Below are 55791 nucleotides of genomic sequence, written 5' to 3' on the forward strand. Positions count from 1 at the left end.
GCTCGCGATGGCTCAATCGCAGTCACACATTTGTCGACTGAGACACTGCCATCGCGAGCAGGCTCACTCCTACAGCGTCACTGCGCTAGCCAACCGCCATCAATGTTCCATGCCGCCCCACGTACCTGGCTGCCTGCCTCACTGCACAAAAACAGCACCAACTCACCCAGATGCTGCGGCGTCACAAACTCCAGTGACGGCTGTTTCTCAGCCAGCAAATCGTGCTGTGCTTGCTGCGGTTCAACACCCTTGGCCGCGCGATCATCGATCTGCTTTTGTACCAGCGGCGTCAACACCCAGCCCGGGCAGATCGCGTTGCAGGTGACGTTACTGGTCGCGGTTTCCAGGCCGACCACTTTGGTCAAACCAATCACGCCATGCTTGGCCGCAACATACGCCGCTTTGCCGGTCGAGCCGACCTGGCCGTGCACGGAAGCAATGTTGATGATCCGTCCCCAACCCTTGGTGCGCATGCCCGGCAAACTCAGGCGAGTGCTGTGAAATACCGACGACAGATTGATCGCAATAATCGAATCCCAGCGCTCCACCGGAAACTCTTCTACCGCCGCGACATGCTGGATGCCGGCATTGTTGACCAGAATGTCCACGCCACCGAACTCGCGCTCGGCGTAGGCGATCATGTCGGCGATCTGCACCGGGTCGCTGACATCGGCGGGGTGATGGCCGACCTTGCCGCCGAACTGGCCGACTTCGGCAATCACGGCGGAGGCATCACCGAAACCGTTGAGAATCAGATTGGCGCCGGCCTTGGCCAGGCTCAGCGCGATGCCCAGACCGATGCCGCTGGTGGAACCGGTAACCAGTGCGGTTTTGCCCGTAAGAGTGGTCATGAATACCTCACACAATGCCAGTGGCGTAGAAAGTGCCGATCACTACGAAAACCGCGAGGGTCTTGATCAGCGTAATACAGAAAATGTCTTTATAGGCTTCACGGTGGGTCAGGCCGGTGACCGCCAAAAGTGTGATCACCGCGCCGTTGTGCGGCAGGGTGTCCATGCCACCACTGGCCATCGCAGCCACGCGGTGCAGCACTTCCAGCGGAATATTCGCCGCATGTGCCGCTGCGATAAATTGCTCGGACATCGCCGCCAGCGCAATGCTCATGCCGCCCGAGGCGGAGCCGGTGATGCCGGCCAGCAGGGTCACGGTAATCGCTTCATTGACCAGCGGATTGGGAATGCCTTTGAGCCAGTCTGCCAGCACCAGAAAACCAGGCAAGGACGCGATCACGGCACCAAAGCCGTATTCCGAAGCAGTGTTCATCGCCGCCAGTAACGCACCGCTGACCGCACTTTTGCTGCCTTCGGCAAGTTTGCTGCGAATCGCGGTGAAGCCGAACGCGAGCACCATCAGAATGCCCACCAACAATGCGGCCTGAACCGCCCAGATCGCCGTCAATTTGGCGATTTCGGTGGTGACCGGCGTGGCCATGCCCGGCAACGCGAGGCTGTGGGTTTTGCCGTACCACTGCGGAATCCACTGGGTGAACAGCAGGTTCATGATGCCCACCGCGAGCAGCGGCGACAGCGCGATCCACGGATTAGGCAGCTTCAGATCTTCAGCAGTCTCCGGTTCGTTACGCAGTTCGGTGCCGTAACCTTCGCCGGCCCGTTGCGCCTTGTTGCGCTGACGCTGCAGAAACAGCATGCCGGCGCAAAACACGAAGATTGTGCCGATCAGACCCAGCCAGGGCGCGGCCCACGCGGTGGTGTTGAAGAAGGTGCTGGGGATGATGTTCTGGATTTGCGGGGTGCCGGGCAGGGCGTCCATGGTGAAGGAAAATGCGCCGAGGGCGATGGTCGCTGGAATCAGCCGTTTGGGGATGTTGCTCTGGCGGAACATCTCCGCCGCAAACGGGTAAACGGCAAACACCACCACGAACAGCGAAACGCCGCCGTAAGTGAGCAGGGCGCAGACCAGCACGATGACCAGCATTGCCTGTTTGGTGCCGAGGAGTTTGATCGCGGCGGCGACGATCGAACGTGAGAAACCGGACAGTTCGATCAGCTTGCCGAACACGGCGCCGAGCAGAAATACAGGGAAGTAGAGTTTGATGAACCCGACCATTTTCTCCATGAACACCCCGGTGAACGCAGGGGCGACGGCGGAAGGGTCGGTGAGCAAGACGGCGCCGAGCGCGGCGATCGGGGCAAAAAGGATAACGCTGTAGCCACGGTAAGCGGCGAGCATCAGCAGCGCGAGGGCTGCCAAGGCAATGATCACACTCATGGTGTGTCTCTCCGGAGTTGTTATTTTTGTGGGTGGTGCGGTGTGGGAGAGGGTATAGCTAGATGCGTGCCAGGTGTTTAAGTTATTGAAATATAAGGATTTGTCTTGGTGTTTGGCGCGAAATTATGAAGTATTGTCTCTTTTTTGAGATGTTCGTTGTCTGTGACGACCTCTTCGTGAGCAAGCCCACTCCCACCTTTGGAATGCGTTCCCCTGTGAGAGTGGGCTTGCTCACGAAGCTTTTGATCTTTTCTTGTTAGGGAGATAAATATCTCTTAAATGAGACTATGCAATCCCCAGCGCCACCATTTTCTTATACAACGTCGACCGCCCAAGCCCGAGCCGAGCCGCCGCCTCCGGCACTTTCCCCGCACATTGCGCAAGGGCGGCCTCAATCAATTGCCGATCAAACCGCTCCCGCGCTTGAGCGAATGTCTCCTCACTTGGCGCTTCAAGTGTGGGCGCCGACACACGCTCAACCGGGCTCAGCGGCCCGATTGCTGCACGAATGTCACTCTCCGTCAGCATCAAGTCATCACTGAGCAGCGCCGCGCGCTCGAGCACGTTGCGCAACTCGCGAATATTCCCCGGCCAGGCATGCTGCCCAAGCAGATCCAGCGCATCGCGGTGCAGCTCATGCTGACTGCGCAACTCCTCCAGAATCGCTTCACTGAGCGCCGGCAAATCATCAAGACGCTCACGCAACGGCGGCACTTGAATCGGCAGCACATTGAGGCGGTAATACAAATCGGCACGGAACTCACCGCGTTTGATCGCCGCTTGTAAATCGGTCGAAGTGGCAGCGATCACCCGCACATCACTCTGAATCACCTCGTTCGAGCCTACCGGTTCAAATTCCTTTTCCTGCAAAACCCGCAGCAGTTTGCTTTGCAGCGGCAGCGGCATGTCGCCGATCTCGTCAAGAAACAACGTGCCGCCCTGGGCGATTTGCAATTTGCCGGTGCGGCCCTTGCGGTCGGCGCCGGTGAACGCGCCCGGCGCTGTGCCGAAGAATTCCGCCTCCAGCAGCGCTTCAGGAATCGCCGCGCTGTTGATGCTGACGAATGCCTTGTGCGCACGCGGCGAAGCACTGTGAATCGCCTGCGCCAACAACTCTTTGCCGGTGCCGGTTTCACCGAGCAGCAACACCGGCGACTCGGCACTGGCGCTGCGACGGGCGCGGCGTTTGACTTCAAGGCTGGCGGCGCTGGTACCGATGAAGTGGGCGAAGTTGTATTTGGTCTGTCGTGCGCGCAGCAGTGAACGGGTCGAGGCCAATTCTTCCTGCATGCTCAGGTAGCGCTTGAGCATCGGCGATAGCGTGCGCAACTCGTCGAACAGGGCGAAACCGATGGCGCCAATGACGGTGCCGGCGTCGTCATGGATCGGTAGGCGCATCACCACCAACGGTTCTTTTGGCGTGTCTTGCATGTCGAGCAGGATCGGCCGCCCGGTGCGCACCACTTCACGCAGCAGGCTGCCGGGGATCACGCTTTCGCAGGGCTTGCCGATGGCGCCTTCAGCGGAGTCGAGGCCAAATCGGCGCGCGTAACGCTCATTCATCCAGACGATATTGGCATCACGATCAACGATCACCGTGCCTTCGCTGGACTGCTCGATGATCTCGAACAACGAACGGATCGCCAGCGTGCGCACGCGTTGGTAGTCCTTGAGGCTTTCGGTGGTGTTCATGGGGTGGATCCTGGATGTTCTGGTTTTCTGTGCTGGCCTCTTCGCGGGCAAGCCTTGCTCCTACAGAATTCGCGTTATCTGTAGGAGCAAAGCTTGCTCGCGATGGCCGCGACGCAGTTTTTTAAGCTAAAACGCCTACCCCGGATGCGCCGCCGCCAACAGCTCTTTGGTATACGGATGCTGCGGCGAATCAAACACATCATGACTGGCGCCACGCTCGATCACTTTGCCGTCCTTGATCACGATCATGTCGTGCGCCAAGGCGCGCACCACCGCCAGATCATGGCTGATGAACAGATAGGTCAAACCGTGCTTCTCCTGCAAATCACGAAGGAGGGCGACCACTTGTTTCTGCACGGTGCGATCCAGCGCCGATGTCGGTTCATCCAGCAAAATCAGCGCCGGTTTCAGCACTAGCGCCCGCGCGATGGCAATACGCTGACGCTGCCCGCCGGAAAACTCATGAGGGTAACGATGACGACTTTCCGGGTCGAGACCGACTTCCTTGAGCACACGGATCACTTGCGCGTCGCATTCTTCAGCGGTGGATTCGCAATGCACTTCCAGACCTTCGCTGATGATCTGCGCCACCGACATGCGCGGGCTGAGGCTGCCGAACGGATCCTGAAACACCACCTGCATCTGCCGCCGCCATGGCCGCAGTTGCTTCTGGTTGAGCCCATCGAGCGCTTCGCCCTGAAAACGGATGCTGCCTTCGGAGTCGAGCAAGCGCAGAATCGCCTGACCCAGCGTTGATTTGCCCGAACCGGACTCGCCGACGATTCCCAAGGTTTTGCCACGCTGAATGGTCAGGCTGATACCGTCCACTGCGCGCAAATACTGCTTGCGCTGAAACAGACCGCCGCCCAAGGCAAAATCGACCCGCAGATCCTCGACTTCCAGCACGTTCTCGCGCTCATCGCGGGGCAGCGCTTCGCCCTCGGGCTCGGCGTTGAGCAAGACGCAGCTGTACGGATGCTTCGGTTCGGTAAACAAAATCTCGCACGGCGCCTGCTCGACAATTTCCCCGGCCTTCATCACGCAAACCCGCTGAGCGATGCTGCGCACCAGATTCAGATCGTGGCTGATCAGCAGCAGCGACATGCCGAGGCGTTGTTGCAGGGATTTGAGCAGCAGCAGGATCTTGCGCTGCACCGTCACGTCCAGCGCCGTCGTCGGTTCGTCGGCGATCAGCAGCTCCGGTTCGCACGCCAGCGCCATGGCGATCATCACCCGCTGGCGTTGCCCGCCAGACAATTGATGCGGATAAGCCTTGAGGCGTTCTTCAGGCTTTTTGATGCCAACCAGTTGCAGCAATTCCAGAATGCGCGACTGCGCCGCTTTGCCGCCGAGGCCACGGTGCAGCAGCAGGGTTTCGCCGATCTGTTTTTCGATGGTGTGCAGTGGATTGAGCGAAGTCATCGGCTCTTGGAAAATCATGGCAATGCGATTGCCGCGCAGTTCACGCAAGACCTTGGGGTCAGCGCCGACCAGTTCCTGGCCGCGATAGCGAATGCTGCCAGTGGTGCGGGCATCGCATTCGGGGAGCAATTGCAGGATCGAATGCGCGGTCACCGATTTGCCCGAACCCGACTCGCCGACCAGCGCCAGACACTCGCCGGGGCGGATGTCCAGACACAGGTTGCGCACCACGGTCTGGTCATTGAAGGCGACGTTGAGGTCGCGGATTTCGATCAGGTTGTCAGTCATCGTCAATCTCTGCTTCAAGAGCGTGGGTCGAAGGCGTCTCGCAACGCTTCGCCGATAAACACCAGCAACGACAGAATCAGTGCCAAGGTGAAAAACGCCGTCAAACCTAACCATGGCGCCTGCAGATTCTGTTTGCCCTGACCGATCAGTTCACCCAGCGAAGCGCTGCCGGCGGGCATGCCAAAACCGAGAAAATCCAGCGCGGTGAGGGTAGAAATTGCACCGGTCAGAATAAACGGCAGATAGCTCAACGTGGCGTTCATCGCGTTGGGCAGGATGTGCCGGACAATCACTTTGCGATCAGTCAGCCCCAAGGCCCGCGCGGCTTTGACGTATTCCAGATTGCGCCCACGCAGGAACTCGGCGCGCACTACATCGACCAGCGCCAACCAGGAAAACAGCGCCATGATCCCCAGCAGCCACCAGAAATTCGGCTCGACGAAACCGGAGAGAATGATCAGCAGATACAACACCGGTAATCCCGACCAGACTTCCAGCAGGCGTTGCCCGATCAAGTCGACCCAGCCGCCGTAATAGCCTTGCAGCGCACCGGCCGCAATGCCGATCAGGGCACTGACAAACGTCAGCATCAACGCAAACAGAATCGACACGCGGGCGCCGAAAATCACTCGGGCCAGTACGTCCCGCGCCTGATCGTCGGTGCCCAGCCAGTTCACCGTTGTCGGTGGGCTCGGCGCCGGTTTGTTGAGGTCGTAATTGGGCGTGTCATCGCTGAACGGAATCGGCGGGAATAGCAGCCAGCCACCGTCCTTGCGGATCAGATTCTGCACATACTCGCTACGATAATCAGCCTGAAACGGTAGTTGCCCGCCGAACTCCTGCTCGGTGTGACGCTTGAACACCGGGAAATACCATTCACCCTGATAGCTGACCATCAGCGGTTTGTCGTTGGCGATCAACTCGCCGCCCAACGTCAACGCAAACAGACCGATAAACAGCCACAACGACCACCAGCCGCGACGGTTTTTCTTGAAGCGCTCGAAGCGGCGACGGCCCAACGGCGAAAACTTGAACATCAGGCGTTCCTCGCGGCGAAGTCGATGCGCGGATCCACCAGCGTGTAGCAGAGGTCGCCAATCAGTTTTATCAGGAGGCCGAACAGGGTGAAGATGAACAGCGAACCGAATACCACCGGATAGTCGCGGGAGACGGCCGCTTCGTAGCTCATGCGCCCGAGACCGTCGAGGGAGAAGATCACTTCGATCAACAACGAGCCCGCAAAGAACACGCTGATAAACGCTTGAGGAATGCCTGACACCACCAGCAGCATCGCGTTACGAAATACATGCCCATAGAGCACGCGTCGCTCGCTCAAGCCTTTGGCCCGGGCAGTCACCACGTACTGGCGAGTGATTTCGTTGAGGAACGAGTTTTTGGTCAGAATCGTCAGCGTGGCGAATCCGCCGATCACCAGCGCCGTCACTGGCAGCACAAGATGCCAGAAGTAGTCAGTGATCTTGCCGAGTGTCGACAGCGATTCGAAGTTGTCCGAGACCAGACCGCGCACCGGGAACCAGTTCAGCGAAGTGCCACCGGCAAACACCACGATCAGGAACATCGCAAAGAGGAACGCCGGCATCGCGTAACCAATGATGATTGCAGTACTGCTCCAGATATCGAAATGACTGCCGTGGTGCACGGCTTTGCGGATGCCCAGCGGAATCGATACCAGATAGGTGATCAGCGTCGCCCAAAGCCCTAGGGAAATGGTCACCGGCATTTTTTCGAGGATGAGGTCGGTCACCGTGGCGCCGCGAAAGAAGCTCTTGCCGAAGTCCAGTTGCGCGTAATTCTTTAGCATCAGCCACAGCCGTTCATGCGCGGGTTTGTCGAAGCCGTACTGTTTTTCGATGTCCTTGATCAGTTGCGGGTCGAGGCCGCGACTGGCGCGCGATGTACTGCTAATGGCTTCACTGGCACCACCACCGACATTGCCGCCGCCGATGCCTTGCAAGTGAGCGATGGCCTGTTCCACCGGGCCACCGGGCGCGGCCTGAATGATCACGAAGTTGACCAGCAGAATGATCACCAGTGTCGGAATGATCAGCAGCAGACGCCGCAGTATGTAACCCCACATCAGTGCGGCCCTCCGGGTTTGCCACGACCGATTTTCTCGGCCGTCATCTGTTGGTTGGTCAGCGGTGTGCTGCTGATTTCCCACCAACTCTCGATCGCTTCGTCATTGCTCGCTTGCACCGCCGGCATGCCGAAGCGGTTCCACCAGACCGTCGAGGTGCCCGGCGGGTAATAGTTGGGAATCCAGTAGTAATTCCATTGCAGCACCCGATCCAGTGCGTGGGCGTAATGCAGCATGTCGGATTGCGTCGAGGCGCGGATCAGGCCGTTGATCAGCGTATCGACGGCCGGGTTTTTAAGCACCATGTAATTGTTGGCGCCGGGATCGTTGGCCGAGGCCGAGCCGAAATAGTTGAGCAGCTCGCCGCCGGGAGAGGTGCTGACCGGGTAGCCAGTGACGATCATGTCGTAGTCGCGGCTCATCAGGCGATTGACGTATTGCGAGGAATCGATGCGGCGGATATTGAGGTCGATGCCGATTTGTTTCAGCGTGCGTTTATAAGGCAGGAGCAAGCGATCCATGCCGTTCTGGCTGACCAGAAAAGTGAAGCTCAGCGGCTCGCCTTCGGCGTTGACCAACTGGTCGCCATCCGGTTTCCAGCCAGCCTGTTCCAGCAGTTGCAAGGCTTGCAGCTGTTTATCGCGGATCATCCCGCTGCCGTCGGTTTTCGGCGCCTCGAACACTTGATTGAAGACTTCGTCAGGCACCTGGCCACGCAGCGGCTCCAGGATCTGCAGTTCCTGCGCATCGGGCAGTTTTGACGCCGCGAGCTCAGTGTTGGAAAAGTAGCTTTGCTGGCGGATGTACAGGTTGCGCATCATCTGCCGGTTGCTCCACTCGAAATCCCAGAGCATGGCCAGTGCCTGACGCAAGCGACGATCCTGGAACATCGGCTTTTGCAGGTTGAAGACGAAACCTTGCGCCGATTGTGGCGCCTCAGTGGCCAAATGAGCCTTTTGCAGGCGTCCGTCACTCAATGCCGGGCTGTCGTAACCGATCGAGTAACCGGTGGCCGAGAACTCGCGGTTATAGTCATAAGCGCCACCGCGCAGCACCTGACGGGCGACGTCGGTGTCGCCGAAATACTCGATGCTGAAGTGATCGAAGTTGTACAAGCCGCGGCTGACCGGCAGATCCTTGCCCCACCAGTTGGCATTGCGTTCAAAAGTGATACTGCGTCCGGAGTCGACCTTGCCGACGCGATACGGGCCGCTGCCCAATGGCGCTTCATAGCCGCCACCGCCAGCGAAGTCACGGGTCTTCCACCAATGCTCGGGAAACACCGGCAGAGTGGCGATATCCAGTGGCAGGGTGCGGTTTTCATTGCTCTTGAAATCGAAGCGCACCGTCAGCGGCGCTTCGATTTCGACGCCTTTGACGTCGGCGAATTGCGTGCGATAGCGCAGGCTGCCTTGGGTCATCAACAAATCGTAGGTGTAGCGCACGTCCTCGGCGGTGATCGGCGTACCGTCGGCGAAACGCGCTTTGGGGTTGATGAAAAAGCGCAAGGACAACCCATCGTCAGCGCGCTCGATTTTTTGCGCGACGAGGCCGTAGACGGTGTAAGGCTCATCCATCGAGCGCTGCGCCAGCGGCGAATAGAGCATGCCGTCGATCTGGGTGACGCCGATGCCTTTGTCTATATAAGGAAGGACATGGTCGAAGTGGCCGATCTCGATCGCCGAGCGGCGCATCGTTCCGCCCTTGGGCGCCTGCGGATTGGCGTAGTCGAAGTGGCTGAAACCGGCGGGGTATTTCGCCGGTTCGCCATAAACAGTCAATGCATGTTGCGGTGCCGCGCTCACACCTACGGCGCTCAACAGCAGCGTCACGGCAGTGAACATCAATGTGGGGAAAGCCAGTCGCATTGTCAGCCTTAGAGCCGGGTGATCGATAAGCGTAATTTGTACGCGAGCAACGCGCGGCTCGCCAGCCGTATCGTGTAACTGAAACACAACGGCCCACCAAAAGGCGGGCCGTTATGTTTCATTCAATGCGAAGGATCAGTCCTGACGGCTGGTCACTTCCAGCAGGTGATAACCGAACTGGGTTTTCACCGGGCCTTGCACGGTGTTGACCGGTGCGCTGAATACTACGGTGTCGAATTCCTTGACCATCTGGCCAGGACCGAACGAACCGAGGTCGCCGCCCTGACGGCTGGAAGGGCAGGTGGAGTTGGCCTTGGCCACTTCGGCGAAATCAGCACCGGCTTCGATCTGGGCTTTGAGTTCGTTGCACTTGTCTTCGCTGGCAACAAGGATGTGACGGGCAGTGGCTTTAGCCATGGGGAAAATCTCCAATCAATATCAGTAAAGTGCGGAGCCTACCGGATTCAGTGGGCGATTTCTCGGCAAAGTTCCGTTTGCGTGACGCGGCAACTTCACAGGTTAGCTGCCTGCAGGCGGCGGGCATGCGCCACGTAGAGTGCGATCGGATCCGGTGATACTGCGCGCAAGGCACTTGCGCTACGCAGAATGGACAGATGGTCAAACGGGTAGTCCGAACGGATCACTTTCCCCAGGTGAGAACTGAAGCGGCCGACAAATCCGTCGTTTTGCCCAGCGTCTTTTTTGAAGTATCTGGCCAGGTTTCGGCAGATGTGCTCCACCGGATCGAGCGTTGGCTGACTGTGATCCGGCAACGTGCCGCTCCAGGAATAGTAACGAACATCATTGACCGACTCTTGCCCTTGGCCGCCCCAACTGTCGGGCAGGCCCTGAGGATATTTTTCGTTGAAGCGGCCAATGCCTTGCGTCGTCAGGGCGCCAAGCGCAGCGATCGCATTCTGCGGCATGGCTATGCGGCCACTGAGCACCGACAAAAAATCGGCAAATAACGTGACGACGGTCTGCGCGATTTTTTCTGGCAGTTGTCCGGGAATCAGTGCTTCACGCAACACATCGGCCAATTCCGAACCCTGGTTGGGGCCACTCACCGACGTCACGGAAGCGACGGCGTGTGGGGCAAGCGCCGCAGCGTATCGGGCGGCGAGTGCGCCCTGACTATGCCCGATCAGATTGACTTTGCTCGAATCGGTGCCCCTCAGCACCCGGTCGATTTGCCGCAACAATTGTTCACCGCGCATTTCATTGTCGTGAGTGGCTGAAAGATGCGGCACAAACACTCGGCAGCCGACAGCCTGAAGTGCATTCTTGACGTCGTGGAAGAGTTCGAAGGAGCCAATACGCTCGAATCCGAACAGGCCATGTACCAGCAGGATCGGGTACTGAGTTGTAGCATTCCGTTGCATGTTGACTACCTTTTCGCAGAGGTTCTGGGTGAAATCTGCGTGCCACTCTAAAACAGTCATTCCGTTAGCGAAGTACGAATAAGCCTCGGTTGTCGTTGGAATCTGGACTAGAAGCTGTACGAAACTTCGGAAAGTGCTGAAATCCAGCTCCTATTCTTTGGACGTCTATCGGACGGCGTGTTGGTATTTTTTGCGGCTTGCCTACTTTGCGTGATGCCTTTGCCTCCGTGCTTAAAGGCAATCGGCTGATATCCATTGAATGATTGAGCGCGTTAAATAGGGGCAGTCAACGCAGTCATTGACGACAGCGTTTAATCCAAGGAATGGAGGCACCCATGACTACGCATGAAGCACATCTGTCAGTCGCGTCAGCGCAGAGCCCAGGCACTTTTCAGCAGCGCTGGGTTGCACTGGATAAACAGGGCGCGCTGAGTTTCAAAGCGGATGAAACGTCGCTGGAGTTCTGCTTTCGAGCGGGCAATACCCTGGATGTCGAGGCAGTGCTTGCATTGCCCGCACCGAATCTTGATTCGATGACACAAGCCGTACTTGACCCGTCCCTGAAGAGGGCCATCGTCCGGATCCCGCCTTACCCGAACATGGCGTGCGGCGATAAAGTGCTGTTGCGCTGGGAAGGGCTCGATATCGATGGGTTCACCTATCAGCATGAATGTGCTCGTTTCGTCAGCGAAGCACAGGTCGGCAAGGAAATCGTATTCGTCATCAAAGGCGTGCATGTCGCGGCGCTGGATGGTGGGTCGCTGGAAATCTACTGGACGCTTTTCAGTGCCAAACAAGCGCAACCGCTCACGTCGGCAAGGTTGCAACTGGACGTCGGCGATGTTCGCCCGAGATTGCTTGCGCCCTATGTCGAAGAAGCGGTTGGCGCAATCCTTGATCCTGAGCGACTCAGCGAAGGCACCTGCATCAGCCTTCGACCGTATTCACGTATGGCCGAAGGCGACAGAGTGTTGTTGACCTGGCAAGGCGCTGTTCTGACGGAGGTGTTTAACGATGCATTGACCCTACAGTCGTTGGCGGTAGGCAATACGCTGTCTTTCTGGATTGGTGCTGATCTTATTGCGGGACATCTTGGCGGCGAAGTGACAGCGCGTTATCGGGTTGAACCGAAAACTGGCGAGGCGCGAGATTCCGACATCGCAACCTTTGTCATCGCACCTTTGATTCGTGGTTTGCTCGAGGCGCCGGATGTCCTCGAAGCTCAGGACGAAGTGCTTGATGTGGTGGACTCAACGGATGGCATCACCGTTGTGATCGGCAATGCCCAAGCTCAGGAGGGTGAGTTGGTCTATCTCAAGTGTGATGGTGATTACTTCAACCATCGTGACGAGCGTGAGATTACCCGCGAGTCAGCGGGGCAGCCGTTGGTGTTTATCGTGCCCCACCGGTTCTGGCGTGAGCATCAGGGCTCGACAGTGCGCATCGCCTATTCAGTGGAGCGCTCGGATGATGACAGTCAAGCCTCCGCAATAACGCTGCTACGAGTTGAGTAGCACGATTGCCCTCCGGTGCGAAAAGTACCGGAGGGCATTGTCATCAGGTGCGCGGCTGAGCACTCAAATGCTTTGCGGCATCCAGAAGCAGGTGCTCCGTCGCGTTGAAACCCAGGCAACCATCGGTGATGGAAACGCCGTAGCGCATCGTAGGACTCAGCGGCTGGCAACCTTCGAAAAGATGCGACTCGATCATCATGCCGATCAGTGAACGGTCACCTTGCAGGCGCTGTTCGAGTACGTCATTGAAAACAGCGGGCTGACGCGAAGGATCCTTGCCGCTGTTCGCGTGACTGCAATCGACCATGATCCGGCCGGGGATTTTCAGTCGGGTCAGTTCGGCATTGATGGCGGTTACGCTGTTGCGGTCGTAGTTCGGCCCCTTGTGGCCGCCGCGCAGTACCAAGTGGGTATCTGCATTGCCCGGCGTTTGAATGATTGCCGGATGCCCTTGGCTGTCGACACCGAAATGCCGATGCGGGTGTGCGGCTGAGCGCATGGCGTCAACGGCCACTGCGGCGCCACCGTCGGTGCCGTTTTTGAAGCCGACCGGCATGCCCAGACCGCTGGCCATTTCGCGATGGATCTGCGATTCGGTGGTGCGCGCGCCAATGGCGACCCAACTCAGCAGGTCATCGAAGTAACCGGCGGCCATGGGTTGCAGCAGTTCGGTAGCGACTGGCAAACCGAGGCGAATCATTTCCAGCATCAGTTCGCGCGACAGGCTCAGGCCTGCCGCCATGTCATCGCTGCCATCGAGGTGCGGATCATACGCGAGACCTTTCCAGCCCACCGTAGTACGGGGTTTTTCCACGTAAGCGCGCATCACCAGGAGCATTTCGTTGCTGACTTGATCGGCAAGACGGGCGAGTTTGCCGGCGTATTCGAGGGCAGACTGAGGATCATGGATTGAGCAAGGGCCGACGATGACCAGTAAACGTTGGTCTTCACCGTTGAGAATGGCGCGTACCGCCTGGCGGTGCGTGGCGACTTGCTGGCTCAAGGCAGTGCTCAGGGGCAATTGCTGCTTGAGTTGCAACGAGCTGGGCAGACGCAGGGTCAGCGCTACGTTGGCAGAGTTGAGGCTGGACAGTGGCAGAGCAGAAACGGACGAGTTCATATTCACAATTCCTGGGCTGGCGGCGGGTGCTTCCCGCTCGCTCGGCCCTACTGGGGTGTTCGACAATTGGCCGTATTGGCTACGTGTGTGCGTTTGCCACCGGTGGGTGACCGATCGGAGGCGGCAGGCTGTCCCGAGCGGAGGCTGGTAAATCGCCAGGCGGTAAAAGTGTCGTAACGGTAATAAGTGGCGTAGTTCATGGGTAAATCCTCAAAAGTGTCTGGTGTGTTGCTGAAAAAGCAGGGGCCAGAAAAAACAAAACCCCCGGTCGGGAGGCCGACCGGGGGTTGAGAAATCTCTGGTAGGCGACCCGTTTTATATGGGCGCCGTTTGGGTATCAGGCGCGCTAGTGGCTAAACCAATACCCAAAATAAAAGCTGACCGGAGCACAAACGTCTTTCGCCCACGCAGCCGCCATCGAGCGCAGGGCGCTGACGACACGAAGCGGTGGAAGGGCGTTGAACATGGTCTGTCTCCAATGAATGCGCCGAGCTTACTAGAGGCCGATGCGCCTCAGCAATCATAAAATGCTATGGCGTGAAGAACAATTTGCCTATCGCTTGAGCGTAGCAACAGTTGTGACAAACTCAGCGTTTTGCCTGAACCCAAGGATGAACCATGTCGACGCTGACCATTGCTGCTGCCCAATCCATCTCCATTGCGGGGGATCTTGCGGCGAATATCCAACGCCATTTGTGCTTCATCGAAGTGGCGGCGGAGCAGGGCGTCGAGTTGCTGGTCTTTCCGGAGTTGTCGCTGACCGGTTATGAAGGTGAGGCGGCAGCAGCGTTGGCCATTGATCCGCACGATGCGGTCATTCAACCGTTACGCGATCTGGCGCGAACGCTGGGCATCACCGCTGTCGTCGGGATGCCGATCCGGGCGGATAAACCAACTGCGGTATGGATTGGCGCGTTGGTCTTGGGGGCTGATGGTTCGCTCGGTGTTTATAGCAAACAACATTTGCACACGGGCGAGGAGCGGATTTTCGCCCCCGGCATCGGCGGTGCAACACTGCGAATCGGTGACGATAAGGTTGCGCTGGCGGTTTGCGCTGATTTCAATAACGCCAGCCACGCGGCCGCTGCCGCTGACCAGAGTGCCAATCTGTACGCGGCGGGTGTATTGATCAGCGAGAAAGGCTACGAGCCAGACTCTGCTTTGCTGCACGGCTATGCTCGTCACCATTCGATGGCCGTATTGATGGCCAATCACGGAGGTCTCACCGGCGGCTGGCAGTCTGCGGGGCGCAGTGCGATCTGGTCAGAAACTGGCGATCTTGTGGCTTCGGCAGCAGGAGCGGGCGATTGTCTGGTAGTCGCACAGCGTCGTGATGGCGAATGGAGCGGGCGGGTCGTTGCAGTGGATCTGCCACGATGAGATTTCGGTTGCGTCGTGCAACGCCTGAGGACTTGGCGTTCGCCCGCGATCTCACCTGCAGGAACATGTTGCCGTACTACATTCAACATGAGCTGCTGTGGCAGGATGAAGCCTTTGACGTCGCCTGGATGGGCCGGGAAAACTGGCTGGTAACCCGCAATGATATCGCGCTGGGGTTTCTCAGCCTGAGCCGCGATGCGCGGGCACTGTACATACGCGAATTGCAGCTGGCTGAAGCGTTTCAGGGGCAGGGCGCGGGATCCTGGGCAATTGATCAGGTTATCGAGATGGCTCGCCATGAGAAGCGTTCGGCTTTGCGGCTGACGGTATTCGAAAACAATCCGGCAAAAAATTTGTATCAGCGAAAAGGACTACAGCTTCATGGAAAGGACGAGTGTTTCCTGCGCATGCAGCTCGATTTGAGCACGCCTGTGCTCTGAAAGCCACGGCTGGCAAGACCTCAAAGATGAATTGAAACTTTTTAAATGCGGCTTTCCGCTAGGTCTGTCTGGCTCTTTTTGCTAAGGTGTCGGGCATCCCAATAAGACCATATCGCGAGGTGTCTGCTTGATTAGGGTGCTAGTGGTCGATGACCATGATCTCGTTCGTACAGGCATTACACGGATGCTGGCCGATATCGATGGCCTGCAAGTGGTCGGCCAGGCCGAGTCCGGGGAAGAGTCCCTGATCAAGGCGCGTGAGTTGAAGCCCGACGTGGTGCTGATGGACGTCAAGATGCCCGGCATCGGCGGCCTTGAAGCCACCCGCAAGCTGCTGCGCAGTCATCCGGATATCAAGGTGGTTGCCGTCACTGTGTGCGAAGAAGATCCCTTTCCGACACGGTTGCTGCAAGCAGGTGCCGCCGGTTACCTGACCAAGGGCGCGGGATTGCCGGAGATGGTTCAGGCCATTCGCCTGGTCTTTGCCGGTCAGCGCTACATCAGCCCGCAGATCGCTCAACAGTTGGCGATCAAGTCTTTCCAGCCGACCAACGATTCGCCGTTCGATGCCTTGTCCGAGCGCGAAATCCAGATTGCGTTGATGATTGTTGGTTGTCAGAAAGTGCAGATCATTTCCGACAAGTTGTGCCTGTCGCCAAAAACCGTGAACACCTACCGTTACCGTATTTTCGAGAAGCTCTCGATCAGCAGCGATGTTGAGTTGACCCTTCTGGCAGTCCGACACGGCATGGTCGATGCCAGCGCCTGACCATGACTGAAGTATTCGATTCCGGCGCCTTTCTCTCCACCGTCAGTGGGCGCCCCGGCGTTTATCGCATGTTCGACAGCGATGCGCGCCTGCTCTATGTCGGCAAGGCCAAGAACCTCAAGAAGCGTTTGGCCAGTTATTTCCGCAAGACCGGGCTGGCGCCAAAAACCGCTGCGCTGGTCGGGCGTATCGCTCAGGTCGAAACGACCATCACCGCCAACGAAACCGAGGCGCTGCTACTCGAGCAGACGCTGATCAAGGAATGGCGGCCGCCGTACAACATTCTGTTGCGCGACGATAAATCCTATCCTTACGTATTCCTGTCGGACGGACAGTTTCCGCGTCTGAGCATTCATCGCGGCGCGAAAAAGGCCAAAGGCAAATACTTCGGGCCATACCCGAGCGCCGGGGCGATTCGCGAAAGTCTCAGCCTGTTGCAAAAGACTTTCTTCGTCCGTCAGTGCGAAGACAGCTATTACAAGAACCGCACCCGTCCGTGCCTGCAATATCAGATCAAGCGCTGCAAAGCCCCGTGCGTAGGCTTGGTCGAGCCTGAGGTGTACGCCGAAGACGTTCGTCACTCAGTGATGTTCCTTGAAGGCCGCAGCCATGCGCTGACCAATGAACTGTCGACGGCGATGGAGGAGGCCGCTATTAACCTGGAGTTCGAGCGCGCCGCCGAACTTCGCGATCAGATCGCCTTGCTGCGCCGAGTCCAGGATCAGCAGAGCATGGAAGGTGGCACGGGCGATATCGACGTCATCGCTGCGTTCGTGAATCCCGGTGGCGCCTGTGTCCACTTGATCAGTGTCCGTGGCGGACGCGTACTCGGCAGCAAAAATTTCTTCCCGCAGGTCGGGATTGAAGAAGACGTCTCTGAAGTGATGGCGGCGTTTCTCGGGCAGTATTTCATCAGCAGCCCGGAGCGCGATCTGCCGAGCGAGTTGATCGTCAACGTCGTTCACGAAGATTTCCCGACGCTGATCGAAGCCATTCACAAACTGCGCGGGCGTGAATTGGCTATCAGCCATCGGGTGCGTGGTACGCGAGCGCGCTGGCAACAGTTGGCCGTCACCAACGCCGAACAAGCATTGAGCGCACGACTGGCCAACCGTCAGCACACCGCTGCGCGTTTCGAAGCGCTGGCTGAAGTATTGAATCTGGACGAGCCGCCGCAACGGCTTGAGTGCTACGACATCAGTCATTCCAGCGGTGAAGCGACCGTCGCATCGTGCGTAGTGTTCGGCCCGGAAGGCGCGATCAAGTCGGATTACCGTCGCTACAACATCGAAGGCGTGACGGCGGGCGACGATTACGCCGCCATGCACCAGGCCTTGACCCGTCGTTTCAGCAAGCTGAAGGAAGGCGAGGGCAAGCTGCCGGATATTCTGCTGGTGGACGGTGGTAAAGGGCAGCTGTCGATGGCGCGTGACGTGCTCAACGAATTGGCGGTACCGGATCTGATCTTGCTTGGCGTCGCAAAAGGCGCAACACGCAAGGCTGGTTTCGAAACTCTGTATCTGAATGATGCGGCGCACGAGTTCACGCTTCGCGGCGACTCGCCGGCGCTGCATTTGATCCAGCAGATTCGCGACGAAGCTCACCGTTTTGCAATTACCGGGCACCGCGCACGTCGCGGCAAAACCCGGCGTACGTCAACGCTGGAAGGCGTTGCCGGTGTCGGGCCAACCCGGCGTCGAGATTTGCTCAAACATTTTGGTGGATTGCAGGAGCTGACTCGTGCCAGCATCGAAGAGATCGCCAAAGCCCCGGGGATCAGTAAAAAGCTCGCAGAGTCGATTTATGCGAACCTGCATAGCGAGTAGAATGCCCCCTCACCTCGTAGCCAGTTGTGCCGATGAATATCCCTAATCTGATTACCGTTCTACGCGTCCTGCTTATCCCGATCTTCATTTTGCTGTTCTATTTGCCGTACCAGTGGAGCTACATGGCGTCCGCTTCGGTGTTTGCCTTTGCCGCTGCAACGGACTGGCTGGATGGTTATCTGGCCCGTCGCCTGGAGCAAAGCACGCCATTCGGCGCCTTCCTCGACCCTGTTGCCGACAAGCTGATGGTTGCCGTCGCATTGGTGTTGTTGGTGCAAGAACACGGCAACCTGTGGTTGACTCTGCCAGCCGCCGTTATCATCGGTCGCGAGATTGTCGTGTCGGCACTGCGTGAGTGGATGGCCGAGCTGGGTGCTCGCGCGCATGTCGCCGTGTCCAATCTCGGCAAATGGAAAACCGCCGCACAAATGCTCGCGCTGGTGATCCTGTTGGCCAATCCGAAGGACTTTACCTTTTGGGTCATTCTGGGTTATTCGCTGTTGATGATCTCCGCAGGCCTGACGTTGTGGTCGATGGTTCAATACCTTCGCGCTGCCTGGCCGCATCTGAAGACCGATGTTGAAAAGAAATAAAACTTTTTTGAATCAAGGGGTTGACGGAGCTTCTTAATTCTATAGAATGCGCATCACCAAGCGGGAATAGCTCAGTTGGTAGAGCACGACCTTGCCAAGGTCGGGGTCGCGAGTTCGAGTCTCGTTTCCCGCTCCAAGTTTAAAACGCGTTTGTTGTTGTGCTACTGATAGCAAACGTTTTGAGGCCGAGTAGCAAAATGGTTATGCAGTGGATTGCAAATCCACCTACGCCGGTTCGATTCCGACCTCGGCCTCCACTATAAACAAGCTCCGTAGATCCATGATTTACGGAGCTTTTTTATTTGCGTTGCGCTGTACGATTTAGTCTTTAAAACAGCCAATGCGAACTTGCTTCACCGGGGAGTGATGTATATATTTCCCGCTCGGCTGTTCAAGCCTGCATCCTGTCAGGATCGCGACTGAACAGTCGGAGACAGCAACACCGCGCTACCGCCCGAATGGCGAAACTGGTAGACGCATGGGACTTAAAATCCCCCGCTCGTAAGGGCGTGCCGGTTCGATTCCGGCTTCGGGCACCATGAATATCAAGGGCTTGCATGACATATCTCATGCAAGCCCTTTTTTGTGCCCAGAAAAAACCCGCCCAGCATTCAGATCAACAATTCCAGCGTATCGAACAACTCAACATCTTCACTGCGCGCCGAACGCGCGCGACGGCGGATAACCTGCGTCAGGCACTCAACAAAACACTGAGCCGCCACGCCCAACTGCACATTGCGGGTGGTGACGATGCCTATCGTGTCAGTCGCAAAATCTTCCTTCAGCGGCAGTCGCGCCACGCGTTCGCCATACATTGGCACGGTCAACATCGGCTCGGGGAAGTAACTGAGCATGTCAGTTTGCTCAATCATCGATAACGTCAGCTGAGGTGAGTGCGCGCGGTGGATGTGCTGCATATCGATCTGCGCACCGTGTTGCCAGAACAGTTCGGTCATCAGGCCTTCGTGACTGGCATCCGGGTAGTTCACCACCCAATCCAGATCGAGCAATTCATGAATGGATTGACTGTGCCGCCGTGGATGCTCGCGGCGGGCAACGACCGCCATCTGATAAGCAAAGAGGGGGTCGCTGACGAATTCCGGTCGCGGCAGCAGCGAAGAGACCAGGCCAACCGCAAATTCCATCGTGCCGTCACGCAATCTTGGCAGCGCCACGGCCATCAACCCCTCGAAAATCTCCAGACGCACTTTCGGCATGCGTTGACGAAACAGCATCACCACTTCCGGCAATAACGTCATGCCCATCCAAGGTGAGATCCCCAACCTTAACTGGCCTTGCGCCTCGTGGCTCAGATGCGCGAGTTCCAGCTGCGCGCGCTCCAGTTGACTGAGCATCTGCCGCGCATGTTGCAGTAGAGACTGTCCGTATTGGGTCAGCACCACGCCGTTGGCATTGCGCACCAGCAGTGGCAAATGCAGGTGTTCTTCAAGCTCACGCAACGCTTTGGCGACTGAGGTCTGCGAGACACCCAGTTGCCGCGCGGCAGCACGAATGCTCCCGCAGTCGGCGGTCATCACCAGCGCGCGCAATTGATGCAGCTTCATCACTTCTCCCAGTCAAAGGTGTAAACCAGCGGGTTTCAGCCCCCGCTTTTTGCGACTGCCACGGCCATCGCCAACTGATTAGCATCGCAGCCTATCAGCGGAACACCCGAAAACAAGACTTTAAAAAATGAGGAGTACGTGATGATCGACCTGCCTGCGCTGCCCGGTATCCGCGCGATCGAGGAAGAAATGATTGCGCTGCGGCAACACATTCATGCCCATCCAGAATTGAGCTTTGAGGAGTTCGCCACTGCCGACCTCGTTGCCGGAAAACTTGAAGAATGGGGCTATCAGGTGCATCGCGGTCTGGCGGGCACCGGCGTCGTTGGACTGTTGCGCAACGGCAGCGGTAGTAAAATGATCGGCCTGCGTGCCGACATGGACGCCTTGCCGATTGTTGAGCAAACGGGCCTGGCGTATTCCAGCCGACACGATGGCGTGATGCATGCCTGCGGGCACGACGGTCATACTGCGATGCTGCTCGCGGCTGCCAGACATCTGGCCGACAGTCGCGAATTCGATGGCGCGCTGGTAGTGATTTTCCAGCCCGCAGAAGAGGGCGATGGCGGCGCGCAACGCATGTTGGATGACGGCTTGTTCGAGCTGTTTCCCTGCGATGCAGTGTTTGCGATGCACAACATGCCGGGCCTGCCGGTCGGCAAGCTCGGTTTTTTACCGGGGCCGTTCATGGCCTCCACCGATACCGTGACCATTCGAGTCGACGGTATTGGCGGGCATGGCGCGATGCCGCACAAAGCCATTGATCCGTTGTTTGTCGGCGCTGCGATTGTCATGGCGCTGCAAAGCATCGTCTCGCGCAACGTTAATCCGCTCGACACTGCCGTAGTCACCGTCGGCTCCTTCCACGCCGGCATCGCCCCGAACGTCATTGCCGATCACGCCGAACTGCAACTGAGCGTGCGCGCACTGAAACCTGAAGTTCGCGACGAATTGATCTTACGAATCACCGACCTTGCCGAAGCGCAGGCAACAAGCTTCGGCGCGAGTGCCACTGTCGTCGTCGATCAGGCCCAGCGTTTTCCGCCGTTGATCAACCATGCCGAAAGCACCGAATTTGCCCGACAAGTTGCCGTTGACTGGCTGGGTGAGGAGGGCCTGGTCCGCGATCTGCAACCGCTGACCGGCAGCGAAGATTTCGCGGTCATGTTGCAGCGCTGCCCCGGCTGCTACCTGCTGATTGGCAACGGGGACGGCGAGGGTGGCTGCATGGTGCACAACCCGGGTTACGACTTCAACGATCAATGCCTCGCGACAGGGGCCAGCTATTGGGTGCGCCTGGTTGAAACCTTTCTGCGCTGATTCGTGATCGATCTTTGAGGAGTTCACCCGATGTCTGCATCTGTTTCCAGCGCAATACCTGCGACTTCTTCAGTTCGAAAACCGCTTGGCGCGCGTGCCATTGCCGCGATCACCATCGGCTCCGGGCTGGAGTTCTACGATTTTTCTGTTTACAGCTTTTTTGCCACGCTCATTGGTCGGCAGTTTTTCCCGGTGGAAAGCACGTTAGGACAATTGCTGCTGTCACTGGCAACCTTTGGTGTCGGCTTCGGCATGCGCCCGATTGGCGGTTTGGCGTTGGGCGCTTATGCCGACCGGGTCGGGCGTAAACCGGCGATGATGCTGACGCTTTGGCTGATGGCGCTGGGTTCGCTGATGTTTGCCATCGCGCCGACGTATGCGCAGATCGGTCTCGCGGCGCCGGTGATCATAGTGCTGGCGCGGCTGGTGCAGGGCTTCGCGATCGGTGGCGAAGTGGGCGCTTCCACGGCGATGTTGATGGAATACGCTGACGATCGCAGTCGTGGCTTTTATGGCAGTTGGCAGCTGTTCAGTCAGGGATTGAGCTTCATGCTCGGCGCGCTGGTGGCGCTGGCGCTCAGTTCATCCTTGAGCGCTGAAGCACTGGAAAGCTGGGGCTGGCGGCTGCCGTTTGTGTTGGGGATGCTGGTGATTCCTGTCGGCATCTACATCCGCCGTCATTTGAAGGAAACCGCCGCTGAAACGCCAGAGGGCAATGAGGCGACATCCAGTCTGCGAGTCATTTTCAGGGACTATCGGCGCACGGTCGTCAGCGGTGTGTTGCTGGTGATCGGCAGCACGGCATCCAGCTATATCGTGCTCGACTACATGACCAACTACACCGTGACTGTCCTGCATCTGCCGATGACCATGGGCACGACGGCTGCCTGTCTTGGCGCGCTGGTGCAGATCAGCCTGTCGATCTGGGCGGGGCGGTTGAGTGATCGCATCGGTCGGCGGCGCACGATTGCGCTGGGCTGCGTTCCGATGCTGCTGCTGATTTATCCGGCCTTTATGTTGATGAATCTGTATCCGACGCTGGTAACACTGCTGGCCGTTTCATTGGTCACCACGTTTCTGTTGGTGCTGATTACCGTGCCGACACTGGTGCTGGTGACCGAGCTGTTTCCACGGGCGATTCGTGCGACCGGGTTGTCGATCATTTATTGCCTGGGCGTCTCTGTTTTCGGCGGCTTTGCGCAGTTTTTTGCCACCGGGCTTATCGGGCTGACGGGCAATAACAACGCGCCAGCCCTGTACATGATGTTCTGCGTCGGTCTGACCTTGATCGGTTTGATGAGGGTCAAGGAGACCGCCGGCAAGCCGCTGGATTAGTGTTCGGCTGTTTGTTTCAGCGTTTCATATGCCTTGGCCGTCGCTCTTTCAATTCAGCATCTATAGTCAAATTCCTAAGTCCAAACAGGTGGAATTCGTCATGAAACGATTAGGTCTGTTCTTCGCGTCTTTGATTGTTGCAACACCGCTGTTTGCCGCTGATGACTTGTGCGCCATTAACTTGCAGAAACTGCACGACCTCAAACAGACGGCAGTGATGGGACAGCCTGCTTTGGGCAATATCCAGCAAGACCGTAAAGATGCCGAGGCCGCGCAAAAGGCAGGCGACAAACAGAAGTGTATTGATTTAACGAACCGGGCTTTGAAGACCGTGAAGGATGTTCAGGGCAACAACTAGTAAGCAATGGGCCGGCACTCGCCGGCCCATTTTTATTGCGGACTAAACGAAGGCTTGTCCGGCAAAGCCGCGAGGCAGGCGTTGACGCCCAGGCATCGCAGTCAAACGCTCTACCCATGAGGAGCGCCAGTTGACGGCGTGGTGTGTGGTTTTGGCCTGGCGTGTTGCGCGTCGAGCCGCGTTACGCTGATCTTTTCTGGCTTGCTTGTACGCATCTGTGTTACGGCAGCTGCGGCACTTCACGCGATTGAGTTCGCGGCTGGCAGTGAGATGTTTGCCTTTATGCCCGCAGGCTAAATGACCATCGACGTTGAAATGGATAACCATGAATCGTCTCCTTTGTGACGTGTACTAAATTGTGACCACTGATAGCCGCAGGTGTTCGCCGAGCCAAATTTCAGGCAAAAAAACACCCGCATGCGGGCGGGTGTTAAGTGTGATCTCCAAAGGAGTGATTTCACTGTAGGCGCGCAGATGTGATGATTTTGTGAAAATAAACAAATCAACGAGGAAAATATAAACGCCGGACAGATAATCCCTCGGTAACACAGCCGTCGCCGCTCTAGAGCCCCGATCGAAAGTCGCAGCGGGGCGTTCGTGCTATTCGCGTTTGTTATCTAAACCGTGGCAGAGGCCGGTCAATGGGTCTGAGCGCCGACAGCGTGTTGCGAATCAACGGCGCGTCTTTCTCGATGTCATTCAGACGATCGCGAATACGCAGGGCGGTGGGGTGACCGCCTTGATGATCAACCCAGTCGGCGATCTCTTTGCAAGCGGCCGCGAGGCGCGCCTGCCGGGCGTCGAGCAAGGTGAGGAGGGTGGTGATGGACTCTTTTTCGGACATGGAACACCTCCGTTCGGTGAAACCGCTGAGCGGCAGCAAAAAGCCCGCGAACTGCGAGCTTTATGCCGTTGGGGCGCTGATCCTTCAGCTGGTTTCAGTATAGACCCGCAAATGATCAGCATCAGGCTGACGATTCGCGAGCCGGTAATATCGAACTCGCTGCGTTGAGGCGCAGGCATTCGCGCCGTGCGTCTTCCTCCCGGTCGTAGCCATCGCCGATGAAACCGCCTGTGCGTGTATCGCAAATGCGAAACCAGCCGATGGCTTCGGCGGGTTCGTGCTGGCTGTCCTCGGCGCGACGACCATGAATGATGATCTTGTTGCAACGCTTCACAACGAAAATGTCTTCCATGGCGTCACCGCAGCTGATTCGTGTCAGATCAACTATAGAAGCCTGTGGCAATCGTGCAAAAAATAGTCAGCTCAACTCGTCGGTTGCAGCAGCCAACCGCTTGGCTGCCACGTTAGCCGATGGCTTGGATTCAACGCTTGTAGAAACGTCTGGTCGTGGGAAACCGCGACAATGGCGCCGGGAAAACTCTGTAATGACTGTTCGAAAGCTTCCACCGAGCCCAGATCCAGATGATTGGTCGGTTCATCTAGCAAGAGCAATTGCGCCGGAGTCTGGCGCCACAACGCCAATGCCAGTGCAGCCTTCAGGCGTTCGCCGCCGCTGAGCAAAGCGCAGGGCTGGGTCGCACGCAGGGCATTTAGTTGAAGGTGCGCCAGATAACTGCGCAGGGTGCCTTCGCTCAACGGAGTTTGCTGAGCCAGCAACTGGTCAACAATGGATTTTCCGTCATCAAGCAGACGCAGTTGTTGATCGAGGAACGCGAGCGGTACGTGAGTCGTGCAGGTACCGCTGGCCGGTTCCAGTTCGTCGGCGAGCATGTTCAGAAGGGTCGATTTACCGCAGCCGTTAGGGCCACTGACGGCGATGCGCATCGGCCCCTGGATCGTGAGACTCAGTCGGCTCGCCGGCGATAACCACGGCAGGCACGCATCCACGAGCGTGCAGACTTGGCGGCTGTTCGGCACTACGCTGCCCGGAAGATTGATCAGCACGCTGTCTTCGGGCGACACCTTTGTAAATGCCTCACGCACGCGGTTATCGAGATCGGATTTACGCGCCTGATGGCCAACGCGCACATGTCCCATGATGTCCCGCGCCGCGCCTTTCATCCCGGCGCGTTCGATGCTGGAAGCGTTCGCGGTTTGCGCATTGCGACGGCTGTTGGCGGCATGGCGCTGGATCGTGTCGTGCTCGCGTTGCAGGCGGGAACGTTCGCGCTGACGTTCGGTTCTGGCGTGGTCGAGTTGTGCCTGAGCGGCTGCGTGTTGCAGGCTTCGTTGTTCGGTAAAGGCTGAGTAGGAGCCGCTGAAAACATTTACGCCCAACGGCGTCAGTTCGACGATCCGCTGCATCCGCTCCAGCAACTGTCGATCGTGACTGATGACGATCAGACCGCCGCGCCAGTGATTGAGTGTATTCAGCAGCCAGTGGCGACCGGCGCTGTCCAGATGATTGGTCGGCTCATCGAGCACCAGCAATTGCGCCTGGCTCAACAGTGCTTTGATCAGGGCGATTCTGACTTGTTGGCCGCCACTGAGGTTTTCGGTGAGGTCGGTATCAGCGATATCGGTGAGTCCGCACTCATCAAGCATCTGCCGTAAACGTTCCGGCAAATCCCAGCGATCGCCGATGATGTCGAAATCGTCGGCGCTGGCATTGCCCTGGTCGAGGCGCTGCAGTGCTTCAAGTACTTGGGCTGTACCCGTCGCGTCCGCCACCGTTTGGCCGGGTGCACCGACAAATATTTGGGAAACGTACATCACAGGCACTGCGCTTGAAACGCTCCCGGAGGTGGGCTGTAGCTGCCCGGCAATCAGGCGCGCGAGCACGCTTTTACCGACACCGTTGCGACCGACAATCGCGGTCGGGACATGATCGAAATGCAGATTCAGTGCGTTGAAAATCGTCTCGCCATTGGCGAATTGGAAACTCAGCTGATTGAGCGAGACGAGGGCAGGCGTACGCGAGACGTGAGTCATCGGCACCTCCAAAAAATGTCGTGAAGACTGACAAACGCCAAGCGGCGACTGTCGCGATTACATTTTTAGAAGGCCTGATTGTTCACTTCTGCGGTCATCCTGAAGAGGGGAAGGTGGCTAGCCTAGACGACGATGCGCGGACGATCAAGGTGCGACGGCCATCTCGCTCATCCGTTCGAGAAACATCGCCAGGGCCACTTCTTCGCTGCGCAGACCCTTGCGCACGCGTGGGCGCGGCAGTTCGGCGAGGGCGCCGAGCATGAATTTTTCCACCACCGCTGGGTGGATGTAGCACTTGCGGCACACCGCTGGCGTATTGCCCAACTGTTTGGCGACGCCTTTGACCATGTCGACCACATGCCGTTTGGCCTCGGTTTCCGACTCCCATTGCAGTTCACGCAACACCGCCAAGGCCAAGGCGCTGCCGGCCCAGGTGCGGTAATCCTTGGCGGTGAAATCGGCGCCGGTCAGGGTTTGCAGGTAACTGTTGACGTCGGAAGAACTGACGGTGTGCCGTTCGCCGTGTTCGTCCAGGTACTGAAACAGATTCTGGCCGGGGAGCTCCAGGCAGCGTTTGATAATCCGCGCGAGGCGTCGATCCTTGACGGTGATCTGGTGTTCGATGCCACTCTTGCCGCGAAATTGAAACAGGATCGCGCTGCCATTCACTTCGACATGGCGACTGCGCAGGGTGGTCAGCCCGTAAGAGCGATTGTCGCGGGCGTATTGCGTGTTGCCGACGCGAATCAACGTGGCGTCGAGCAGAGTGATCACCGTGGCCATAACCTTGTCGCGGCTAAAGCCGGGCGCGGCCAGTAGTGTTTCCAGTTGTTTGCGCAGTTTCGGCAGCGCCAGACCGAACTCGCGCAGCCGCGAATATTTGTCGGCATCGCGCACTTCGCGCCAGCGAGCGTGATAGCGATATTGCTTGCGACCCCGGGCATCGCGGCCTGTAGCTTGCAGATGACCGCGCGGGTCGGCGCAGATCCACACATCGACATAGGCCGGCGGAACCGCGAGGGCGTTGATGCGTTTTATTTCGTCCGGGTCGGTAATGCGCTGACCGGACGGCTCGAAATAGGCGAACTTGCCGCGCAGTTTTTTGCGGGTGATGCCGGGCTGCGTGTCATCGACGTAGTGCAGGTCGGATGGCAGTGCATCGGTCAGCTCGGTTTCGGACATGGCGACTTCCTTAAGTGGCGCGGCGGTCTGTAAAACGATTGACCGCGCGCTCTCGCCGTGGTGCCGAATGATTTATGCGAGCACTGCAACTGCCTTGATTTGCGCCCAGAGTTGCTGGCCCGGATGGATCGCCAAGTGATCGCGCGAGTAGCGGGTGATGCGCGCGAGCAGTGGGGTGCCCCCGGCATCGAGACGAATCAGCACATGGGCGGCATTGTCCGCCGCTTGTTCGCTGACCACCGTGACCGGCAGTCGATTGAGGATGCTGCTGGAAGCGTCATTGTGCAGCGCCAGACTGATGTCCCGCGCGTGCACTTTGCAGCGCAGGGCCTGGCCGACAGTCATCGGTTCGTGAGTGACACGAATGTTCATTTCGGTGGCCGGCAGTTGCAGGCTCAGCAGTTGGTACTGCGCATCGTAAGCGCTGACCTGACCTTCGATGATTACCCCGGCGTCATCACCCATTGCCATCGGCAGATCCAGACGCGCGAGGGTTTCGCCAATCGGGCCGCTGGCCAGCGCCTTGCCGTCGCTGAGCAACACCAGATGGTCGGCCAGTCGCGCGACTTCGTCCTGCGCGTGGCTGACATACAGCACTGGAATGTCCAGTTCGTCATGCAACCGTTGCAGATAAGGCAGGATTTCGCTTTTTCGTTGGCTGTCGAGGGCGGCGAGGGGTTCGTCCATCAGCAACAGTTTCGGGCTGGTCAGCAGTGCGCGGGCGATGCCGACACGCTGGCGTTCACCGCCGGACAAATGCTGCGGATGGCGTTCGAGCAAGTGGCCGATGCCGAGCAGTTCGGTGGCTTGTGCCAGATCAACCCGGCGCTGCGATTTGGCGATACGTTTGAGGCCGAATTGCAGGTTGGCCAGCACCGACAGATGCGGAAACAGACTGGCTTCCTGAAACACATAACCCAACGCGCGTTTATGCGGCGGGACGAAAATGCCGTTGTCGCTGTCCTGCCAGATTTCGTCGTTGATTTGCACGAAGCCTTGCTCGGCGCGCTCCAGGCCGGCAATGCAGCGCAGGCAGGTGGTTTTGCCCGAGCCGGAATGTCCGTATAACGCGGAAACACCGCGCCCCGGCAAGTGCAGATCGACATCCAGGCTGAAGCCCGAATAAGCGATTTTCAGACGTGCATCGATCATCGATCAGCTCCAGCCTGCGCGGGTTTTGCGGCTGGAATAGAGCGCCAGCAACACCAGGAACGAGAACACCAGCATGGCACCGGCGAGCCAATGGGCCTGCGCGTATTCCATGGCTTCGACGTGGTCGTAGATTTGTACCGAGACCACACGGGTCTTGTCGGGAATATTGCCGCCGATCATCAGCACGACGCCGAATTCACCGACGGTGTGCGCGAAACCGAGGATCGCCGCCGTGATAAAACCGGGACGGGCCAGCGGCAGAATCACGCTGAAAAAAGTGTCCCAAGGATTGGCGCGCAAGGTCGCCGCCACTTCCAATGGGCGGGTGCCGATCGCCGAGAACGCGTTTTGCAACGGTTGCACCACGAACGGCATAGAATAGATCACCGATCCAATCACCAGTCCGGTGAAGCTGAACGTCAACGTGCCAAGCCCGAGCCATTGGGTGAACTGGCCGAGGAAACCGTGCGGGCCCATCATCAGCAACAGATAAAAACCAATGACGGTCGGCGGCAGCACGAGGGGCAGGGCGACGATCGCCCCGATCGGGCCGCGCAACCACGATTGGGTGCGCGACAACCACAGGGCAATCGGAGTGCCGACAACCAGCAGGATCGCGGTGGTCAGGGACGCCAGTTTCAGGGTCAGCCAGATCGCCGCGAAATCGGCACTCGTCAGCGACATTTAGAGCTGGTAGCCGTAAGACTTGATCACCGCAGCGGCTTTCGGGCCTTTGAGGTATTCAACCAGCGCTTCGGCGGCGGCGTTGTCTTTGCCTTTGTTGAGGATTACCGCGTCCTGTTTGATCGGGTCGTGCATGCTGGCTGGAACGATCCACGCCGAACCGCTGCTGACTTTGCCGTCCTTGTAGATCTGCGACAGCGCTACAAAGCCCAGTTCGGCGTTGCCGGTGGAAACGAACTGGTAGGCCTGAGTGATGTTCTGGCCTTCAACGATCTTGGCTTTGGTGGCTTCGGTCAGTTTCAGTTTTTCCAGCACCTGGGTGGCGGCCAGGCCATAAGGCGCAGCTTTCGGGTTGGCGATGGAGAGGTGCTGGTATTCGTTCTTCTTCAGCACGTCGCCTTTGCCATCGACATAGCCTTCTTTTGCCGACCACAGCGCCAGGGTGCCGATGGCGTAGGTGAAGCGCGAGCCTTTAACGGTATCGCCTTCCTTCTCGAGTTTTTCCGGGGTAGTGTCGTCGGCCGAGAGGAACACTTCGAACGGCGCGCCGTTCTTGATCTGGGTGTAGAACTGGCCAGTGGCGCCGTAGGCTGCGATCAGTTTGTGCCCGGTGTCTTTTTCGAAATCTGCCGCGATCGCCTGAATCGGTGCGGTGAAGTTGGCGGCAACTGCCACTTGCACTTCATCAGCCTGAACGGCGCCGATGGCGAAGGTCGCCAGCAAAGCGGCCAGGCAAGTTGGGGCAAAACGTGAGGCACGAGTGGTCATGTAACAGCTCCGTTGTTGGCAAGTGCAGAGGGCAGTTATTGTTGGAGGTAGACTGCGCCGATGCGAGGGGGTGAATTCGCTATATAGCGAAATATATAGCGAAACACTCCCCTGTGGCGAGGGGATTTATCCCCGTTGGCGCGCGCAGCAGGCCCTCTTTCCAATTGCTGCGAAATCCGTCCGCTACCTCACAAGTTTCGCCAACGCCCCCTCAGCCAACTGCCTCGTCAATTCCGCACTACTGACGTCCCGCCCCAGCGTAAACGCCTGCCCCGCCCAAAGATTGGCAAACTGCGCATCATCCTTCGCTCGCAGCGGCATCAGCGCGCCACCAGCCAAAGGAAAGGCCGGCGCCTTCGCCGACATCGGCCCGAGTTCGCGCATCACACGGTTGAGAATCCCACGCGCCGGGCGCCCGGTAAAAATGTTGGTGACGGCCGTTTCACTTTCCTTGGCTGTACGCAGGGCCTTGTGATGTGAGGCACTGACTTTCGCTTCCGGGGTGAACAGATACGCCGTGCCGACCTGCACCGCTGACGCACCGAGCATGAACGCCGCTGCCACCCCGCGAGCATCGGCAATCGCACCGGCTGCAATCACCGGAACCTTCACCGCGTCAACCACCTGCGGTACCAAAGCAAAGGTGCCGACCTGACTGCTCAGGTCATCGCTGAGAAACATCCCGCGATGGCCGCCGGCTTCATAGCCCATGGCAATGATCGCGTCGCAGCCGTTTTGCTCCAGCCACACGGCTTCATCGACGGTGGTGGCCGAGGAGATGATTTTCGCGCCTGTGGCCTTGACCCGATCCAGCAGAGATTTTTCCGGCAGACCGAAGTGGAAACTCACCACGTCAGGGCGAAACTCTTCCAGCACCTCGCAAGCGGCTGCATCAAACGGCGCCCGATTGGACACCGGCGTCGGTGCATCAAAGTCGACGCCCAGTTCACGGTAATAAGGCTTCAGCAAATTCTTCCATTCACGCGCGCGCTGTTCATCGGCTGCCGGTGGCTGATGGCAGAAGAAATTCACGTTGAAAGGTTTGTCGGTGTGCTCGCGGATCGTTTTCAGTTCTTCACGTAACTGCTCAATGCTCAACATCGCGGCGGGCATCGAACCCAAGCCACCAGCGTTGCACACGGCAATCACCATCGACGAGTTCGTGGCGCCGGCCATCGGGGCCTGGATGATCGGCAACTCGATGCCGAACAGATCAAGAATGCGGGTGTCTGGCCATTGGCTCATGAAAGCGGTACTCCGAACGTTGAAACGGGCAGGGACGGCTGAGCCGGTTTTTTAACAGCAAAACCGGACTCAGGGCCAGTCCGAAATTCACAAGCCGTTAACGTCGATGGAATCCGCCGCCTCCACCACCACCGAAGGAGTGATTCATGAATTGCGAGGAGTTGTGGAAGTTGTTGGTGCGCTGGTTGCCGAAATTACGCGCAGCGGAATCGCGATTGAGATTTTGCAGCTGTGGGTTGTTGTTCAGCGGCGCCGCGCGTGTGCTGCCACCACCGCCGACCATCGATTGCCAGCCACTGTCGGTTTTTTTGTAGACGTTGCCGTCGCGCCCGGCATAAACGTTGTTGCCGACCTGCGCTGCGCCACCGTTGCGTCCGTGGATAGCGCCATATTGGGTGGTCTTGCCGGTATTAGGGTTGTACACCGCGCCGCGATTGGCAGTGACCTGCGTACCGGTGCGCGTATTACCCTCTGTCAGGCGCGCGCCGGCGATAGCGCCGCCATTCGGCCCGACGACTGCACCGCTGCGGCCGGTCGCGTAATTGCCGTTGTAGACGTTGTGTACCGCGCCGCGTTGACCGGCGGCCGCCACACCGGTGCGCGAGTTGTAGGAGGAGCCGACCTGACCTGCCCAGCGATTGCCGGTCCAGGCGTTGTAACCGGCGCCGTAGCGGCTGACCGTCGCGCGGTCACCCCACTGATGATAGATATTGCCGGTGGTGCCGGCCCATCCGCCCGGGCCCCACGCCACTGCGCCGCCACGATAACCATAAGCAGCGCCGCCCCAGGCCAGTGGCGCTGGATACAAGCGCGGGCCCCAGGCGTAACCCCAGCCGTAATTTCCCCACCACGGATAAGCGCCCCAGCCCCAGCCCATCGCCACGGTGCTGCCGCCCCAACTCCAGCCGAAACCGTATCCGAATGTCCATCCAGTCCACGGGGTGTAACGGATCGCGACGCCGAAACCGTAAGTTACCGGCGGCCCGTACCAGACGCTACCGACCCACGGCGTGTACGGATAACCGGTGCCGTACACCACGACATTAGTCACTGGATCAATATTGGAGCCCTGATAACCTGGGGTATAACCGACCACCACGGTATCACCGCTGGACTCATAGACTTTCACGTAAGTCAGGTAATGCATCGGCGAACTCGGCGGAATCGAATAGATCACCGCCGGCACCGAACTGGCCACGACCCACGGGCCGTTCACCGACGTGGCGGTAAACCAGATGCCGTTTTCCACGGCGTACCAACTGTTGTTGTCGACCCGGATGATCGGTGTGGCGCTGTTGACTACATATTGCAACGGCGTGGTGTTGATCGCTTTGAGCTGCGGCTCGCCATCGAACTGCGGTGCGGTCATTTTCACCGCGCTTTTCTTGATCGCCGAGGTCTGCGGAATAGTCGCGGCAATCGCCGCTTCTTTCGCTTGCGGAGTGCCGGCGACCGAGGCTTTGACGTTCTCTTTCGGGCTGTCGTCGGGAATGTTGGCGAAGTCTGCCGGCAGTTTGTCCGCCGGGGTGAACGTCCATGGGCCCTTCATGTCGCTGGCACGGAACCAGCGTCCGGAGATCAACACGTAACTGTTCTGATCACCGATTTCCTTGAAGATATGCCCGGTGGTGTTGCTGACGTAGAGCAGGCCGGTGCCCTGAATCGGCAGCCATTGCGGCGCGCCGTCAGTTACCAGTAACTCGGTAGGCGTGGTCGCAATGAAGATCTTTGGCTGCGGCGGTTTGGCCAGGCTGGGGATCTTGTCTTTCGGATCACTTTGCCCGGTCAGCAGATCGACCTGACGGCTTTTGATGGCGGCCTGTTTGGCTTTTTCCAGATCGGCGGGCGGTTTTGCCAGACGTGTGTAATCACCGTTGATCTGGTCTGCGACCATCCAGCCATCAAACACGTGCAGATAGTGTTTGCCTTGTTCGTCCTTGAGCAGCAGCGGGCGAGTATTGATCACTCGTTGCAGCGACGTGCCTTCCACCGGCCGATACGCCGCATCACCGTCGATGTACACCAGCATCGCCGGGACGTCGGAACTGATGATGGTCGGCGGGGTGTTTTCCAGCGGAGCGCTGTCCGCCTTCTGTTCTGCCGACAATACGCCGACAGCGGCTTCGAGCTGATCAAGGGAAATGGTTTTCTTGCGCTTGTCGGCATCTTTTTGCAGCGCCGCCGACCAATTGTCGGCCTGACTGGCATCGGCCGGGAAATCGGCTTTGATGATTTTGTATTGATCGAGCGCGACCCAGCGGGTGGCCTTGTCGACCAGGGTGTGGGCGCTGAACTCGACGATGCCGTAAGTGGATTTACCATCAGCGCCGGTAGCTTCGACAGCCGCGCGAGCGTTGAGCGTGTAACCGTCCCAACTGTCGAGTTGCGGTTGGTACACAGTCAATTTCGATTTGCCGCTGCTAATGACTTGTGGCCACGCCGGCTCACTCGGTGCAGCAGATGTTGCCGCATCAGCAGCCGGGGCAGGCGCCGCCCACGCATTGCCAAATGCCAGCAGACTGAGCATCAGCATCACTACAAGAGAACGCGGGTGAGACATCGTCAACTCCATCGACAAGGTGATTCTAGAGGGCTTGGCCAAGATCAGCAGGGTAGTCGAAAAAGCATAGACGCCGACAATGAAATTACCCGATGAAATTTAAGCCAGGCACAAAGTCGAGTGTGGCAACGTGTTGCAATGTGGTATTTCAAGGCACGACATTTCAACATCCAGCCATGCGAGGGCACTCATGTTCAACGCCATTGTGATCAACAAAGACGACAGCGGTTACCGCGCCGACCTGCAGCAACTCAATGAAGATCAATTGCCCGACGGCGATGTCACGGTGCAGGTGGCCTACAGCACGCTGAACTTCAAGGACGGTCTGGCGATTACCGGCAGCAGCCCGGTGGTGCGCAAGTTTCCGATGGTGCCGGGGATTGATCTGGCGGGCACCGTCGAAGCCAGTTCGCATCCCGACTATAAAGTGGGCGACAAGGTGTTGCTCAACGGCTGGGGCGTCGGCGAATCCCATTGGGGTGGTCTGGCGCAGAAAGCGCGACTCAATGGCGATTGGCTGATTCCGTTGCCCGAAGCTTTCACCGCTGCACAAGCCATGGCCATTGGCACGGCGGGTTACACGGCGATGCTGTGCATTCTCGCGCTCGAGCATAACGGCGTGACCCCGGAGCAAGGCGAGGTGCTGGTGACTGGCGCCAATGGCGGCGTCGGCAGCTTTGCCATTGCTCTACTCAACACGCTGGGTTATCGCGTCGTGGCGTCCACTGGCCGGGCTTCTGAGCACGAATACTTGAAGCAACTTGGCGCCAGCGAAATCATCGATCGTGCAACCCTGTCCGAACCGGGTAAGCCATTGGCGAAGGAGCGCTGGGCGGCGGTGATCGATTCGGTCGGCAGCCATACATTGGCCAACGCCTGCGCCAGTACGCGTTCCGAAGGCACCGTTGCCGCGTGTGGATTGGCGCAGGGCATGGACTTCCCGGGCTCGGTTGCACCGTTCATTTTGCGCGGCGTGACCCTCGCGGGCGTCAACAGCGTGACTCAACCCAAGGCCCGTCGCGTGCAGGCTTGGGAACGTCTGGCCAAAGATCTGGATTTCGCCTTGTTGCTCCTGATCAGCCATGAAATCGCTTTAAGCGAGGCGATTAATGCTGCGCCTGAGTTGCTTGCCGGGCGCATTCGTGGCCGGGTGGTGGTCGACGTCAATCGCTGAGAATCAGCCGACGCTAGGCCTGCGTTTCGCGATCCAGTAACAGGCGCTTACGCTCGACGCCCCAACGGTAACCGGAGAGGTTGCCGTCGCTGCGCACCACACGGTGACAGGGGATCGCTACCGCCAACCGGTTCGCACCACAGGCCTGAGCCACCGCGCGCATCGAGGTTGGCGCGCCGATGCGCAGGGCAATCTCGGAATAACTGGCAGTGCTGCCCGCCGGGATTTCCCGCAGCGCTTGCCAGACGCGCTCCTGAAATGCCGTGCCTCTGACGTCCAGCGGCAAGTCGAGGCCAATGGCCGGCGCTTCAATAAACCCCACGACTTTTGCGATCAACTGCTCAAAATCGCTATCGGCACCAATCAGATTGGCGCGGCGAAACTGATCCTGCAAATCACACACCAATTGGTGCGGATCGTCCCCCAGCAGAATCGCGCAAACCCCACGATCACTTTGCGCCACCAGAATCGCCCCGAGCGAGCATTCGCCGACAGCGAAGCGGATATCGTTGTTCTGCCCGGCCGCGCGGTAATCACCGGGTTTCATGCCGAGCACCTGATCGGCTGATTCATAGAAACGACTATTGGAATTAAAACCCGCGTCATACAGCGCATCGGTCACCGAGCCGCCGTCCGCCAAGCGTTCACGCACCCTGCGCGAGCGATGCGCGGCGGCGTAACCTTTCGGGGTGAGTCCGGTAGAAGCTTTGAACACGCGGTGGAAATGAAACGGACTCAAGCCTGCTGTTTCCGCGAGGTCATTCAGCGTCGGTAACGTTTCAGACGACTCAATCTGCCGACAGGCTTGCGCCACCGTCTTCGCGTGTTGAGCGTTGACCTCCGTCTGATCTTTACCGGCGCGCTTACTCGGCCGATAACCCGCCGCTTCAGCCTCGGCAGCACTGTCGAAAAACTCCACATTCTGGGGTTTTGGAAGGCGCGCCAGGCTACTCGGGCGGCAATAGATGCCGGTGGTTTTCACGGCGTAGACAAACCGCCCGTCCGCCCGTGGGTCGCGGGCAACGACGGCGGCCCAGCGTGGATCGTTTTCGATGTTGAGGTGGGTCGAAAGCGTTTTCATGAAGGTTAATCCGTTGGCCTGTTTGATTCAGGTTATCCAGCGCCGGCGAGGACAACACTCCGGGCCTTGCGGTCAAACTCTTAAGCTTATCCGGCTACGCGGAAGGTCAGGTTGATCCGCTGCTCACCGAGTTGCGGATGACGACCCTGTTTGATCGGTAACACGCCATGAAAGCGCAGCCGATCGACGCCGCCCCAAATCACCATGTCGCCGTGCAGCAACGGAACACGTTGGGTCTTGTCGCTGCGGGCAAAACCGCCGAACAGAAACATCGCCGGTAAACCCAGTGACAGAGAAACGATCGGCGCGGCGTAGGCATTTTCGTCTTTGTCCTGATGCAAAGACATTTTGGCGCCGGGGATATAGCGATTGATCAGGCAGGAATCTGCCACAAAATCAGGAAAACCGGCTTGGGTGGCGGCTGAATGGGCCAATTCAGCGAAGGCCTCTGGCATTGATGGCCATGGCGCTCCACTGAGCGGGTCGACGCTGGAGTAACGATAGCCACTGCGGTCGGTGATCCAGCCCAAAGCGCCACAACTGCTGGTACCGACGGACATGCTGAATCCGCCCGGCGTCATCATGCTGCGCAATGGCGCGGCTTCAAGTACGTTTTCCAGTGCCGGTAGAAGTTGATCGACAACAGGCAGCGCAAACCCCCTCAGCACCCACGATTGTTCACCGATCTGGTCTGCGCGAGGCTGTTGTTGCGGTTCGTTGTCAGCGAACAGGTCGAAGTTGCTCGGTTGCATGGTGTTCACAATGCGTCGTGAAAGATGATGCCTAGGGTATGCCGATTTCCACTGTGCAGGCGACTGACGCCGTGACGCATGGTCACCCGATAGTCGCCGCGTACTCCTTTGACCGGTCGTTGGTTCACCGCGAAGATCAAGGCGTCGCCTTTTTTCAGATCCATGACGTGAACGCGTGATTGCATGCGTGGGCGCTGTTCGGTCAAAACAAACTCGCCGCCGGTGAAATCTTCGCCAGGCTCTGACAGAAGAATCGCCACTTGCAGCGGAAATAACCGTTCGCCGTACACGTCCTGATGCAGACAATTGTAGTCCTGCGGGCCATAGCGCAGTAACAGCGGAGTAGGGCGCGTCTGTTCGGCGGCGTGACATTGCTGAATAAATTCAGCGTGCGTCGTCGGAAAACGCTCGGGCATATTCATGCGCGCCTGCCAGCGATTCGCGAGCGGCGCGAGATACGGATACAACGCTGTGCGCAGCCGTTCTACGGCTGTGGGCAATGGATAGCGGAAGTATTTATATTCGCCGCGACCGAAGCCGTGGCGGGCCATGATGACCTGCGAACGGAACGGTTCGGTCTGCCGGTACAAGTCACTCAAACGATCACACGTCTGGCCAAGCAGCAGGGAGCGGATGATGACAAAACCATCCTGATCCAGTTGCTGCTCCAGCGCTGACCAGTCGAGCGAATTCAGTCGGGCAGGGGACATTGGCATGCTGATTCCTGGACGCAAAGTCGAGGTGATCAGGCTAGACACATCCCTGCGGCAGAACACTCCGCCGCTTGCGGTCGAATTCGCAGCGGCGCCTTACAACGCTTTGCTGACGCTGATTTCGCTGATCACATCTTCGTTGTCATGCAGGGCATCGAGTGCAGCCTTTGCTTCTTCGGCGGTACCGTTTTCCAACTGCGCGAACTCAAAGCGGCGTTCGCCATTGAGTTTGTACTTGATGACGTATTTGGTCGTTTGGGCCACGTTCATGCTTACCTGTGTGCGTTGGCGGGATCGGCTCAGCTCAGTTTGGTGCTGGAGCGGCGGATGATCTTGATCGAGTGCGTCAGGGTCGGCTTGCGGGTCACGCTGATCGGGCGGCGGTTGACGGTGTCGATGGTGATGTTCCAGAAACCGGTGCTCGGTGCGGTGATGCGGGCCGGAAACGTGTCGAAAGCGCCGCCGTGGTAGGTGTGACGGCCGCCGTTCTTGAAGCTGCGGAAGTTGGCGTCGTTCATCAGACGGATGTTGCAGGTTTGCGAGCATTGAATGACGACGATGTCGTCTTCGTTGAGGTGCTCGCGCTGGTGAATAAATTTCATGGGCGCCTCCAGAAGGGCTTTTTCTACAAAATCAAAACGATAGCTTGTCGATTGGGCGCAGTTTATCAGCCCGCACGGGTTATTATCTGGCCGTCGGGCGTTGGTTTGACAATTTTGAACAGATATTCGCGATTGGATGCAGGTTAAATGCAGAAGACCTCGGAGAAAAACGGCATTTGTGCTGTCGGACGGTCTTTAAAGGAGGATTTGTATGAAGTGGGGTGTGGTGTGTCTGCCGTTGGTTTTGGCTTTGGGTGGTTGCGCGAATGTTGCCGAAATCAATGAAACGTTGCCGACCATGGTCGTGATCTCTGGCAAGAAGCCCCATGAGTATGCGCAGTGCCTGGCAGAAAAACTGGCTGACAGCCGTGGTGCATTGCAGGTTCAACCGAAGAAGGACGGTGTCGAAGTGATCGTCCCCGGCAAACTTTCCACTGGCGCGGCGGCGGTGTTTGACATCGAAGACCGCTCCGGCGGCAGCAGCATCAAGCTGCACGAGCGCATGTCCAATGTGCCGGTACGCCCTCGCGATGTGCGTAACGCGGCCAACGCCTGCATCTCTGGCTGATAGACTGGCCGTCATCAGCATCAATGCCGCCACAGTCATGCTGTGGCGGCATTTTCATTTCTGGAGTCGCGATGAAGCGAGAGCAAGTGCGGGAGCGCCATGCAGAGGGCCTCATCTCTGCCACCCATGTCATCCAGAACCCGGCGAACTCGGGTGAATGGATTGTCTTTTTCAAGAAAAGCGCCGGTCGCAGCTATTTTCTGGTCGACGATAACGACGAAGTCGAATCGTTCAGCAAACTCGATGACTTGATCGAAGTCGTGCGCGGCCTCGGGATCAAGTTCGCCGAAATTCACATGTAACGCTTATTTGCAGACCACCACGACGCTGCGGGTTTTGTAGTTGCCGACGTCGACGCCCAGCGTTTTGTCGCTCTCTTTAGGTTGTGGTGTGCCGTCGGTGCCAACGATGCGGTAGCCGGTGCCGGCGCAGGAGGCGTCAGCCTTCTCATAGCAAGTGGCCCAGGAATTGGCTTCGCCGGAGCAATCGATGGTCAAGCCCTGTTCACCGGTTTTCAGGTACGTCGGCTCAGAGGTGGCGCAGCCGGCCAATGCCAGTACTGCAATCAGTGGCAAAAAATTGTTTATGTTCATAGGTGTCGTCTTCAGCGAGTAGGGGGACTAGACGCTCTGACAGCGCCGGCGTGAAAAGGTTATAGCGATTGGCCACTTGTTTGCACGTGGACACAAAAAAGCCCTGCGTATTGGCAGGGCTTGTGGGGTAACGCGGTCAATCAGTCTTGATTTTTGCCGCGACGCTTAGGCGCAGGAGGGGTGTAGTCGAGCACCGAGGCCACCTCAATCGCCATTGCTTCGGTAGGTAGCGGCCCGGAAACATCCTCGCCATTGGTGGCAGTAATGTGCCATTGGCCATCTTTGCCCTTGCCGACGGTGTACCCGTTGATGATTTTTGGTTCGGCCATCTATCTGTCTCGTTCGCTGTTTCAAAGTCGCCATGATACCGGCAAATGCTGGCGCTGGGTGATGATGCGCGTATGGTGGTAGATTCTTTGAGCTACGCTGATTTCGCTGCTCGATGATGCCAGCGGAACTATCCGCCAGAATATTTCTCTATGATGGCATCGGTTAGCCAGCGCGGGGCATTGTAAGGTGCACGCCGTCTGATTAGACTGCGCCGAAACTCGTACACACAGCCTTTTCAAGGACTTATATGATCAAGAAATGCTTGTTCCCAGCAGCCGGTTACGGTACTCGCTTCCTGCCAGCGACTAAAGCCATGCCTAAAGAAATGCTGCCGGTGGTAAACAAGCCACTGATCCAGTACGGCGTTGAAGAAGCTCTGGACGCTGGTCTGACGGAAATCTCCATCGTCACCGGTCGTGGCAAACGCGCTCTGGAAGACCACTTCGACATCAGCTACGAGCTGGAAAACCAGATCAAAGGCACCGACAAAGAGAAATACCTGGTCGGTATCCGCAAGCTGCTCGACGAGTGCTCGTTCTCCTACACCCGTCAAACCGAAATGAAAGGTCTGGGCCACGCGATCCTGACTGGCCGTCCGCTGATCGGTGACGAACCGTTCGCCGTGGTACTGGCGGACGACCTGTGCGTCAACCTTGATGGCGACGGCGTCCTGACCCAGATGGTCAAACTGTACAAGCAGTTCCGCTGCTCGATCATCGCGATCCAGGAAGTCGATCCGCAGGAAACCAGCAAATACGGCGTAATCGCTGGCGAGATGATCCGCGATGACATTTACCGCGTTCACAGCATGGTCGAGAAGCCAAAGCCGGAAGACGCTCCCTCGAACCTGGCGATCATCGGTCGTTACATCCTGACCCCGGACATCTTCGACCTGATCGAACAAACCGAGCCAGGCAAAGGCGGCGAGATCCAGATCACCGACGCCCTGATGAAACAAGCCCAGAACGGCTGCGTCATGGCCTACAAGTTCAAAGGCAAGCGTTTCGACTGCGGTGGTGCTGAAGGCTACATCGAAGCGACCAACTTCTGCTTCGAGAACTTCTACAAGACTGGCAAGGCTTACTAAGAGCGCTTGATCCGTTTGTAGCACCTTCGCACGATGTCATTTGTGTGAAGGCCAAAAAACGCCCCGATCGGTTCGGGGCGTTTTTTTTTGTGCCGAAAAAAGACACGGCCTCTTACCTTATCCATGGGATGCAAACTGAAACAAATGAGCGTTTGTCAGAAGGTGTATTCACTGCTGAACTGACGGGCTCTTGCCAGGGATGAGTGCAGGAGAGGCGTTTCACGGCATTGCTGTGGAATCATTTTTGGCAATAAGGAGAGTTGCCCGTGGTGTTGATAGCAAAGCCTGCAAGTAAAACGCGCTGGTTGAGTCTTGCGGTTCTGATGCTGCCAGTGTTGCTGGTGACCGTTGACAACACGGTGTTGGGATTCGCACTGCCAAAAATCGCCGAAGCGTTGCACCCAACCGCTAGTCAGCAACTGTGGATGATCGATGCCTACTCGTTGGTGCTGGCAGGTTTGCTGGTGTCGATGGGCAGCTTGGGTGACCGGATCGGGCATCGAAAATTACTGCTCGCGGGATCCTTCGGTTTTGCTGTCGTTTCTGTTTTGACTGCCTATTCCGAAACAGCCATGCAACTGATCATCGGGCGTGCCTGTATGGGTATTTTCGGCGCAATGCTGATGCCCTCGACTTTAGCGTTGATACGCTGGGTGTTTGAAGATCGCGAAGAGCGCCGACTGGCCGTGGCGATCTGGGCGACAACGTTGACGGTGGGTTCGGCGTTAGGGCCTTTGGTCGGCGGGGTGCTGCTGGAGTTCTTTGATTGGGGCGCCATTTTTCTATTGGCGGTGCCTGTGCTGATACCGTTATTGGTTTTGGGGCCGCTGTTTCTGCCTGAGTCGGAGCGGGATGCGTCAGGGCCGCTGGATCCAGTGAGCATTGTGCAATCGATGGTCGCGTTGGGGGCTATTGTTTACAGCGTCAAGCGTGGCGCCAGTGAAGGTATCGACGAGGTCGTTTTGATCACGTTTCTGATTGGACTGTTAGCAGGCTGGATGTTCGTGCGGCGTCAGTCGCGCCTTGCTGAGCCGTTGATGGACTTGAGCCTGTTTCGCAATGGTGCTTTCAGCAGCTCAATTCTGATCAATCTGATGAGCCTCGCTTTTCTTGTAGGTTTTGTTTTCTTCACCACTCAGTACTTGCAGATCGTTCTGCAGATGTCGCCGCTGAGTGCGAGTCTGGCGCTCGTGCCCGGGCAAATCATGGCGATCATCGTCGGGATGGCTGTCGTGCCGATTGCGAAACGTATGCCCGTGCATGTCCTGATTCCGATTCTGACTGGATTCGTCGGCGCGGCGTTTCTGCTGGTGGCGAGCATGGGCGGCAGTCTGGCGGTATGGGTGGCAGCGTTCGCCTTGCTAAATATCGGGGTGGGCGCGATTACGACAGTGACCAACGATGTGATTTTGTCTGCCGCGCCGCCGGCGAAGGCAGGCGCAGCCTCCGCAATCAGTGAGACCGCGTATGAAGTGGGTGTGGTGCTGGGCACTACTCTGCTTGGTGGCTTGGTCACGGCGTACTATCGCGGCGCTTTGCAACTGCCGGCCTTCTTGAGCGACATTCAGTTTATGTTGGCGAGCGAGACGCTCTCCGGCGCACTTTCTGTCGCCGCAGGGTTATCCGCTGAGCAAGCGCAAGTGCTGATGTTGCAAGCGGCGTTGGCGTTTGAGGGTGGTGTGGGGCTGGTGTCATGGGCCGCTTTCGGCCTGGCGCTCGTTGCGATGCTGATCACCTGGCGCACCTTGCGGATACCTGAAGCTAAGGCGGTGGAGGAGTCTTGGCGTTGCTAATGCAGGGCAAACTCGTTGGAGACTTGCTCAATGAGCGTCGGCAGGTATGCTGGTCGCCTGCCGAGGAGATAGAAATGGCCTACGATTTTGACCTTTATGTGATTGGTGCCGGTTCCGGCGGTGTGCGCGCTGCGCGTTTTGCTGCCGGTTTCGGCGCGAAAGTGGCGGTGGCCGAGAGCCGTTATCTGGGCGGTACCTGCGTCAACGTTGGCTGTGTGCCGAAAAAGCTGTTGGTGTACGGCGCGCATTTCGCTGAAGACTTTGAGCAAGCATCCGGTTTTGGCTGGAGCCTTGGCGAAGCGAACTTCGATTGGGCGACGCTGATCGCCAACAAGGATCGCGAGATCAATCGCCTCAATGGCATTTATCGTAACTTGCTGGTCAACAGCGGTGTGACCTTGCATGAGGCGCACGCCAAGATCGTTGGGCCTCATGAAGTCGAGGTCAATGGCGAACGCTTTACCGCGAAAAACATTCTGATCGCCACCGGCGGCTGGCCGCAGATTCCGCAAATTCCGGGGCACGAACACGCGATTGGTTCCAACGAGGCGTTCTTTCTCAAAGAGCTGCCTAAGCGTGTACTAGTGGTGGGTGGTGGTTACATCGCGGTTGAGTTCGCCGGGATTTTCCACGGTCTCGGCGCGAACACGACGCTGCTGTATCGCGGTGATCTGTTCCTGCGCGGTTTCGATGGTTCGGTGCGCAAACATTTGCAGGAAGAACTGACCAAGCGCGGTCTGGATCTGCAATTCAATGCCGACATCGCGCGCATCGATAAACAGGCCGATGGCAGCCTCAAAGCCACCCTCAAGGATGGTCGCGAGCTGGAGGCGGATTGCATTTTCTATGCGACCGGTCGCCGTCCGATGCTCGACAATCTCGGGCTGGAGAACACCGATGTGCAGCTCACCGACAAAGGCTTCATCAAGGTCGATGATCAGTACCAGACTACTGAACCGTCAATTCTGGCGCTGGGCGATGTCATCGGTCGTGTGCAATTGACGCCAGTGGCATTGGCGGAAGGTATGGCTGTAGCGCGCCGCCTGTTCAAGCCAGAGCAGTATCGTCCGGTCGATTACAAGATGATCCCGACGGCGGTGTTCAGCCTGCCGAACATTGGCACGGTCGGGTTGACCGAAGAGGAAGCGCGCGAGGCTGGCCACGATGTTGTGGTGTTCGAAAGTCGCTTCCGCCCGATGAAGCTGACCTTGACTGAATGTCAGGAGAAGACGCTGATGAAGCTGGTGGTGGACGGCAAGACCGACAAAGTTCTCGGCTGCCACATGGTCGGCCCGGACGCTGGCGAAATCGTCCAAGGCCTGGCGATTGCGCTGAAGGCAGGCGCGACCAAGCGCGACTTCGACGACACGATCGGGGTACATCCGACGGCGGCCGAAGAGTTTGTCACCATGCGTACACCGGTCGGCGCTTAAGCGTCCTTCGGTTTGGCCGAGTCTGGCGCTGCCGCAACGGTAGCCGCCAGACGCTGGCTTTCTTCCAGGCTCGCCTGCGTTTTGCTTAATTGCTTTTCCAGTGACTGATTGAGGAGCGCCTGCTCTTCGACGTTCTGTTTGAGTGTCTGACTTTCCAGTGTGGCCACGCGTAAACGTTCCTGGAGGAGGGTGCGTTCGCTGTCCATGCGCGCCGCTTGTTCCAGCAACTGATCCTGACGCTGATTGCTCTGCTTGAGCTGATCCTGCGTAAGGTTCAATTCGCGCTGGGTGCCACGGTTTTCCGTGAGCAAGCGCTCGTTATCGCGATGCAGTTGAGTGATCTCGTCCTGACGCACCAGTGCGCTTTGCTGTGCCTGACGCAGTTCCGCCTGAATCTGCTGCACCTGGCTTTCGTGGCGGCTCTGTTCCTGCTCGCGCTGCTCTTTGGTGGCGTTGCGGTAATGCTCAAGTGCGTCGCGAGCATGCAGGTGCTTTTCTTCCAGCGAGCGAATCTGCTCGTCCTTGTCCTGCAGGCGCAATTCAAAGTCGGCCAAGGCCTGATTCAAACCGGCGTTACGGGTTTGTTCGGTTTGCAGCATCGAGCGCGTGTTGTTCAGCGCTTCGGATTCGCGCGCCAGTGCTGCGCCTTGGATGTCGTGCTCATGCTCGATTTTTTCCAGCGCCTGACGAACCTGCTTCAGCTCCGATTCCAGTGCCTCACGCTGTTCCTCGAACTGCTCGCGAGCTTGTTCGATGGGCTCTTGCGCCTGTTCTTTCAGGCGCTGAGCGAGGCGGGAGACGAGGGCGGTCAACTCATCGTCGATGGGTTCTGCTGATGCTTCAGTCGGCTGAGCGCCATCATCCAGCTCTTTCAAATAGCGATGGATCGTGGTTTTCGAGCCGGTGTTGCCCATTTCAATGCGTACTGCATCGATGCTCGGGTGTTCTCCTCGAGCCAGAATCGCTGTACGCGCGATCTGCACCAGTGCTTTGGTAATGCCGCCACGGGCCATGTGAACTCCTACGGTTTCATACTGTGGTACATGCCACCTAAGTACGCAGTGTACCATGCTGAAAATAAAGTTAAATCATTGATATTAAAGACGCGGGATATACTGGTATTACCCAGTGTCAGGCGGCAAAATGAACATCTGCATCCTTGAATCAGTACGCCAGTGAGAAAACAGCCCATGAGCGATCTGGATCGCTATCTGCAAGCCGCCACCCGTGACAACACGCGCCGAAGCTATCGTGCAGCCATTGAACATTTCGAAGTGAAGTGGGGCGGGTTCCTGCCAGCCACGGCTGATAGCGTCGCGCGGTATCTGGTGGCGCATGCCGGGGAGTTATCGATCAACACGCTGAAGCTGCGTATGTCAGCGTTGGCGCAGTGGCATAACAGTCAGGGCTTTGCTGATCCGACCAAGGCGCCGGTGGTGCGCAAGGTGTTCAAAGGCATTCGCGCCCTGCACCCGGCACAGGAGAAGCAGGCCGAGCCGTTGCAGTTGCAGGATTTGCAGCGCGTCATCGATTGGCTGGAGCACGAAGCGCAAACCGCTAAAGAACAGCAGGATCGCCCGGCGCTGCTCAAGGCTTACCGCGACCGCGCCCTGATTCTTCTGGGATTCTGGCGGGGCTTCCGCAGCGACGAGCTGTGCCGCTTGCAGATTGAACATGTGCAAGCGCATGCCGGCAAAGGCATCACCCTATATCTGCCGCGCAGTAAGGGTGATCGGGAAAACCTCGGGCAGACCTATCAAGCGCCGGCGCTGCTAAAGCTGTGCCCGGTTCAGGCCTACATCGACTGGATCACCGAAGCAGCGCTGGTGCGCGGCCCGGTTTTTCGCAGCATCGATCGCTGGGGCAATCTGAACGAGGAGGGCCTGCATGCCAACAGCATCATCCCTTTACTGCGCCAGGCCTTGCAGCGTGCCGGGATCGCTGCAGAAAACTACACCAGCCATTCCCTGCGGCGCGGCTTCGCCACTTGGGCGCATCAAAGTGGTTGGGATTTGAAATCGTTAATGAGCTACGTCGGCTGGAAGGACATGAAGTCTGCGATGCGTTATGTCGAAGTCAGCCCGTTTCAAGGAATGGCGCGGATTACCGACGTGCCCGCCTAGATATCCATTTCTTCTATTAATACAGTTGCCTAATAGCCAAAACATATCAGCAGCATCAGGTTTGCCAATGAGCCATCCGTCGAGCGAGTGGTTAGGATTCTCCCATCGAATTCACAACCCTGACGGAGAGTCATCAATGCCTATCATCAACAGCCAAGTAAAACCGTTCAAAGCTACCGCGTTCAAAAACGGCGACTTCGTTCAAGTGTCGGACGCTGACCTGAAGGGCAAGTGGTCGGTCGTGTTCTTCTACCCAGCCGACTTCACCTTCGTTTGCCCAACCGAGCTGGAAGACCTGGCGGACAACTACGCTGCCTTCCAGAAACTCGGCGTAGAAATCTACAGCGTTTCCACCGACACCCACTTTGCCCACGCTGCCTGGCACAACACTTCGCCAGCCATCGGCAAAATCGAATACACCATGATCGGCGACCCGACCCACGCCATCTCCCGCAACTTCGACGTGCTGATCGAAGAAGTTGGCCTGGCTGACCGTGGCACCTTCGTGATCAACCCTGAAGGCCAGATCAAAATCGTTGAACTGAACGATGGCGGCGTTGGCCGTGACGCTTCCGAGCTGCTGCGCAAAATCAAGGCTGCTCAGTACGTTGCTGCTCACCCAGGCGAAGTTTGCCCAGCCAAGTGGAAAGAAGGCGAGGCCACTCTGGCTCCGTCCCTGGACCTGGTCGGCAAGATCTAAGTCTGTGACACGCAACTCAGGGCGGTACGCCGCACCTTCTTAAGTACGCTGCACCGCCCAAAAAAATGCCCGGGCGAGATTCGCTCGGGCTTTTTTTCGCCTCAAATAAAGGAAATCGCCCGTATGTTGGACGCCAATCTTAAAGCCCAGTTGAAATCGTACCTGGAACGGGTCACCCAGCCGATCGAGATCGTTGCTTCCCTCGACGACGGTGCGAAATCCCGTGAAATGCTGGAACTGCTGAAAGACGTCGCCAGTCTTTCGAGCCAGATTACTTTGATCGACAGCGGTGACGATCCACGCAAGCCATCGTTTTCGATCAACCGCCCGGGCGCCGACATCAGTCTGCGTTTCGCCGGCATCCCGATGGGCCACGAATTCACTTCGCTGGTGCTGGCCCTGCTGCAAGTCGGCGGCCATCCATCGAAGGCCAGCGTCGAAGTGATCGAGCAGATTCGCTCGCTTAAAGGCGAGTTCAGCTTCGAGACTTACTTCTCGCTGTCCTGCCAGAACTGCCCGGACGTTGTTCAGGCGCTGAACCTGATGGCCGTGCTCAACCCGAACATCCGCCACGTCGCCATCGACGGCGCGTTGTTCCAGGATGAAGTCAACGATCGCAAGATCATGGCCGTGCCGAGCATCTACTTGAACGGCGAAAACTTCGGCCAGGGCCGCATGGGCCTGGAGGAGATTCTCGCCAAACTCGACACCGGCGCCATTGAACGTCAGGCCGAAAAAATCAGCGCCAAAGAAGCGTTTGATGTGTTGGTCGTCGGCGGTGGCCCGGCCGGTGCTTCGGCAGCGATTTATGCCGCTCGTAAAGGCATCCGCACTGGCGTCGCCGCTGAGCGCTTCGGCGGGCAGGTGCTCGACACCATGGCCATCGAGAACTTCATTTCCGTACAGGAAACCGAAGGGCCGAAACTGGCCACGGCGCTGGAAGAACATGTCAAACAATACGACGTCGACATCATGAACCTGCAGCGTGCCGACAAGCTGATCCCTGGCAAAAACGGCGAGCTGCATGAAGTCCACTTCGCCAGCGGCGCGACCCTCAAAGCCAAGAGCGTGATTCTGGCGACCGGTGCGCGGTGGCGTGAAATGAACGTGCCCGGTGAGCAGGATTACCGCAACAAAGGCGTAGCGTACTGCCCGCACTGCGACGGCCCGCTGTTCAAAGGCAAGCGTGTCGCGGTGATTGGCGGCGGTAATTCCGGCGTTGAAGCAGCTATCGACCTGGCCGGTATCGTTGCTCACGTCACGCTGCTCGAATTTGATGTGCAACTGCGCGCCGATGCGGTATTGCAGCGCAAATTGCACAGCCTGAAGAACGTCACCGTGATCACCAGTGCGCAAACCACTGAAGTGACGGGCGACGGGCAGAAGGTCAACGGCTTGCGCTACAAGGATCGCAACAGTGATGAACTGCGCACGGTCGAGCTGGAAGGGATCTTTGTGCAGATCGGATTGTTGCCGAACACTGATTGGCTCAAAGGCACCATCGAGCTGTCGCCGCGTGGCGAGATCATTGTCGATAACCGTGGTGAGACTTCGATTCCGGGAATCTTTGCAGCGGGTGACGTGACGACTGTGCCGTACAGGCAGATCGTTATTGCGGTGGGCGAGGGCGCGAAGGCTTCGCTGAGCGCGTTTGATCACCTGATCCGGACTTCGGCGCCGGCGTAAGCTTTCAGCGCTGATAATAAAAAACCCGTGAGCGATCACGGGTTTTTTGTGCCTGGCACAAATTCAATTGTAGGAGTGAGCCTGCTCGCGATAACGGTGGTGCATTCAGTATTCTATTGACTGATACATCGCTATCGCGAGCAGGCTCACTCCTACAGAGGTTTTGTGCTGTCAGTTACATCGGCGCAGGCTGAATGATCTCAACCCAGTAGCCATCCGGATCCTTGATAAACGCCAGGCTCTTCATGCGGCCATCGGTCAAACGTTTCTGGAAATCACAACCCAGCTCTTCAAACCGTGCACAAGCAGCGACGATATCCGGCACCGAAATGCAGATGTGGCCAAAGCCACGCGGATCGGTGTTGCCGTTGTGGTAAGCGAAGTCGGCATCGTTTTCAGTGCCGTGGTTGTGGGTCAGCTCCAGAATGCCTGGAATCGACTTCATCCACTCGGTGCGAGCAGCAGCGTCGGCCGGGATCTGGGCTTTATCGACCAGTGCGAGGAAGTACAGGCTGAACTCGGCTTCCGGGAAATCGCGCTTTTCAACCAGCGAGAAACCCAAAACGCGGGTGTAGAAATCCAAAGACTTGGTGATGTCTTTCACGCGCAGCATGGTGTGGTTAAAAACGAAGTTGCGGGTTGCGCTGTCTGGCGCGGCGGTGACGCCGGGGAAAGTGTTCAGTTCGTGCAGGCTCATGGGCCCTCCAATAACAATGGGCGAGTGAATGGGCGCAATGATACGCATGCCAAACGGCATCGCCAAACCCAAAGCGCGGGCTTGCCCTGTGTGCGGGCGGGCCTCAGACTTTGTGGTTCAACTTTTGAGTGCCTTTGGTAATGATCCGACCGTGCAAATCCCTGTTGGTTTTCTTCGGCGTAGCCTTGATCAGCGCTGCAGCATTGGCCGATGCGCCGAGCATCACTTGGCCCGCGGGCTGGGAGGTGCAAACGCTGACGGACGCCGCGCCGCAGGTTTCACGTCAGCGCGCAGTCAAAAATGACGCCGACGGCAATCAGGTGATGGTGATGGAGCTGACCATGACGCCAGTCGAGAGCGGTCATCAGGTCAATCTGCAAGGCGTGTTGCTGGAAATGCGCAAGTCGATACAGAAGGACTTTTTTCAGAGCGGCTATCAAAGTGTTTGCAACCGCGTGCATCCAGCGAATCTTGGCTCGTTGAGTGCACTTGAAACGACTTGTACGGTGACTGAAAACGGTCGTCATGTGCTGTCGCAAACTTTGGTCGCGGCGGTCGGTGCGGACAAGGCTTATGTTCTTTCTTACGCGGGGCAGGCTGAGGTTTATAAGGCAAGCGCTGAGGAAATAGCGGCGGCTCGAAACAGCCTGAAACTTTAATTCGCCGTTCTGTGCTAGATACCCAAAGGCATTAAGCCGAAAGTTTAATTCCGGCAGCGTTCGCAACATTCAGCCAAGAAACAATAGATGCAAATGACTCGTGCGCGTTACACGTCAATCGCAACTTGCTTGGCGACATTCGTTGCATTTGTTAGATATCGTCAAAAAAAAAGCCCTGCTTCTGCAGGGCTTTTGTGTTGGCGTGAGATTAACCGCGCAACCAGGAATCAACGGTGGCTGCACCGTATTGTTCTTTCCAGGCTTTCAGGCCGCGGTGGTTGCCGCCCTTGGTCTCGATCAGTTCGCCGGTGTGCGGGTTCTGATAAACCTTGACCACGCGTGCACGGCGGGTCTTAGGGGCTGCGGATGTTTGCAGGCCGGATTTTGACGGGTTCGGATCGAGAATGGAGATGATGTCCTTCAGGCCTTTGCCGTAGGTTTTCATCAGCCCCTGGAGCTTTTCTTCGAATTCGATTTCTTTCTTGAGCCCGGCATCGTTCTTCAGCGATTCCAGCTGCTTGAGCTGTTCCTGAAGGGCCTTTTCAGCTGCACGAAATTCAGCGAGTCTGGACAATATCTTTACTCCAATAATGTATTTGGCTGATACCAACCGCAAACAAAGCTATAAGCCAAGAGCCTTGTAGCGACTCGGTGATAATGGCTCACCTGCCAATTCTGCACAGGCAACAAAAATTGTAGTTGTTAATGCGTCAAGAGTAAATCCTGTTGTTGTCTTCATGTAACAACAGCGATCTTTTGTATCAATTTGGTGCGCGCGGTCGGCGCACCCGGCTTAAGCCCATTTAGTTAATGATGAGTTAATGCACTAATGAAATCGGCAGCCGGCATCGGTTTGCCGTACAGATAACCCTGCTGGAAGTTAACGTTATGTGCGGTCAGGTAATCGGCCTGCGCTTGCGTTTCGACGCCTTCGGCAACAATACCCAGATCGAGCTTGGCAGAGAGTTCGATGATGAAATCGAGAATATGCCGCGACAGCGCATCAATACCGATCATGGCGACGAAGCTCTGATCGATCTTCAGGTAGTCGACATTGAATTTGCGCAGGTAACCGAGGCTCGAGTGCCCGGTACCGAAGTCATCAATGGCGATTTTCACGCCGAGGGTGTGCAATTGCTCGAACAGCTGACGAGTGATATCGGTGGGCTCGATCAGTTCGCGCTCGGTCAACTCAAGCACGAGCGTGATGCTGCCCGCCGTGAATGCCGAAAGAAACTCGCGGCAATCCTCGACCAGTTCCAGATCCTGGCAATGATTGGCGGTGATGTTGATGCCAATGTGAAATGGCGCGACAAACGTCGACGACAAAGGGCCGAGGAGGGCGGCAGTCTGCTGCATTAGCGCGCGGGTCATCGGCACGATCAGTCCGGAATGCTCGGCGAACGGAATGAACAGATCAGGCCGCACCAGCCCCTCTTTGGGATGGTTCCAGCGCATGAGCACCTCAGTGCCGGTCCATTTTTTACTGTCGCCATACACCACCGGTTGAAAGTACGGAATGAACTCACCGGCCTCCAGCGCACGTAACATTTCGTGGCTCGGCGAGGTCGAGCGCTTCTGCACGATGTGGCCAATCGCGCCAGACACCACGCCGAAAAAGATCAGCAGACTGAACAACGGTGGATATTCATCGCTCATGTACCGCCAGGTTTCACCTTCGGGGAATCCGGCACTGACGCTGAACGCATAATGCGATGAGTCACGCATGCTTTGCGCGACCGGCAGCGAGGGCAGTGCGCCCTGATGGGTTTTGCCGTCGGCGGACAGCCAGTTATCGCCGACTTGCAGCAACAACAAAGTGTCCCGACCAATGAGGCGCAGCACATTGCTCAAGTGATAACCGTCGAGGGTGGTCAAGGCGCCGCCGCGTCCTTCACTGAGGCGATAAATCAGCAGGGCGGTGTTGGGCGTCACCGGGTTGCCATTCATCAACCACAATTTGCCTTGCGCGTAATCGCCCGCATTGACGGGTTCACTGAACTCACCGAACAGCGAACTGCAATAAAGATTGTCGTCCCACACCAGATTGGTGGAGCGCACGAAAGGTCGACGGGTGACTTGCTCGCGCAACGCCAGCGTGACCGACTTGCACGGTTGCCCGGCCAATGGCAGCAGCTGTCGCGCCGCTTGCGCAGTGTTATCGAGCATCAGGTCAAACTGACGCAACGCTTCTTCGGCCGTGTGCGCCGTGCTCTGTTGCAACGTTCGTTCGGCCTGCATGTAAAGAATCACGCTGCCCAGAATCACGGGAAGCAAACCGCTGAGCAGCGTCACGATAAGGCGCGTGCTGCGTTTGCGGCGGGGTCTGACGGTTAACGGCATGGGCGCTTCCTGTCGCGTAAAAGTGGAGCTCTTGAATGTAGGCCGGGCAACCGTGCGCCGCCGAAAAAGAGATCAGGCAGAAGGGATGATAGATGGCGGATCGCGCTTGCGCCGCTCATCGGTGATGCATATGTGTTGCCAATTGGGTAAAAACCACGCCAGCGTCGAACAAACGCTTCGGTGAGCATCAAGGGGCAGCAATGATACGGCATCTGCGGCTCTTTTCCGTCGGCCCGACACGGCGAATCAACAGGGCCGGCGCTGTTCGGCCCCGGTGCCGCGCAAGGTTGAGCCCGATCAACCTGTGCAACAAACCCCTTGCGCCGGGCGCAAAAAAGCGGATTTTATAGGGAGGGCAGACAAGCCCATTTACGCTGTGTAGAATCGGGTTACGCATACAATAATAATCGTCTTCTGGCAGCAGAAGCCTCGCCCGCAAGAGCCTTGGGTCGACAATGAAGATATTCGGGTTTCAACTGATCTACGGTGACTTCCTCGCCCGCAGTGTGCGCGGCATCTCCTGTGCGCCACCCACCGACCTCGCATGACTGACAAATAACCCTGGTTAATTGATAAGAAATGATGAGGCGTCACCATGACAGACTTATACGAAAACCCAATGGGCCTGATGGGCTTTGAATTCATCGAGCTCGCATCGCCGGTGCCGGGCACGCTGGAGCCGATCTTCGAGATCATGGGCTTCACCAAAGTCGCCACCCACCGCTCGAAGAACGTGCACCTGTACCGTCAGGGCGCGATCAACCTGATCCTCAACAACGAACCCAACAGCGTTGCTTCGTACTTCGCGGCCGAGCACGGCCCGTCCGTTTGCGGCATGGCGTTCCGCGTTAAAGACTCGCAAAAAGCCTACAACCGCGCATTGGAACTCGGCGCTCAGCCGATCCACATCGAAACCGGCCCGATGGAGCTGAACCTGCCGGCGATCAAAGGCATCGGCGGCGCGCCGCTGTACCTGATCGACCGTTTTGGCGAAGGCAGCTCGATCTATGACATCGACTTCGTGTTTATCGAAGGCGTTGACCGCAACCCGGTGGGCGCTGGCCTGAAGATCATCGATCACCTGACGCACAACGTGTATCGCGGTCGCATGGCTTACTGGGCGAACTTCTACGAGAAGCTGTTCAACTTCCGTGAGATCCGTTACTTCGACATCAAAGGCGAATACACCGGCCTCACCTCGAAAGCGATGACCGCGCCGGACGGCATGATCCGCATTCCGCTGAACGAAGAGTCGTCCAAGGGCGCCGGCCAGATCGAAGAGTTCCTGATGCAGTTCAACGGCGAGGGCATTCAGCACGTGGCGTTCCTCAGCGATAACCTCGTGGAAACCTGGGATCGCCTGAAGAAAATCGGCATGCGTTTCATGACTGCGCCGCCGGAAACCTATTACGAAATGCTCGAAGGCCGCCTGCCAAACCACGGCGAGCCAGTCGATGAACTACAATCGCGCGGCATCCTGCTGGACGGTTCGTCCGAGTCGGGCGACAAGCGTCTGCTGCTGCAGATCTTCTCGGAAACCCTGATGGGCCCGGTGTTCTTCGAATTCATCCAGCGTAAAGGCGATGATGGTTTCGGCGAAGGTAACTTCAAGGCGCTGTTCGAATCGATCGAGCGTGACCAGGTGCGTCGTGGCGTGCTTGCGACTGAGTAATCCGCTGACGATATGAAAAATCCCGGCCTGCAGAGATGCAGAGCCGGGATTTTTTTAAGATCAAAAGATCGTCCGATCGCGGCCCGAGCCTTCGGCAGCTCCTACAGGGAAAATGCATTCCAAATGTAGGAGCTGCCGAAGGCTGCGATCTTTTGCTTTTAAGGACGGCGTTGACGCATCAGGTGTTTAAAGCCTTCGAACACCAGCACAATCACCGCCAGCCAGATCGGAATGTACGTCAGCCATTCCCCCGACTTGATGCTCTCACCCAGCAACAACGCCACGCCGAGCAACAACACCGGCTCAACGTAACTCAACAATCCAAACAGACTGAACGGCAGCAAACGGCTGGCAATGATGTACACCACCAACGCCGACGCACTGATCAAACCGAGCAGCGGAATCAGCCACATCAGCCCCGGGTATTGATCGAACACGCCGAAACCTTGCTCGCCACCCTGCACAAACCAGTAGGCAATTGGCAGCATGAGCGTCATGTCGACCCACAAACCACCGAGGTGATCGGTTTTCAGGTATTTGCGCAGCACGAAGTACAGCGGATAGCCGATCACGACCACCAGCGTCGCCCAGGAAAATCCGCCGACCTGATACAACTCGTTCAACACGCCGAGACTGGCGAAGAACACCGCAATCTTTTGCAGGTACGACAGACTTTCGCCGTAGGCAATCCGCCCGGTCAGCACCATCGCCAGCGGCAGCAGGAAGTAGCCCAGCGAGACATCGAGGCTGTAGCCGTTGAGCGGCGCCCACATGAACAGCCACAGTTGCACGCCGAGCAGGGCGGCCGAGACGATCAGGCCGGCGATCAACTTTGGCTTCGCGGCCATCAGCCGAACCAGCTCCAGCACCCGCCGCCATTCCCCGGACACCAGCATGAACACGGTCATGCACGGCACAGTGAGCAGCATCCGCCAGCCAAAGATTTCCACGCCACTCAACGGGGTGAGCAGCGAGGTGTAGTAATACATGACGGCAAACAGCACCGAGGCCGAAACCGATAAAGCGATACCTTTAGACAAACTGTCCTCGCGGGTGGGTGATCAAACGGGGCGCGAAGGATACGTGGTTTTTGTGCTGAATATTGGCCGGATGGTCATTATTTTCAACACATACAGATGAGCAATTGTAGAAGCTGCCGAAGGCTGCGATCTTTTGATTTTGCTTTTTAAAGATCAAAAGATCGCAGCCTGCGGCAGCTCCTGCACGGGGACGTCAGGTTGTGTGGGGTTTACGGCCAGACACAAAATGGCTCACATCGTTGAAGCCCGGCGTCGACGCATGTCCCGGTGTCACCAGCGAATCGATAAATGCTTCATCCTCGGCCGTAATCTTCACCGCCTGCGCCTTGGTGTACGCATCCCATTGCTCTTCAGTCCGAGGCCCGACAATCGCCGAGGTCACCGCACTGTTGTTCAACACCCAGGCAATCGCAAACTCAACCATGCCGACGCCACGCTGTTCTGTGTACTGCTGAATTTGTTGAGCAATACGCAACGACTCCACGCGCCATTCGGTTTCCAGAATGCGTTTGTCCTGACGCCCGGCGCGGCTGTTGGCGTCTGGCGTTACGTCCGGCGCGTACTTGCCGCTGAGCACGCCACGGGCGAGCGGGCTGTAAGGCACCACGCCGAGGCCGTAAGTTTGCGCGGCAGTGATCTGCTCGGTTTCGGCTTGGCGATTGACGATGTTGTACAGTGGTTGGCTGATCACAGGGCGATCGACGCCGAGTTGGTCGGCGATGCGGATCACCTCGGCAATCCGCCAGCCACGGTAATTCGACAGGCCCCAGTAGCGAATCTTGCCCTGACGAATCAGGTCGCCAATCGCTGAAACGGTCACTTCCAGCGGCGTGTTGTGGTCTTCGCGGTGCAGGTAATAGATGTCGAGGTAGTCGGTGCCGAGCCGCGTCAGGCTCGCATCAATTCCATTGAAAATATGTTTGCGGCTCAAACCGCTGCGGTTCGGCACGCCGTCCACCGGGCCGAAACCGACCTTGGTCGCCAGCACCCAGTCATGGCGATGACGGGCAATCGCTTCGCCGACGATTTCTTCCGAAC

Annotated in this window: 54 protein-coding genes and 3 tRNA genes (1 of these 57 only partly in view); 23 read left to right on the forward strand and 34 right to left on the reverse strand. The window is 57.7% G+C overall.

Annotated elements, in window-relative coordinates; genetic code table 11:
- Positions 1 to 77: 77 nt before the first annotated feature.
- From hbdH to QMX93_RS06860, 9 genes are all read right to left on the reverse strand, one after another.
- On the reverse strand, positions 78 to 851 hold the full coding sequence (gene hbdH / locus QMX93_RS06820) for a 3-hydroxybutyrate dehydrogenase (RefSeq protein WP_282353936.1): 774 nt from the start codon (positions 849 to 851) through the stop codon (positions 78 to 80).
- A gap of 7 nt (positions 852 to 858) precedes the next feature.
- On the reverse strand, positions 859 to 2250 hold the full coding sequence (locus tag QMX93_RS06825; RefSeq protein ID WP_282353938.1) for a GntP family permease: 1392 nt from the start codon (positions 2248 to 2250) through the stop codon (positions 859 to 861).
- 285 nt (positions 2251 to 2535) lie between these two features.
- Positions 2536 to 3942 carry a sigma 54-interacting transcriptional regulator gene (locus QMX93_RS06830; RefSeq protein ID WP_282353940.1) on the reverse strand — a complete coding sequence of 469 codons (1407 nt, stop codon included), beginning with the start codon at positions 3940 to 3942 and terminating at the stop codon, positions 2536 to 2538.
- Positions 3943 to 4077: 135 nt separating this feature from the next.
- A complete protein-coding gene (locus tag QMX93_RS06835) occupies positions 4078 to 5652 on the reverse strand; it encodes an ABC transporter ATP-binding protein (protein WP_282353941.1) in 1575 nt (524 codons plus the stop codon).
- Positions 5653 to 5666: 14 nt separating this feature from the next.
- Positions 5667 to 6689 carry an ABC transporter permease gene (locus QMX93_RS06840; RefSeq protein ID WP_212550751.1) on the reverse strand — a complete coding sequence of 341 codons (1023 nt, stop codon included), beginning with the start codon at positions 6687 to 6689 and terminating at the stop codon, positions 5667 to 5669.
- Positions 6689 to 7750, reverse strand: a complete 1062-nt coding sequence (locus QMX93_RS06845; protein WP_053120425.1) for a microcin C ABC transporter permease YejB — start codon at positions 7748 to 7750, stop codon at positions 6689 to 6691. Before QMX93_RS06845 ends, QMX93_RS06840 begins: the two co-directional genes overlap by 1 nt.
- Positions 7750 to 9618, reverse strand: a complete 1869-nt coding sequence (locus QMX93_RS06850; protein WP_282353949.1) for an extracellular solute-binding protein — start codon at positions 9616 to 9618, stop codon at positions 7750 to 7752. Before QMX93_RS06850 ends, QMX93_RS06845 begins: the two co-directional genes overlap by 1 nt.
- Before the next feature lie 135 nt (positions 9619 to 9753).
- The gene (locus QMX93_RS06855) at positions 9754 to 10035 is read right to left on the reverse strand and encodes a peptidylprolyl isomerase (protein ID WP_053120421.1); all 282 of its coding nucleotides are present in this window, start codon (positions 10033 to 10035) and stop codon (positions 9754 to 9756) included.
- A gap of 95 nt (positions 10036 to 10130) precedes the next feature.
- On the reverse strand, positions 10131 to 11000 hold the full coding sequence (locus QMX93_RS06860) for an alpha/beta fold hydrolase (protein WP_282353951.1): 870 nt from the start codon (positions 10998 to 11000) through the stop codon (positions 10131 to 10133).
- A gap of 335 nt (positions 11001 to 11335) precedes the next feature.
- Between QMX93_RS06860 and QMX93_RS06865 the strand changes: the two genes are divergently transcribed.
- On the forward strand, positions 11336 to 12514 hold the full coding sequence (locus QMX93_RS06865) for a hypothetical protein (RefSeq protein ID WP_282353953.1): 1179 nt from the start codon (positions 11336 to 11338) through the stop codon (positions 12512 to 12514).
- A gap of 43 nt (positions 12515 to 12557) precedes the next feature.
- Here QMX93_RS06865 and QMX93_RS06870 read toward each other — a convergent pair whose 3' ends face one another.
- Entirely contained in the window at positions 12558 to 13634 is a 1077-nt protein-coding gene (locus QMX93_RS06870) for a 3-deoxy-7-phosphoheptulonate synthase (protein ID WP_282353955.1), read from the reverse strand.
- Between the two features lie 618 nt (positions 13635 to 14252).
- On the opposite strand from QMX93_RS06870, the gene QMX93_RS06875 reads away from it, so the two are divergent.
- The 8 genes from QMX93_RS06875 (at position 14253) to QMX93_RS06910 (ending at position 19181) form a co-directional block, all read left to right on the forward strand.
- On the forward strand, positions 14253 to 15014 hold the full coding sequence (locus tag QMX93_RS06875; protein ID WP_282353956.1) for a carbon-nitrogen hydrolase family protein: 762 nt from the start codon (positions 14253 to 14255) through the stop codon (positions 15012 to 15014).
- Entirely contained in the window at positions 15011 to 15454 is a 444-nt protein-coding gene (locus QMX93_RS06880; protein ID WP_159812371.1) for a GNAT family N-acetyltransferase, read from the forward strand. Before QMX93_RS06875 ends, QMX93_RS06880 begins: the two co-directional genes overlap by 4 nt.
- Before the next feature lie 127 nt (positions 15455 to 15581).
- Complete coding sequence (gene uvrY, locus QMX93_RS06885) at positions 15582 to 16223, forward strand: UvrY/SirA/GacA family response regulator transcription factor (RefSeq protein WP_024012761.1); 642 nt, start codon at positions 15582 to 15584, stop codon at positions 16221 to 16223.
- A 2-nt stretch (positions 16224 to 16225) separates the two neighbouring features.
- Positions 16226 to 18049: an excinuclease ABC subunit UvrC gene (gene uvrC, locus QMX93_RS06890; RefSeq protein ID WP_053120410.1), complete on the forward strand. Its 1824-nt coding sequence runs from the start codon at positions 16226 to 16228 to the stop codon at positions 18047 to 18049.
- Positions 18050 to 18081: 32 nt separating this feature from the next.
- Complete coding sequence (gene pgsA, locus QMX93_RS06895) at positions 18082 to 18642, forward strand: CDP-diacylglycerol--glycerol-3-phosphate 3-phosphatidyltransferase (protein WP_053120408.1); 561 nt, start codon at positions 18082 to 18084, stop codon at positions 18640 to 18642.
- Positions 18643 to 18702: 60 nt separating this feature from the next.
- Positions 18703 to 18778, forward strand: a tRNA-Gly gene (locus QMX93_RS06900).
- A gap of 47 nt (positions 18779 to 18825) precedes the next feature.
- Positions 18826 to 18899: transfer RNA gene (locus QMX93_RS06905), tRNA-Cys, on the forward strand.
- 195 nt (positions 18900 to 19094) lie between these two features.
- A tRNA-Leu gene (locus QMX93_RS06910) sits at positions 19095 to 19181 on the forward strand.
- Between the two features lie 72 nt (positions 19182 to 19253).
- Here the strand turns inward: QMX93_RS06910 and QMX93_RS06915 are convergent.
- Complete coding sequence (locus tag QMX93_RS06915) at positions 19254 to 20207, reverse strand: LysR substrate-binding domain-containing protein (RefSeq protein ID WP_282353958.1); 954 nt, start codon at positions 20205 to 20207, stop codon at positions 19254 to 19256.
- Between the two features lie 141 nt (positions 20208 to 20348).
- Here QMX93_RS06915 and QMX93_RS06920 point away from each other — a divergent pair, with 141 nt between their 5' ends.
- The 3 genes from QMX93_RS06920 (at position 20349) to QMX93_RS06930 (ending at position 23220) form a co-directional block, all read left to right on the forward strand.
- Positions 20349 to 21527: a M20 aminoacylase family protein gene (locus tag QMX93_RS06920; RefSeq protein ID WP_282353960.1), complete on the forward strand. Its 1179-nt coding sequence runs from the start codon at positions 20349 to 20351 to the stop codon at positions 21525 to 21527.
- 30 nt (positions 21528 to 21557) lie between these two features.
- Entirely contained in the window at positions 21558 to 22862 is a 1305-nt protein-coding gene (locus QMX93_RS06925) for an MFS transporter (RefSeq protein WP_282353962.1), read from the forward strand.
- 100 nt (positions 22863 to 22962) lie between these two features.
- Positions 22963 to 23220, forward strand: coding sequence for a hypothetical protein (locus tag QMX93_RS06930; protein ID WP_282353964.1), 258 nt, complete (start codon positions 22963 to 22965; stop codon positions 23218 to 23220).
- A gap of 42 nt (positions 23221 to 23262) precedes the next feature.
- On the opposite strand, the gene QMX93_RS06935 is transcribed toward QMX93_RS06930, so the two are convergent.
- From QMX93_RS06935 to QMX93_RS06980, 10 genes are all read right to left on the reverse strand, one after another.
- The gene (locus QMX93_RS06935; RefSeq protein WP_282353968.1) at positions 23263 to 23547 is read right to left on the reverse strand and encodes a hypothetical protein; all 285 of its coding nucleotides are present in this window, start codon (positions 23545 to 23547) and stop codon (positions 23263 to 23265) included.
- Between the two features lie 286 nt (positions 23548 to 23833).
- Positions 23834 to 24064, reverse strand: a complete 231-nt coding sequence (locus QMX93_RS06940) for a hypothetical protein (protein ID WP_053120399.1) — start codon at positions 24062 to 24064, stop codon at positions 23834 to 23836.
- Between the two features lie 121 nt (positions 24065 to 24185).
- Positions 24186 to 24416, reverse strand: a complete 231-nt coding sequence (locus QMX93_RS06945; protein ID WP_053120397.1) for a hypothetical protein — start codon at positions 24414 to 24416, stop codon at positions 24186 to 24188.
- Positions 24417 to 24487: 71 nt separating this feature from the next.
- Positions 24488 to 26116 (reverse strand): ABC-F family ATP-binding cassette domain-containing protein, encoded by a 1629-nt coding sequence (locus QMX93_RS06950; RefSeq protein WP_282353972.1) that lies wholly within the window; start codon positions 26114 to 26116, stop codon positions 24488 to 24490.
- Between the two features lie 144 nt (positions 26117 to 26260).
- The gene (locus tag QMX93_RS06955) at positions 26261 to 27298 is read right to left on the reverse strand and encodes a DNA topoisomerase IB (protein ID WP_053120393.1); all 1038 of its coding nucleotides are present in this window, start codon (positions 27296 to 27298) and stop codon (positions 26261 to 26263) included.
- A 72-nt stretch (positions 27299 to 27370) separates the two neighbouring features.
- Positions 27371 to 28450, reverse strand: coding sequence for a molybdenum ABC transporter ATP-binding protein (modC, locus tag QMX93_RS06960; RefSeq protein WP_282353974.1), 1080 nt, complete (start codon positions 28448 to 28450; stop codon positions 27371 to 27373).
- Positions 28451 to 28453: 3 nt separating this feature from the next.
- On the reverse strand, positions 28454 to 29134 hold the full coding sequence (gene modB / locus QMX93_RS06965; RefSeq protein WP_212550761.1) for a molybdate ABC transporter permease subunit: 681 nt from the start codon (positions 29132 to 29134) through the stop codon (positions 28454 to 28456).
- Positions 29135 to 29902, reverse strand: coding sequence for a molybdate ABC transporter substrate-binding protein (modA, locus tag QMX93_RS06970; RefSeq protein WP_282353979.1), 768 nt, complete (start codon positions 29900 to 29902; stop codon positions 29135 to 29137).
- Between the two features lie 183 nt (positions 29903 to 30085).
- Entirely contained in the window at positions 30086 to 31147 is a 1062-nt protein-coding gene (locus QMX93_RS06975) for a nitronate monooxygenase (RefSeq protein WP_282353980.1), read from the reverse strand.
- A 97-nt stretch (positions 31148 to 31244) separates the two neighbouring features.
- Positions 31245 to 33707, reverse strand: a complete 2463-nt coding sequence (locus tag QMX93_RS06980; RefSeq protein ID WP_282353981.1) for an autotransporter — start codon at positions 33705 to 33707, stop codon at positions 31245 to 31247.
- 190 nt (positions 33708 to 33897) lie between these two features.
- Between QMX93_RS06980 and QMX93_RS06985 the strand changes: the two genes are divergently transcribed.
- The gene (locus QMX93_RS06985; RefSeq protein WP_282353983.1) at positions 33898 to 34881 is read left to right on the forward strand and encodes an MDR family oxidoreductase; all 984 of its coding nucleotides are present in this window, start codon (positions 33898 to 33900) and stop codon (positions 34879 to 34881) included.
- 13 nt (positions 34882 to 34894) lie between these two features.
- Here the strand turns inward: QMX93_RS06985 and ada are convergent, their stop codons facing one another.
- The 5 genes from ada to QMX93_RS07010 all read right to left on the reverse strand — a co-directional run bounded on the left by ada (position 34895) and on the right by QMX93_RS07010 (position 38029).
- The gene (gene ada, locus QMX93_RS06990) at positions 34895 to 35962 is read right to left on the reverse strand and encodes a bifunctional DNA-binding transcriptional regulator/O6-methylguanine-DNA methyltransferase Ada (protein ID WP_282353984.1); all 1068 of its coding nucleotides are present in this window, start codon (positions 35960 to 35962) and stop codon (positions 34895 to 34897) included.
- An 86-nt stretch (positions 35963 to 36048) separates the two neighbouring features.
- Positions 36049 to 36714, reverse strand: coding sequence for a DNA oxidative demethylase AlkB (alkB, locus tag QMX93_RS06995; protein ID WP_282354074.1), 666 nt, complete (start codon positions 36712 to 36714; stop codon positions 36049 to 36051).
- Positions 36715 to 36719: 5 nt separating this feature from the next.
- On the reverse strand, positions 36720 to 37430 hold the full coding sequence (locus tag QMX93_RS07000) for a 2OG-Fe(II) oxygenase (RefSeq protein WP_282353987.1): 711 nt from the start codon (positions 37428 to 37430) through the stop codon (positions 36720 to 36722).
- 93 nt (positions 37431 to 37523) lie between these two features.
- The gene (locus QMX93_RS07005; RefSeq protein WP_282353989.1) at positions 37524 to 37697 is read right to left on the reverse strand and encodes a hypothetical protein; all 174 of its coding nucleotides are present in this window, start codon (positions 37695 to 37697) and stop codon (positions 37524 to 37526) included.
- Positions 37698 to 37726: 29 nt separating this feature from the next.
- Positions 37727 to 38029: a DUF1883 domain-containing protein gene (locus QMX93_RS07010; protein ID WP_007946189.1), complete on the reverse strand. Its 303-nt coding sequence runs from the start codon at positions 38027 to 38029 to the stop codon at positions 37727 to 37729.
- 211 nt (positions 38030 to 38240) lie between these two features.
- Between QMX93_RS07010 and QMX93_RS07015 the strand changes: the two genes are divergently transcribed.
- Positions 38241 to 38597 carry a hypothetical protein gene (locus QMX93_RS07015; protein ID WP_159812356.1) on the forward strand — a complete coding sequence of 119 codons (357 nt, stop codon included), beginning with the start codon at positions 38241 to 38243 and terminating at the stop codon, positions 38595 to 38597.
- Between the two features lie 71 nt (positions 38598 to 38668).
- Positions 38669 to 38899, forward strand: a complete 231-nt coding sequence (locus QMX93_RS07020; protein ID WP_053120375.1) for a hypothetical protein — start codon at positions 38669 to 38671, stop codon at positions 38897 to 38899.
- A gap of 3 nt (positions 38900 to 38902) precedes the next feature.
- Here QMX93_RS07020 and QMX93_RS07025 read toward each other — a convergent pair whose 3' ends face one another.
- Entirely contained in the window at positions 38903 to 39190 is a 288-nt protein-coding gene (locus tag QMX93_RS07025; RefSeq protein WP_053120373.1) for a hypothetical protein, read from the reverse strand.
- A gap of 140 nt (positions 39191 to 39330) precedes the next feature.
- Positions 39331 to 39519, reverse strand: a complete 189-nt coding sequence (locus QMX93_RS07030) for a hypothetical protein (protein ID WP_053120372.1) — start codon at positions 39517 to 39519, stop codon at positions 39331 to 39333.
- A gap of 248 nt (positions 39520 to 39767) precedes the next feature.
- Between QMX93_RS07030 and galU the strand changes: the two genes are divergently transcribed.
- The 3 genes from galU to gorA all read left to right on the forward strand — a co-directional run bounded on the left by galU (position 39768) and on the right by gorA (position 43833).
- Positions 39768 to 40607 (forward strand): UTP--glucose-1-phosphate uridylyltransferase GalU, encoded by an 840-nt coding sequence (gene galU / locus QMX93_RS07035; RefSeq protein WP_053120371.1) that lies wholly within the window; start codon positions 39768 to 39770, stop codon positions 40605 to 40607.
- 266 nt (positions 40608 to 40873) lie between these two features.
- Positions 40874 to 42400, forward strand: coding sequence for an MFS transporter (locus QMX93_RS07040; protein WP_282354004.1), 1527 nt, complete (start codon positions 40874 to 40876; stop codon positions 42398 to 42400).
- 74 nt (positions 42401 to 42474) lie between these two features.
- Positions 42475 to 43833 (forward strand): glutathione-disulfide reductase, encoded by a 1359-nt coding sequence (gorA, locus tag QMX93_RS07045; RefSeq protein WP_282354006.1) that lies wholly within the window; start codon positions 42475 to 42477, stop codon positions 43831 to 43833.
- Here gorA and QMX93_RS07050 read toward each other — a convergent pair.
- Complete coding sequence (locus tag QMX93_RS07050; protein WP_282354013.1) at positions 43830 to 44846, reverse strand: DNA-binding protein; 1017 nt, start codon at positions 44844 to 44846, stop codon at positions 43830 to 43832. The genes gorA and QMX93_RS07050 overlap by 4 nt on opposite strands.
- Before the next feature lie 177 nt (positions 44847 to 45023).
- Between QMX93_RS07050 and QMX93_RS07055 the strand changes: the two genes are divergently transcribed.
- The 3 genes from QMX93_RS07055 to ahpF all read left to right on the forward strand — a co-directional run bounded on the left by QMX93_RS07055 (position 45024) and on the right by ahpF (position 48342).
- On the forward strand, positions 45024 to 45956 hold the full coding sequence (locus tag QMX93_RS07055) for a site-specific integrase (RefSeq protein ID WP_282354015.1): 933 nt from the start codon (positions 45024 to 45026) through the stop codon (positions 45954 to 45956).
- A 136-nt stretch (positions 45957 to 46092) separates the two neighbouring features.
- Positions 46093 to 46656, forward strand: a complete 564-nt coding sequence (gene ahpC, locus QMX93_RS07060; RefSeq protein ID WP_007912224.1) for an alkyl hydroperoxide reductase subunit C — start codon at positions 46093 to 46095, stop codon at positions 46654 to 46656.
- A gap of 123 nt (positions 46657 to 46779) precedes the next feature.
- The gene (gene ahpF / locus QMX93_RS07065; protein ID WP_282354033.1) at positions 46780 to 48342 is read left to right on the forward strand and encodes an alkyl hydroperoxide reductase subunit F; all 1563 of its coding nucleotides are present in this window, start codon (positions 46780 to 46782) and stop codon (positions 48340 to 48342) included.
- A gap of 175 nt (positions 48343 to 48517) precedes the next feature.
- Here ahpF and gloA read toward each other — a convergent pair whose 3' ends face one another.
- A complete protein-coding gene (gene gloA / locus QMX93_RS07070) occupies positions 48518 to 49039 on the reverse strand; it encodes a lactoylglutathione lyase (protein WP_053120360.1) in 522 nt (173 codons plus the stop codon).
- 140 nt (positions 49040 to 49179) lie between these two features.
- Here gloA and QMX93_RS07075 point away from each other — a divergent pair, with 140 nt between their 5' ends.
- A complete protein-coding gene (locus QMX93_RS07075) occupies positions 49180 to 49698 on the forward strand; it encodes a DUF4946 domain-containing protein (RefSeq protein ID WP_282354036.1) in 519 nt (172 codons plus the stop codon).
- 208 nt (positions 49699 to 49906) lie between these two features.
- On the opposite strand, the gene QMX93_RS07080 is transcribed toward QMX93_RS07075, so the two are convergent.
- Positions 49907 to 50272: a histone-like nucleoid-structuring protein, MvaT/MvaU family gene (locus QMX93_RS07080; protein WP_053120358.1), complete on the reverse strand. Its 366-nt coding sequence runs from the start codon at positions 50270 to 50272 to the stop codon at positions 49907 to 49909.
- Positions 50273 to 50505: 233 nt separating this feature from the next.
- On the reverse strand, positions 50506 to 52041 hold the full coding sequence (locus QMX93_RS07085) for an EAL domain-containing protein (protein WP_282354038.1): 1536 nt from the start codon (positions 52039 to 52041) through the stop codon (positions 50506 to 50508).
- 595 nt (positions 52042 to 52636) lie between these two features.
- Here QMX93_RS07085 and hppD point away from each other — a divergent pair.
- Entirely contained in the window at positions 52637 to 53713 is a 1077-nt protein-coding gene (gene hppD, locus QMX93_RS07090; RefSeq protein ID WP_282354040.1) for a 4-hydroxyphenylpyruvate dioxygenase, read from the forward strand.
- 158 nt (positions 53714 to 53871) lie between these two features.
- Here the strand turns inward: hppD and rarD are convergent, their stop codons facing one another.
- Positions 53872 to 54753, reverse strand: coding sequence for an EamA family transporter RarD (gene rarD, locus QMX93_RS07095; RefSeq protein WP_212550961.1), 882 nt, complete (start codon positions 54751 to 54753; stop codon positions 53872 to 53874).
- Positions 54754 to 54946: 193 nt separating this feature from the next.
- Positions 54947 to 55791, reverse strand: the 3' portion of a protein-coding gene (locus QMX93_RS07100; RefSeq protein ID WP_282354042.1) for an aldo/keto reductase. Its footprint extends 169 nt past the window's final position; the window shows 845 of its 1014 coding nt (coding positions 170-1014); the start codon falls outside the window, past its right edge; the stop codon is at positions 54947 to 54949.

The organism is Pseudomonas sp. PS01303 (assembly GCF_029959385.1).
In the GTDB taxonomy this organism is placed as follows: Bacteria; Pseudomonadota; Gammaproteobacteria; order Pseudomonadales; family Pseudomonadaceae; genus Aquipseudomonas; species Aquipseudomonas rustica.

What these genes read in the sequence shown, in the direction of transcription:
- hbdH (WP_282353936.1), bottom strand. Translation starts at nt 851, where the DNA reads ATGACCACTCTTACGGGCAAAACCGCACTGGTTACCGGTTCCACCAGC.
- QMX93_RS06825 (WP_282353938.1), bottom strand. Translation starts at nt 2,250, where the DNA reads ATGAGTGTGATCATTGCCTTGGCAGCCCTCGCGCTGCTGATGCTCGCC.
- QMX93_RS06830 (WP_282353940.1), bottom strand. Translation starts at nt 3,942, where the DNA reads ATGAACACCACCGAAAGCCTCAAGGACTACCAACGCGTGCGCACGCTG.
- QMX93_RS06835 (WP_282353941.1), bottom strand. Translation starts at nt 5,652, where the DNA reads ATGACTGACAACCTGATCGAAATCCGCGACCTCAACGTCGCCTTCAAT.
- QMX93_RS06840 (WP_212550751.1), bottom strand. Translation starts at nt 6,689, where the DNA reads ATGTTCAAGTTTTCGCCGTTGGGCCGTCGCCGCTTCGAGCGCTTCAAG.
- QMX93_RS06845 (WP_053120425.1), bottom strand. Translation starts at nt 7,750, where the DNA reads ATGTGGGGTTACATACTGCGGCGTCTGCTGCTGATCATTCCGACACTG.
- QMX93_RS06850 (WP_282353949.1), bottom strand. Translation starts at nt 9,618, where the DNA reads ATGCGACTGGCTTTCCCCACATTGATGTTCACTGCCGTGACGCTGCTG.
- QMX93_RS06855 (WP_053120421.1), bottom strand. Translation starts at nt 10,035, where the DNA reads ATGGCTAAAGCCACTGCCCGTCACATCCTTGTTGCCAGCGAAGACAAG.
- QMX93_RS06860 (WP_282353951.1), bottom strand. Translation starts at nt 11,000, where the DNA reads ATGCAACGGAATGCTACAACTCAGTACCCGATCCTGCTGGTACATGGC.
- QMX93_RS06865 (WP_282353953.1), top strand. Translation starts at nt 11,336, where the DNA reads ATGACTACGCATGAAGCACATCTGTCAGTCGCGTCAGCGCAGAGCCCA.
- QMX93_RS06870 (WP_282353955.1), bottom strand. Translation starts at nt 13,634, where the DNA reads ATGAACTCGTCCGTTTCTGCTCTGCCACTGTCCAGCCTCAACTCTGCC.
- QMX93_RS06875 (WP_282353956.1), top strand. Translation starts at nt 14,253, where the DNA reads ATGTCGACGCTGACCATTGCTGCTGCCCAATCCATCTCCATTGCGGGG.
- QMX93_RS06880 (WP_159812371.1), top strand. Translation starts at nt 15,011, where the DNA reads ATGAGATTTCGGTTGCGTCGTGCAACGCCTGAGGACTTGGCGTTCGCC.
- uvrC (WP_053120410.1), top strand. Translation starts at nt 16,226, where the DNA reads ATGACTGAAGTATTCGATTCCGGCGCCTTTCTCTCCACCGTCAGTGGG.
- pgsA (WP_053120408.1), top strand. Translation starts at nt 18,082, where the DNA reads ATGAATATCCCTAATCTGATTACCGTTCTACGCGTCCTGCTTATCCCG.
- QMX93_RS06915 (WP_282353958.1), bottom strand. Translation starts at nt 20,207, where the DNA reads ATGAAGCTGCATCAATTGCGCGCGCTGGTGATGACCGCCGACTGCGGG.
- QMX93_RS06920 (WP_282353960.1), top strand. Translation starts at nt 20,349, where the DNA reads ATGATCGACCTGCCTGCGCTGCCCGGTATCCGCGCGATCGAGGAAGAA.
- QMX93_RS06925 (WP_282353962.1), top strand. Translation starts at nt 21,558, where the DNA reads ATGTCTGCATCTGTTTCCAGCGCAATACCTGCGACTTCTTCAGTTCGA.
- QMX93_RS06930 (WP_282353964.1), top strand. Translation starts at nt 22,963, where the DNA reads ATGAAACGATTAGGTCTGTTCTTCGCGTCTTTGATTGTTGCAACACCG.
- QMX93_RS06935 (WP_282353968.1), bottom strand. Translation starts at nt 23,547, where the DNA reads ATGGTTATCCATTTCAACGTCGATGGTCATTTAGCCTGCGGGCATAAA.
- QMX93_RS06940 (WP_053120399.1), bottom strand. Translation starts at nt 24,064, where the DNA reads ATGTCCGAAAAAGAGTCCATCACCACCCTCCTCACCTTGCTCGACGCC.
- QMX93_RS06945 (WP_053120397.1), bottom strand. Translation starts at nt 24,416, where the DNA reads ATGGAAGACATTTTCGTTGTGAAGCGTTGCAACAAGATCATCATTCAT.
- QMX93_RS06950 (WP_282353972.1), bottom strand. Translation starts at nt 26,116, where the DNA reads ATGACTCACGTCTCGCGTACGCCTGCCCTCGTCTCGCTCAATCAGCTG.
- QMX93_RS06955 (WP_053120393.1), bottom strand. Translation starts at nt 27,298, where the DNA reads ATGTCCGAAACCGAGCTGACCGATGCACTGCCATCCGACCTGCACTAC.
- modC (WP_282353974.1), bottom strand. Translation starts at nt 28,450, where the DNA reads ATGATCGATGCACGTCTGAAAATCGCTTATTCGGGCTTCAGCCTGGAT.
- modB (WP_212550761.1), bottom strand. Translation starts at nt 29,134, where the DNA reads ATGTCGCTGACGAGTGCCGATTTCGCGGCGATCTGGCTGACCCTGAAA.
- modA (WP_282353979.1), bottom strand. Translation starts at nt 29,902, where the DNA reads ATGACCACTCGTGCCTCACGTTTTGCCCCAACTTGCCTGGCCGCTTTG.
- QMX93_RS06975 (WP_282353980.1), bottom strand. Translation starts at nt 31,147, where the DNA reads ATGAGCCAATGGCCAGACACCCGCATTCTTGATCTGTTCGGCATCGAG.
- QMX93_RS06980 (WP_282353981.1), bottom strand. Translation starts at nt 33,707, where the DNA reads ATGTCTCACCCGCGTTCTCTTGTAGTGATGCTGATGCTCAGTCTGCTG.
- QMX93_RS06985 (WP_282353983.1), top strand. Translation starts at nt 33,898, where the DNA reads ATGTTCAACGCCATTGTGATCAACAAAGACGACAGCGGTTACCGCGCC.
- ada (WP_282353984.1), bottom strand. Translation starts at nt 35,962, where the DNA reads ATGAAAACGCTTTCGACCCACCTCAACATCGAAAACGATCCACGCTGG.
- alkB (WP_282354074.1), bottom strand. Translation starts at nt 36,714, where the DNA reads ATGCAACCGAGCAACTTCGACCTGTTCGCTGACAACGAACCGCAACAA.
- QMX93_RS07000 (WP_282353987.1), bottom strand. Translation starts at nt 37,430, where the DNA reads ATGCCAATGTCCCCTGCCCGACTGAATTCGCTCGACTGGTCAGCGCTG.
- QMX93_RS07005 (WP_282353989.1), bottom strand. Translation starts at nt 37,697, where the DNA reads ATGAACGTGGCCCAAACGACCAAATACGTCATCAAGTACAAACTCAAT.
- QMX93_RS07010 (WP_007946189.1), bottom strand. Translation starts at nt 38,029, where the DNA reads ATGAAATTTATTCACCAGCGCGAGCACCTCAACGAAGACGACATCGTC.
- QMX93_RS07015 (WP_159812356.1), top strand. Translation starts at nt 38,241, where the DNA reads ATGAAGTGGGGTGTGGTGTGTCTGCCGTTGGTTTTGGCTTTGGGTGGT.
- QMX93_RS07020 (WP_053120375.1), top strand. Translation starts at nt 38,669, where the DNA reads ATGAAGCGAGAGCAAGTGCGGGAGCGCCATGCAGAGGGCCTCATCTCT.
- QMX93_RS07025 (WP_053120373.1), bottom strand. Translation starts at nt 39,190, where the DNA reads ATGAACATAAACAATTTTTTGCCACTGATTGCAGTACTGGCATTGGCC.
- QMX93_RS07030 (WP_053120372.1), bottom strand. Translation starts at nt 39,519, where the DNA reads ATGGCCGAACCAAAAATCATCAACGGGTACACCGTCGGCAAGGGCAAA.
- galU (WP_053120371.1), top strand. Translation starts at nt 39,768, where the DNA reads ATGATCAAGAAATGCTTGTTCCCAGCAGCCGGTTACGGTACTCGCTTC.
- gorA (WP_282354006.1), top strand. Translation starts at nt 42,475, where the DNA reads ATGGCCTACGATTTTGACCTTTATGTGATTGGTGCCGGTTCCGGCGGT.
- QMX93_RS07050 (WP_282354013.1), bottom strand. Translation starts at nt 44,846, where the DNA reads ATGGCCCGTGGCGGCATTACCAAAGCACTGGTGCAGATCGCGCGTACA.
- QMX93_RS07055 (WP_282354015.1), top strand. Translation starts at nt 45,024, where the DNA reads ATGAGCGATCTGGATCGCTATCTGCAAGCCGCCACCCGTGACAACACG.
- ahpC (WP_007912224.1), top strand. Translation starts at nt 46,093, where the DNA reads ATGCCTATCATCAACAGCCAAGTAAAACCGTTCAAAGCTACCGCGTTC.
- ahpF (WP_282354033.1), top strand. Translation starts at nt 46,780, where the DNA reads ATGTTGGACGCCAATCTTAAAGCCCAGTTGAAATCGTACCTGGAACGG.
- gloA (WP_053120360.1), bottom strand. Translation starts at nt 49,039, where the DNA reads ATGAGCCTGCACGAACTGAACACTTTCCCCGGCGTCACCGCCGCGCCA.
- QMX93_RS07075 (WP_282354036.1), top strand. Translation starts at nt 49,180, where the DNA reads ATGATCCGACCGTGCAAATCCCTGTTGGTTTTCTTCGGCGTAGCCTTG.
- QMX93_RS07085 (WP_282354038.1), bottom strand. Translation starts at nt 52,041, where the DNA reads ATGCCGTTAACCGTCAGACCCCGCCGCAAACGCAGCACGCGCCTTATC.
- hppD (WP_282354040.1), top strand. Translation starts at nt 52,637, where the DNA reads ATGACAGACTTATACGAAAACCCAATGGGCCTGATGGGCTTTGAATTC.